Source organism: Streptomyces sp. NPDC059851, assembly GCF_042732005.1.
Taxonomy (GTDB): Bacteria; Actinomycetota; Actinomycetes; order Streptomycetales; family Streptomycetaceae; genus Streptomyces.
Genome location: NZ_JBHWJJ010000052.1, coordinates 1 through 45,774, shown reverse-complemented (window position 1 = coordinate 45,774; position 45,774 = coordinate 1). Strand labels below are relative to the sequence as shown.

Here is a 45,774-nt window from a genome sequence, read left to right as displayed (position 1 = left end):
CCGGTACGACAAACTCGCCGTCCGCTACGAAGCGACCGTGCTGGTCGCAGCCATCAACGAATGGCTATGACCAGCACTTTCACAACAGGCCCTAGCGGGAGGTCGGGCTCTCAGGGGCCCGGGCGCACTGGGCCCCTGAGAGCCGGTCAGGCCTTTGTGCGGGAGGTGTTGTAGAGCTTCGCAGCCAGCTTGGACAGGTCCTCATGCGTGCCGTGGGTGCCGCCGCTCACGATCGCAGGCTGGTCGATGTGGCTGACCGCGACCAGGGTGGAGTAGTCGCTCCAGACACAGAACGGGACCGTGAGGGAGTTGGGCTCGCCGGGCTTGGTGGGTTTCGACGTACTCATCTTCACGTCGACGCACTTCATGACGGCGCCCTTGAAGCCGTCAGGGGTGAACTCCTTGGGGGAGCCCACCTTCTCGTACTTCAGGCCGAGCTTGTCGAGCTCCGGATTGGGCGCGCCGATCTGGTCGAAGTAGAGGTTGAGGGTCTTCTCCGGGTCGGCGATCTGGCCCCAGTAGCCGTTGGCACTCAGCTGCTTGCCCTTGCCGGCGACGCCGTTCACGTACTGCAGGCTGGCGGCGTGCGCGTCCTTGATGCCCAGGGCCTCGGTCCTGGTCTTCGCCTCGCCCGTCACGGGGGCGTCACCCTTGGAGTTGGTGACCGCCTTCTCGTTCTTCGCGTAAGCGTCGACCGAGGCCGGGAAGGCCAGCTTCTGGCCCTTGGTGGCCTCGTCGATGGTGCCGCCCCCGCCGCCGAGGAGGTACCAGCCGCCGCCCGCGATGACCGCGACGGCGACGACGGCGGCGATGATCACGCCGGCCTTCGACTTCTTCGGCGGCTGGGTGCCGTACGGCTGCGGCGGCATGCCCGGCTGCTGGTAGCCGTAGGGCGGCTGCTGCTGCGGGAAGCCCATCGGGGCCGTCGGCGGCTGCGCCGGGTAGCCCGGGCCGGGCTGCGGCGGCGGCGGGGGCTGCGGCGGCATGTTCATCGGAGCGGTCGGCGGCTGCTGCGGGTAGCCGTAGCCGGGCTGGGGGGCGGGCTGACCGTACGGGCCGGGCGCCGGCGGCGGGGGCGGGGGCGGCGGGGCGCCGTAAGGTCCCGGCTGCTGCGGCGGCGGGCCTCCGTACGGTCCCGGCTGGTTGTAGCTCATACCCACGTCCCCCTTCAGGATGTTTATGCAGTCCACACATCCTGGCTCACCAGCGGCGGGTGCTGGGCCCCGGCCCCCAGGATTACCGGTTTCAGTACCGGACCGTTACGCCTCTAAACTGTGCCCGTGACCGAGAACACGCAGACACCCAGCACCCCGAACTCCGAACTGCCGACCCAGTACGCGCCGGCCGAGGTAGAGGGGAAGCTCTACGAGCGCTGGGTAGAGCGTGGGTACTTCACCGCCGACGCCGCGAGCGAGAAGCCCGCGTACACCATCGTCATCCCGCCGCCGAACGTCACCGGCTCCCTCCACCTGGGCCACGCCTTCCAGCACACGCTGATGGACGCCCTGACCCGCCGCAAGCGCATGCAGGGCCACGAAGCCCTGTGGCTGCCCGGCATGGACCACGCCGGCATCGCCACCCAGAACAAGGTCGAGCAGCAGCTCGCCGAAGAGGGCAAGTCCCGCCACGACCTGGGCCGCGAGGAGTTCGTCGAGCGCGTCTGGCAGTGGAAGGAGGAGTACGGCGGCAAGATCCTCGGCCAGATGCGTCGCCTCGGCGACGGCGTCGACTGGTCGCGCGAGCGGTTCACCATGGACGAAGGCCTGTCCAAGGCCGTCCAGACCATCTTCAAGAAGCTGTACGACGACGAGCTGATCTACCGTGCCGAGCGCATCATCAACTGGTGCCCGCGCTGCCTGACCGCCATCTCCGACATCGAGGTGGAGTACCAGGAGGACGCCGGCGAGCTCGTCTCGATCAAGTACGGCGAGGGCGAGGACAGCCTCGTCGTCGCCACCACCCGCGCGGAGACGATGCTCGGTGACACCGCCGTCGCCGTCCACCCGGACGACGAGCGGTACCAGCACCTGATCGGCAAGCAGATCAAGCTGCCGCTGACCGACCGGACCATCCCCGTCGTCGCGGACACGCACGTGGACCCGGAGTTCGGCACCGGCGCCGTGAAGGTGACCCCGGCGCACGACCCGAACGACTTCGCCATCGGCCAGCGCCACGACCTGCCCTCCCTGACGATCATGGACGAGCACGGTGTGATCACCGTCCACGGCCCCTTCCTCGGCCTGGACCGCTTCGAGGCCCGTTCCGCGGTCGTCGGCGCCCTGCGCTCCCAGGGCCGGATCGTCGCCGAGAAGCGCCCGTACATGCACTCCGTCGGCCACTGCTCGCGCTGCAAGACCACCGTCGAGCCGCGCCTGTCCATGCAGTGGTGGGTCAAGGTCGGCCCGCTGGCCAAGGCGGCCGGTGACGCCGTCCGTGACGGCCGCGTCGCCATCCACCCGGCCGACATGTCGAAGCGCTACTTCGACTGGGTCGACAACATGAACGACTGGTGCATCTCGCGCCAGCTGTGGTGGGGCCACCGGATCCCGATCTGGTACGGCCCGAACGGCGAGATCGTCTGCGTCGGCCCCGACGAGCAGCCGCCGGCGGGCGAGGGCTGGCACCAGGACACCGACGTCCTCGACACCTGGTTCTCCTCCGGCCTGTGGCCGTTCTCCACCCTCGGCTGGCCGGAGAAGACCCCGGACCTGGCGAAGTTCTACTCCACCGACGTCCTCCTCACCGGCCACGACATCATCTTCTTCTGGGTCGCCCGGATGATGATGTTCGGCCTGTACGCGATGGACGGCGAGGTCCCGTTCAAGACCATCGCCCTGACCGGCCTGGTCCGCGACGAGCGCGGCAAGAAGATGTCGAAGTCCTTCGGCAACGTCGTCGACCCGCTGGACTGGATGGACAAGTACGGCTCCGACGCCGTCCGCTTCACCCTGGCCAAGGGCGCCAACCCGGGCACCGACGTCCCGATCGGCGAGGACTGGGTCCAGGCGTCCCGGAACTTCGCGAACAAGATCTGGAACGCCACGCGCTTCGCGCTGATGAACGGCGCCACGGTCGAGGGCGAACTGCCGCCGGCCGAGCAGCTGTCCGCCACCGACCGCTGGATCCTGTCCCGTCTGAACAAGACGGTCGCGCAGGTCGACGCGTACTACGAGGACTTCCAGTTCGCGAAGCTCAGCGAGGCCCTCTACCACTTCGCGTGGGACGAGGTCTTCGACTGGTACGTCGAGCTGTCCAAGACCACGTTCTTCGCGGGCGGCGAGGGCGCCAAGGCCTCCGGCCGGGTCCTCGGCGAGGTCCTGGACGTGCTGATGCGCCTGCTGCACCCCGTCGTTCCGTTCGTCACCGAGACGCTGTGGACCACCCTCACCGGCCGCGAGTCCATCGTGGTCGCCGAGTGGCCGACCGCTGTGTCCGTTCCTGGGGCTGACGCCCCGGGCGGCTTCCGCGACGAGGCCGCCGAGGCCGAGATCGAGAACCTCCAGGCCGTCGTCACCGAGGTCCGCCGCTTCCGCGCCGACCAGGGCCTCCAGCCGGGTCAGAAGGTCCCGGCCCGGCTCGACCTGGCCGGTACGCAGCTGGCCGCGCACGAGGCGGCCATCCGCCAGCTGCTGCGCCTCCAGCCGGAGGGCGAGGGCTTCAACGCCACCGCCACCCTGCCGGTGGCCGGCGCCACCGTCGCGCTCGACCTGTCGGGCACCATCGACGTGGCCGCCGAGCGCAAGCGCCTCTCCAAGGACCTCGCGGCCGCGGAGAAGGAGAAGGCCCAGGCCGAGGCGAAGCTCGGGAACGAGGCCTTCCTGGCCAAGGCCCCCGACAACGTCGTGGACAAGATCAAGGGCCGCCTGGCCAAGGCCGAGGCCGACATCGCGCGGATCCAGGCCCAGCTGGAGGCCCTGCCCGCCGCCTGATGGCCCCCGGGCCGCCCACGGCCGCACGCGCGTACGAAGACCCCCGCACCGAGGGCCGGTGCGGGGGTCTTCGCCGTACGGACGGGCTGCCGGCCCTCGCGGAGCAGAGCGGGCGGGCGGGCCCACCCGTACGGCGGACGGCGGCCCCGCAGGTCCACGACCCGTTGCCGCCGTCCGCGACGCCGCGGCGACCCCGACACCCCGGTGGCGCCGTCCGGGGTCCCGCGTCCCGGCCGGAGCCGAGGGCCGCGCAGCCCTCCGGGCCCCCGTCCGTAGACTGGCCCTGTGAGTGAGCAGCAGCCCGAGAGCCACGGCCCCGACGACCGCGACGACACCCTCGACATGTTCGAGCAGATCGTGGCGGAGGAGGCCGACCGCGACCCCGACCTGGCGGTGATCGAGGCGGGCAGCCGGACCCTGCGCGCCCAGGCCGGACCGCCCCAGGGCGACCCCGTGCCCGCGGAGCCCCTCGACCCCGAGGTGGCGCAGGCGCTGCGGGAGGTGGAGCAGGAGCTGTCCACCCGCTGGGGCGAGACCAAGCTGGAGCCCTCCGTCAGCCGGATCGCCGCGCTGATGGACGTCCTGGGTGAGCCGCAGCGCGCGTACCCCTCCATCCACGTCACCGGCACCAACGGCAAGACGAGCACGGCCCGCATGATCGAGGCCCTGCTGAACGCCTTCGACCTGCGCACCGGCAGATACACCAGCCCGCACGTGCAGTCGATCACCGAGCGCATCAGCCTGGACGGGGCGCCGATCACCGCGGAGCGGTTCGTCGACACGTACCGGGACGTCAAGCCCTACGTGGAGATGGTCGACGCCTCCCAGGAGTACCGGCTGTCCTTCTTCGAGGTCCTCACCGGCATGGCGTACGCGGCCTTCGCGGACGCGCCCGTGGACGTGGCCGTCGTCGAGGTCGGCATGGGCGGCAGCTGGGACGCGACCAACGTGATCGACGCCGCGGTCGCCGTGGTCACCCCGATCAGCCTGGACCACACCGACCGGCTCGGCTCCACTCCCGCCGAGATCGCCCAGGAGAAGGGCGGCGTCATCAAGCAGGACGCCACCGTGATCCTGGCGCAGCAGCCGGTGGACGCGGCGCAGGTGCTGCTGAAGAAGGCCGTCGAGGTGGACGCGACGGTGGCCCGGGAAGGCATGGAGTTCGGTGTCGTCTCGCGCGAGGTGGCGGTCGGCGGGCAGATGCTGACGCTGCGCGGCGTGGGCGGCGAGTACGAGGGGATCTTCCTCCCGCTGTACGGCGCCCACATGGCGCACAACGCTGCCGTGGCGCTGGCCGCGGTGGAGGCCTTCTTCGGGGTCGGTGCGCAGCACGCCCGGGAGCTGGACGTGGACACCGTGCGCCGGGCCTTCGCCTCGGTGACCTCGCCGGGCCGGATGGAGGTCGTCCGCCGCAGCCCCACGGTGATCCTGGACGCGGCGCACAACCCGGCGGGCGCGCAGGTGACGGCGGACGCGGTGACCGAGGCGTTCGGCTTCAGCCGGCTGGTCGGCGTCGTCGGCGTGAGCGACGACAAGGACGTGCGGGGGGTCCTGGAGGCCTTCGAGCCGATCTTCGCGGAGGTCGTGGTCACGCAGAACACCAGCCACCGGGCGATGTCGGCGGACGATCTCGCGGCCATCGCGGTCGAGGTGTTCGGCGCGGAGCGGGTGCAGGTCGAGCCGCGGCTGGACGACGCCCTGGAGGCGGCGATCACCCTGGCGGAGGAAGAGGCCGAGTACGGAGGGGCCGGCGTCCTGGTGACCGGCTCCGTGATCACGGTGGGCGAGGCCCGCCTGCTGCTGAAGAGGGGCTGAGGATGCGCACGCTGTGTGCCTCGACGCTGATCGGTGAAGTCTTCGTGATCGGTTTCGCCGGGCTGGTGGCCATGAAGAACCCGGACCTGACCCAGGCCACGGTCTGGACGGTCTGCGGCATCGCCATGCTGTTGTCGGTGCTGCTGTGCGGGATGCTCTCCCGGCCGGGTGCGGTGCAGATCGGCTGGGCCCTGCAGATCGGATTGATCGCGAGCGGGTTCGTCGTGCCGATGATGTTCTTCCTCGGGGCGGTGTTCGCGGGCCTGTGGTGGTGCTCGGTCCACTACGGCCGCAAGATCGACATCGCGAAGGCCCGCTGGGCCGCGCAGAGCGAAGCCCAGGCGTAGCCGCCGGCCGCGGAGCCCCGGGCCCGAGCGGGCCCGGGGCTCCGCGCAGTGCGTCCGCCGGCTGGCTGTAGCCTCGTACCACCGCACCCGTTTGCCGCAAGGAGCAGCAACATGTCCCAGCGCACGCTCGTCATCCTCAAGCCCGACGCGGTCCGTCGCGGTCTGGTCGGCGAGATCATCGGCCGGATCGAGCGGAAGGCCGGCTGGACCATCCCGGCCCTGGAGCTGCGTACGCTGGACCAGGAGACCCTGGAGACCCACTACGGCGAGCACAAGGGCAAGGTCTTCTACGAGCCGCTCATGGGCTTCATGGCCAGCGGCCCGGTCGTCGTCCTCGTGGTCGAGGGCGAGCGCGTGATCGAGGGCGTGCGCCAGCTGGCCGGTCCGACGGACCCGATCGCCGCCGCGCCCGGTTCGATCCGGGGTGACTTCGGCACCATCACCCGCGAGAACCTGATCCACGCCTCGGACTCGGAGGAGTCCGCGGAGCGCGAGCTGAAGCTGTTCTTCCCCTCCCTCTGACGGATCCCCCGACGGGTTTCCCGATAGGCGCGTCCTGACGCAACATCAGCCGAATAGCGCTCACGACCTGGGGCGACCGAAGTAATTTCGGTCGCCCTTCGGTATGGCCGGGCCACTGCGGGAACGCATGTGCAGGACACGACGTCACCACTAAGGGGGCGGGTATCCGTTCCGGCGGGATTGCCGGAGTCCCGTCGCGCGATGTCCGTACCCTCGGCACTACGATGGGGCCTCCACCCACACACCCACCTCGCCGACCTGACAGCAGCCGCTATCAACTGGAAGGCCAGACGCTCCTCATGGGGAACAAGGGGAACAACATGTCGTTCATCGGCCGTGACATGGCGATCGACCTCGGGACCGCCAACACGCTGGTGTACGTGAGGGGCCGGGGGATCGTCCTGAACGAGCCGTCCGTGGTCGCCATCAACACGAACACCGGTGGCATTCTGGCGGTCGGCTCCGAGGCGAAGAAGATGATCGGGCGCACGCCCGGCAACATCGTCGCCGTCAGGCCCCTCAAGGACGGCGTCATCGCCGACTTCGAGATCACCGAGCGTATGCTCCGGTACTTCATCCTCAAGATCCACAAGCGCCGTTACCTGGCCCGCCCGCGCGTCGTGGTCTGCGTCCCCTCCGGTATCACCGGGGTGGAGCGCCGCGCCGTCATCGAGGCGTCCACGCAGGCCGGCGCCCGTCAGGTGCACATCATCGAGGAGCCCATGGCGGCGGCCATCGGCTCGGGCCTGCCCGTGCACGAGGCCACCGGCAACATGGTCGTGGACATCGGCGGCGGCACGACCGAGGTCGCGGTCATCTCCCTGGGTGGAATCGTCACGGCGCAGTCCATCCGGGTGGCCGGCGACGAGCTCGACAACGCGATCATCCAGCACATCAAGAAGGAGTACAGCCTCCTCCTCGGTGAGCGGACCGCCGAGCAGATCAAGATCACCATCGGGTCGGCGTACGACCTCGACCAGGACGAGCACACCGAGATCCGCGGCCGTGACCTGGTCTCCGGTCTGCCCAAGACCGTGGTCATCTCGGCCGCCGAGGTCCGCAAGGCCATCGAGGAGCCGGTCAACGCCATCGTGGACGCGGTGAAGACCACCCTCGACAAGTGCCCGCCGGAGCTCTCCGGCGACATCATGGACCGCGGCATCGTCCTGACCGGCGGGGGCGCCCTGCTGCGCGGCCTCGACGAGCGGCTGCGCCGGGAGACCGGCATGCCGATCCACATCGCCGAAGACCCGCTGGACTCCGTCGCCCTGGGCTCCGGCAAGTGCGTCGAGGAGTTCGAGGCGCTCCAGCAGGTCCTGGACGCCCAGCCCCGGCGCTGACCGGCACCCCCGGCCGCCCGGGGGACAAGCGGAACACAAGGATCCGCCGTACGGGTGCTGCCGCGCCCGTGCGGCGGATCGTTGATATACAGGCAACAGTCCGGTGCAAGCCCCGGCTCCACCGGCGCGGTTCAGCCGCACGGGTATCTACAAAGGAAGGCACGGCCGCCGCACGTGAGGGACACACGAGAAAGCCGGCTGCTCCTGGTGCTCCTGATCGCCATCGCGTTCGCACTGATCACGGTGGACATCAGGGCAGGAGAGGAGTCCCCGGTCGACGGCGCCCGCCAGGCCGCCGCGGCGGTCTTCGGACCGGTCGAGAAGGGCGTCGCAACGGCCGTCGATCCGGTCGCCAACGCCATAGGAGCGGTACGCGACTCCGGCGAGCGGCACAGCCGCATCGCCGTGTTGGAGCGCGAGAACGCCGCACTGAAGGCCAAGCTCGGCAGCGAGGAGCAGAACCGCAGCCGGATCCGCGAGCTCGACGAGATGCTCAAGCGGGCCGGCGCCGGACAGTACGGCATCAAGGGCGCCGAGGTCATCGCCATAGGAGCGGCCCAGGGCTTCTCCTGGACCGTCACCATCGACGCCGGCAGCAAGGACGGCATCGAACGCGACATGACCGTCATCAACGGCGACGGTCTCGTCGGCCGCGTCGCCACCGTCGGCCCCGACACAGCCACCGTCGTGCTCGCCAACGACCCCGACTTCACCGTCGGTACCCGCCTGGAGAAGACCGGCGAACTCGGCTTCGCCACCGGGCAGGGCGACCGCGCCCTCTCCGTCCAGATGCTCAACGGCAAGGCCAAGATCAGTCCCGGCGACCGGCTCGTCACCTTCGGCTCGCGCGGCAACAAGCCCTTCGTTCCCGGGGTCCCCCTCGGCGAGGTGGTCAAGGTCGACCCCGCGCGCGGCGACCTGACCCGCACCGTCTGGGTCCGCCCCTTCGTCGGCTTCTCCCGCCTGGACATCGTCGGCGTCGTCGTCATGCCCCCGCGGGAGGACCCCCGCGACGCCGTCCTGCCGCCCAAGCCCCAGGCCGTGCCCACGCCGACGGTCACCGTCACGGTGACCCCGTCCCCGTCCGCGTCCGCCGGCGCGTCCGCCGGTCCGGCCGACGAGTAGGAGCAGACGCCATGCGCTTCAACCGGATCCTGCTCGCCTCCACGCTCATCCTGGTCGCCCTCGTCGTCCAGGTCAGCGTCCTCGGCCGGCTGCAACTGCCCGGCGCCGTACCCGACCTGGTGCTGCTGACCGTCGTCGCCCTCGCCCTCGTCTACGGGCACGTCGGCGGCGCCCTCACCGGTTTCGCCGCGGGCCTCCTCGCCGACCTGGCCCCGCCCGCCGACCACGCCGCCGGGCGGTACGCGCTCGTCCTGTGCGTCATCGGGTACGCCGCCGGCCTCGTCCGCCCCGACTCCGGGCGGTTCCGCTCCGCCTGGGGCCCGATGCTCACCGTCGTCGCCGCCGCGATCGGCTCCACCCTGCTGTACGCCGGTGTGGGCGCCCTCGTCGGCGACACCGCCGCCCGCCACGTGGGCCTGACGGGGCTGCTGTTCACCGCCACCGTCTACGACCTGCTCCTCGCGCCGTTCACCGTGCCGTTCGTCATGGCCCTCGCCCGGCGCGCCGAGAACGACCCGATGGCCGTCGAAGCGGGCGGCGGCCAGGCCGCGGCCACCGACGTCTCCTCCGGCTGGCTCGCCGGCGGCACCGGCCTGCGCATCGGCAGCCAGCGCGGCGGCCTGCGGCTGATGACGGCCCGCAACCGGGCCAACCGGGCCGGACGGATAAGGGGGGTGAAGGGCGTCAAGAGCGTGAAGAGCGTCAAGAAGCTGTGAAAGGGCAGCGCCCGTGACCAACACCCCCGAGACCGGCCGGATCCCCCGGGTCCAGATCCGGCTCGTCATCCTCCAGGTCCTCATCTTCTCCATGCTCTGCACGCTCGGCGGACGCCTGTGGTACCTCCAGATCCGCAACGGCGGTGAGTACTACGACGAGGCGAAGAGCAACCACGTCCAGCGGGTCGTCCAGCCCGCCGTGCGCGGCCCCATCCTCGACGCCCGCGGCGTTGCCCTCGCCGACAACGAGACCCGGCTGGTGGTCTCCGCCAGCCGTACGGCGCTGATGAAGATGAAGGACAAGGGCAAGGGCGTCCTGACCCGACTCTCCGCCGTCCTGGACATGTCCCCGCGGGAGGTGATGGAGAAGGTCCGCATCTGCGACTCCGAGACCCCCAAGCCCTGCTGGAACGGCTCCCCCTACCAGCCCATCCCCGTCACCTCCGAGGCCACCACCCAGCAGGCCCTGCAGATCCGCGAGCGCCCCGAGGAGTTCCCCGGCATCACCGCCGAGCCGACCGCCGTACGCCGCTACCCGGCGCCCGGCGGGGCCCGCACCGCCCAGGCGCTCGGCTACCTCTCGCCGGTCACCGACGAGGAGATCCAGAAGGCGAAGGACACCGACTCGCCCCACCTGCGCTCCGATCAGGTCGGCCGCTCCGGGATCGAGCGCACGTACGACAAGCAGCTGCGCGGCAAGGCGACCGTCACCTCCTACGAGGTCGACAACCTCGGCCGGGTCATGGGCCAGACCAAGTCCGACCCCGGCATCCCCGGCTCCACCCTCATCACCAGCATCGACGCCCGCGTCCAGGCCGTCGCCGAGTACGAGCTCCAGCAGGCGATGAAGACCGTCCGCCAGCAGACCGACAAGATCACCGGACGCAAGTACGAGGCCGACTCCGGCGCCGTGGTCGTCATGGAGGCCAGGACCGGCCGCGTCGTCGCGATGGCCTCCCAACCCGACTACGACCCCAACGCCTGGGTCGGCGGCATCTCCGGCTCGGACTACGCAGCGCTCACCAGCAAGAACTCCAACTACCCGCTGCTCAACCGGGCGATCCAGGGCCAGGCCCCGGCGGGCTCCATCTTCAAGGTGGTCTCGGCGAGCGCCGCCGTACGGGCCGGCTACCCCTTCAACAGCCGCTACAACTGCAGCAGCTCCTACAGCCTCGGCGGCCGGAGCTTCGCGAACTTCGAATCCAAGGGCCACGGCCCGATCACCCTCGGCGAAGCCCTCAAGTTCTCCTGCAACACCGTCTTCTACGCCCTCGGCCACAAGGAGTGGCAGCGCGACGGCGGCCTCAAGCCCAAGAAGGACGCCCACGACTGGTTCTACCGGACCGCCCGCGAGTTCGGACTCGGCTCCGAAACCGGCGTCGACCTGCCGAACGAGGTCACCGGCCGGATCCCCGACCGCCAGTGGAAGAAGAACTTCTGGAAGGCCAACAAGGACGCCTGGTGCAAGCAGGGCAAGAAGGGCGGCACCTACGTCGAGCAGATCGCCTACGAGAGCTGCCTCGAAGGCAACCAGCTGAAGGCCTTCGACAGCATCAACTTCGCCATCGGCCAGGGCGACGTCCTCGTCACCCCCATCCAGATGGCCACCGCCTACGCCGCCATCAGCAACGGCGGCACGCTCTTCAACCCCACCATCGGCAAGGCCGTCGTCAGCCCCGACGGCAAGCGGGTCGACGTCATCAAGCCCACCCCCCACGGCAGGCTGCCCGTCGACGCCAAGACCATCCACGACCTCGACAAGGGCCTGCGCATGGTCGTCGAGCCCGGCGGCACCGCCGCCTGGCGGTTCGGCGGCTGGCCGCAGGACAAGATCCCGATGCGGGCCAAGACCGGCACCGCCCAGGTCTACGGCAAGCAGACCACCTCGTGGCTGGCGACGTACACCGACGACTTCGTCATCGTGATGACGATCTCCCAGGCCGGGACCGGATCCGGTGCCTCCGGTCCCGCCGTGCGCAACATCTACAACGCCATGTACGGATACGACATGGCCGGCGAATTCGACGCCGCCAGGGCCCTGCTGCCCCGGCCGGAGTCCAAGCTGCCCACCATCCAGCCCGACGGCTCCATCGCAGCACCCGAGATCAAGCCGTACGTGCCCCCGTCCCCGGAGGAACTGGCGCCGCCCGCGCTCGCCGGTCCCCCCGCCCAGCCCCCGTCGTGGCACGACTGAGCCGAAGAGCGACCATGCAGACCGCCAACAAGTTCTCCGTATCCCGCTACGCACCCGAGCGCGGCGCGATGGCCAAACTGACCTCGCGCGACTCCGTGCTGCGCCGCCTCGACTGGCCGATACTCCTGTCCGCGCTCGCCCTGTCCCTCCTGGGGAGCCTGCTGGTGTGGTCCGCGACCCGGAACCGCACCCAGCTGAACCAGGGAGACCCGTACTACTTCCTGGTACGGCACGCCCTGAACACCGGCATCGGCCTGGTGCTGATGATCGGCACGATCTGGCTCGGCCACCGGACCCTGCGCGGCGCCGTGCCGATCCTCTACGGGATCTCGCTGGTGCTGATCATCGCCGTGCTCACCCCGCTCGGCGCCACCATCAACGGCGCCCACGCGTGGATCGTGCTCGGCGGCGGCTTCTCCCTCCAGCCCTCCGAGTTCGTGAAGATCACGATCATCCTGGTCATGGCGATGCTGCTGGCCGCGCAGGTGGACGCGGGCGACCTCGCCCACCCGGGCCACCGCACGGTGGTGAAGGCGCTGTGCCTGGCCGCCGCCCCGATGGGCATCATCATGCTGATGCCCGACCTGGGATCGGTCATGGTCATGGTCGTCATCGTGCTCGGCGTCCTCCTGGCCTCCGGCGCCTCCAACCGGTGGGTGCTCGGCCTCCTCGGCTCGGGCGTCGCCGGCGCCGTGCTGGTCTGGCAGCTCGGCATCCTCGACGAGTACCAGATCAACCGCTTCGCGGCCTTCGCCAACCCCGACCTCGACCCGGCCGGCGTCGGCTACAACACCAACCAGGCGCGCATCGCGATCGGCTCCGGCGGCCTGACCGGCGCCGGACTGTTCAAGGGCTCGCAGACCACCGGGCAGTTCGTGCCCGAGCAGCAGACCGACTTCGTGTTCACGGTGGCGGGGGAGGAGCTCGGCTTCGTCGGCGGCGGGCTGCTGCTCGTCCTGCTCGGCGTGATCCTGTGGCGGGCCTGCGTGATCGCCCGGGAGACCACCGAGCTGTACGGGACGATCGTCTGCGCCGGGATCATCGCCTGGTTCGCCTTCCAGTCCTTCGAGAACATCGGGATGAACCTCGGGATCATGCCGGTGGCCGGTCTGCCGCTGCCCTTCGTGTCCTACGGCGGCTCGTCCATGTTCGCGGTGTGGGTGGCCATCGGGCTGCTGCAGTCCATCAAGGTGCAGCGGCCGTTGTCGGCCTAGCGGGGGTCGTCTTCGGCCGTTTCACGGCCGATCGGCCGTCCGGAGGCCGTTCACCCTCCCGTCGTGATCCGTTCAGGATTAAGTTCGATGCATGGCGGATACGAAGCGGGAGATCGAGCGCAAGTTCGAGTTCGAGACGAGCAAGGCGGCCCGGCGCGGGGTTCCCGACCTGACCGGCACCGCCGGGATCGCCGAGGTCGCCGACCGGGGCACCGTCGACCTCGACGCCGTCTACTACGACACCCCCGACCAGCGACTCGCCGCCGACGGGCTCACCCTCAGGCGCCGGACCGGCGGCGCCGACGCCGGCTGGCACCTCAAACTGCCCGTCTCCCCCGGCGTCCGCGACGAGATCGCCGCCCCGCTCAGCGACAGCCTTCCGCGCTCGCTGGCCGCCCTCGTCCGCTCCCGCGTCCGCGGCGGCGGCCTGCGCCCGCAGGTCCGGCTGCTCTCCTCGCGGCAGGTCAGCCACCTCCTCGACGCCGACGGCACGCTGCTCGCCGAGCTCTCCACCGACAGCGTCCGCGCCGAGGCCGAGCCCGCCGGGACCGAGGCCGCCGTGACCGAGGCCGCCGGGGCGGGCGGGGCCGCCGTGACCGAGGCGGCCGCCGGGGCCGTCGCCACCTGGACCGAGGTCGAGGTGGAACTCGCCGACGGCGTCGACCCCGCCCTCCTCGACGCCGTCGAAAAGAAGTTCCGCAAAGCGGGGATCCGCGTCAGCGACGCCCCCTCCAAGCTCGCCCGGGCCCTCGCCGAGACCGGCACCGGACCCGCCCCCCGCCCCGGGCCCGGCCCCGCCGAGGGCACCGCGGGCGCGTACGTCCTCGCGTACCTGCGCGAACAGCGCGACGCCCTCGTGGCCCAGGACCCCGCCGTACGCCGCAACCTGCCCGACTCCGTCCACCAGATGCGGGTCGCCTCACGCCGGATGCGCAGCGCCTTCAAGACCTACCGCAAGATCCTCGACCGCGAAGCCACCGACCCCATCGGCGAGGAGCTGCGCCGCCTCGGCCGGGAACTCGGCGTCGACCGCGACCAGGAAGTCCTGCACGAGCGGTTCCAGGCCGGCCTCGAAGACCTCCCGAACACCCTGCGCCACGGCCCCGTCCGCGGTCGCCTGCGCACCTGGAACAACGGCCGCCGCGCCGCCTCCCGCCGCCGCGCCGTCGCCTTCCTCGACTCCCCGCGCCACCTGGCCCTGCTCGACGCCATCGACGCCCTGATCGCCGACCCGCCGCTACTGCCGGCCGCCGCCAAGCCCGCCGGAAAGGCCCTGCCCAAGGCGGTGCTCCGCGACTACGAGCGGCTCGCCGGCCGGATCGAGCACGCCCTCTCCCTGGAACCCGGCCAGGAACGCGACCACGCCCTCCACGACGCCCGCAAGGCCGCCAAGCGCGCCCGGTACGCGGCCGAGGCCGCAGCCCCCGCGCTCGGCAAGCCCGCCGACCGCCACGCCAAGGCCATGAAGTCCGTCCAGACCCTGCTCGGCGACCACCAGGACAGCGTCGTCGCCCGCGAGGCACTGCGCGGCCTCGCCGAGCAGGCCACCGCCGCAGGGGAGTCCGCCTTCAGCTGGGGCGTCCTCTACGCCCGTGAGGAGGCCCTCGCCGCTTCACACGAACGAGAGCTTCCGGAAATCTGGGACAAGGCCTCCGACCCCGCCCTGCGCAAGGCCCTCGCCCCCTAGGCCAAGATCACGACGTCCGGCACCGGCGACGCCTCGGGTTACGCTTGAGAGTCGCCCCCTGCCCGCTTCACGAAAGTCGCGTGATGTCCGAGTCGGTCTTCCCACAGCTCGAAGCTCTGCTCCCGCATGTGCAGAAGCCCATCCAGTACGTCGGCGGTGAGCTGAACTCCACCGTCAAGCCGTGGGACTCCTGTGACGTCCGGTGGGCGCTCATGTACCCCGACGCGTACGAGGTCGGGCTGCCCAACCAGGGCGTCATGATCCTCTACGAGGTACTGAACGAGCGCGAGGGCGTCCTGGCCGAGCGCACCTACAGCGTGTGGCCCGACCTCGAAGAGCTCATGCGCGAGCACCAGGTGCCGCAGTTCACCGTCGACAGCCACCGCCCGGTCGGTGCCTTCGACGTGTTCGGCCTGTCCTTCTCCACGGAGCTGGGCTACACCAACATGCTCACGGCGCTGGACCTCGCCGGCATCCCGCTGGAGGCCCGCAACCGCACCGTCGACCACCCGATCGTCCTCGCCGGCGGCCACGCCGCCTTCAACCCCGAGCCGATCGCGGAGTTCATCGACTGCGCCGTCATCGGCGACGGAGAGCAGGCCGTCCTCGACATCACCGGGATCATCCGCACATGGAAGGCCGAGGGCCGCCCCGGCGGTCGCGAGGAGCTGCTGCTGCGCCTCGCCAAGACCGGCGGCGTCTACGTGCCGGGCTTCTACGACGTGGAGTACCTGCCCGACGGCCGCATCGGGCGTGTCGTGCCGAACCGGTCGGGGGTGCCGTGGCGGGTCTCCAAGCACACCGTCATGGACCTCGACGAGTGGCCGTACCCCAAGCAGCCGCTCGTCCCGCTCGCCGAGACCGTCCACGAGCGCATGTCCGTCGAGATCTTCCGCGGCTGCACCCGCGGCTGTCGTTTCTGCCAGGCCGGCATGATCACGCGCCCCGTGCGGGAGCGAAGCATCACCGGCATCGGCGAGATGGTCGACCGCGGCCTGAAGGCCACCGGCTTCGAAGAGGTCGGCCTGCTCTCCCTCTCCTCCGCGGACCACACCGAGATCGCCGACATCGCCAAGGGCCTCGCGGACCGCTACGCGGACGACAAGGTGGGCCTGTCCCTCCCGTCGACCCGCGTCGACGCGTTCAACGTGGACCTGGCCAACGAGCTCACCCGCAACGGGCGCCGCTCCGGCCTGACCTTCGCCCCCGAGGGCGGCTCCGAGCGCATGCGCAAGGTCATCAACAAGATGGTCTCGGAAGAGGACCTGATCCGCACCGTCGCCACCGCCTACGGCAACGGCTGGCGCCAGGTGAAGCTGTACTTCATGTGCGGCCTGCCGACCGAGACCGACGAGGACGTCCTCCAGATCGGCGACATGGCCGTCAACGTCATCGCCAAGGGCCGGGAGGTCTCCGGCCAGAACGACATCCGCTGCACGGTCTCCATCGGCGGCTTCGTCCCCAAGCCGCACACCCCGTTCCAGTGGGCGCCGCAGCTGTCCGCCGAGGAGACCGACGCCCGTCTGGCCAAGCTCCGCGACAAGATCCGCGGCGACAAGAAGTACGGCCGCTCCATCGGCTTCCGCTACCACGACGGCAAGCCGGGCATCGTCGAGGGCCTCCTCTCCCGCGGCGACCGCCGCGTCGGCGACGTGATCCGCGCGGTGTACGAGGACGGCGGCCGCTTCGACGGCTGGCGCGAGCACTTCAGCTACGACCGCTGGATGCAGTGCGCCGACAAGGCCCTCGCCGCGCACGGCGTGGACGTCGACTGGTACACGACGCGCGAGCGCACGTACGAGGAGGTCCTGCCCTGGGACCACCTGGACTCCGGCCTGGACAAGGACTGGCTCTGGGAGGACTGGCAGGACGCCCTCGACGAGACCGAGGTCGAGGACTGCCGCTGGACCCCGTGCTTCGATTGCGGCGTCTGCCCCCAGATGGACACGCAGATCCAGATCGGGCCCACGGGCAAGAAGCTGCTGCCGCTGACGGTCGTCAAGTAGCCCGGGCGAACCGGACCCGAAAGCCCCCCGCCGTGCAACGGCAGGGGGCTTTTGCGTGTCCTTACCTGCATGGAACTCGACAAACGGCCTTCCGGGCAGAGCGAAGGCTGCCTCGTGGGGGTGCTGCGCATCCCCGCCAAGGTGGTCGCGGTGCTGATCGTGCTGCCCTTGCGAGTGGTCTGGGACCTGCTCGCCGCCTTCGGGCGGGCCGCGCACCGGCACGTCCTCGGACCGCTGTGGACCCACGCACTCGAACCGCTGCTCCGCGGGCTCGGGTGGGTGCTGACCGTTCTGCTCAAGCTGGTCTTCGTCTGGCCCTGGGTGGGGTTGTGGCGGTACGTCCTCGCGCCCGTCGGGCGGGCGCTGTACGCGTACCTGCTCTCCCCGGTCGGGCGGGTGACCTACCGGTACTTGCTCCGGCCGATCGGGCTGGGGATCGCCTGGGCATGTGACCTGACCTGGCGCCACGTGCTCGTCCCGCTGGGGCGGGGGGTCTACCGGTACCTGCTGCGGCCGCTCGGGACCGCCGTCGCCTGGCTGGCCCGCGGGGTGTACGCGTACGTGCTCGCGCCGGTCGGGAGGCTGTTCCTCTGGGCCTGGCACGTGGCCGGGCGGATCGTGAAGGCGCTGTGGCGGGGGATCGCCCTCGTGGGGCGGGTGCTGATCGTGTGGCCGTGCGCGCAGGTCCACCGGTACGTGCTCACCCCTCTCGGGCACGTCCTGCGGGACGCCTGGCGCACGGTCCGGGCGACCGTACGGCAGGTCCGCGCCGAGGTGCGGCGGGCCCTCCTCGGGTGACCGCCCCCGGAACCGGCGAGGTCACGGGCGCGTACTCTGGGTAGTACGACAGCCTGGGCTGCCAGCCCGCCCTGAGCGCTCCCTGCACACACCGCAGGGGTGAGCCGGGGGGCACGGCACGCCCGCAGGCTCACCGGACCTCAGGGTGGCGCGCGAGCCGCGCCGCCCCGCACAAGGAGAAGAACCACTGGGCAAGCGACAGCCCGAAGGCCCGCCCCCCGCACCGGTGGCACAGCGCATCCGACTGCGCTACACCAAGCGCGGCCGCCTCCGGTTCACCAGCCACCGGGACTTCCAGCGCGCGTTCGAGCGCGCCCTGCGCCGTGCCGAGGTGCCCATGGCCTACTCGGCCGGCTTCACGCCGCACCCCCGCGTCTCGTACGCGAACGCCGCGCCGACCGGCACCGGCAGCGAGGCCGAGTACCTGGAGATCGCGCTCACCGAGCACCGCGACCCGGCGAAGCTCCGTGAGCTGCTCGACGAGTCGATGCCGGTCGGCCTCGACATCGTCGACGCCGTGGAGGCCCGCACCTCCGGGCTCGCGGACCGTCTCACCGCCTCCGTGTGGGAGCTCCGGCTGGACGGGGTGGACACCGCCGAGGCCGCCGGCGCGGTCGAGGCCTACCTCGCCGCCGACACGGTCGAGGTGCAGCGCCGCACCAAGAACGGCATGCGCACCTTCGACACCCGGGGGGCCGTTGCATCCCTGGAGGTTCTTCCGGTCCAGGCTGATAGGCCACTGGACAATGCCTGTGCGATACTGCGGCTGGTTGTTCGGCATCTGACACCTGCCGTACGACCCGACGACGTCCTGTCCGGTCTCCGAGCTGTGGCCGACCTGGCGCCGCCGGTCCCCGCAGCGGTGACCAGGCTGGCGCAGGGGCTCTTCGACGAGGAGTCCGGCACGGTGACCGACCCGCTCGCGCCCGACCGCGAGGCTGACACGGCCGCTACACCCAAGGCCGCCGTGACCGCCGACGCGAAGGCGCCGGAAGGTCCCGCCGCGTAGGGAACGCCGTCGCCGCGCCGCCCTGGCACTCGGGAGCCACCTGGGTCGGGCAGCGCACCCACCTGAAGACTTCCGCCAGGCCGTACGGACAAGGCGTACGGAACCGGCGGCCACGGACTACAGCTCCCGTGTGGCGAACGCGCCCCGGAGGCCGGCTCCGCGCTGATCGTGCGGAGCCGTGCCGGACCGGATGTCAGCCGCGGCGCCCGGGAGCGTGACGGGAGAACCGCCCGCATGCTCGACAACGAAAACAAGAACCCCGCCGACGGCGTCGACAACGGCAGCCCGAGCGACAACCTGCCCCCGCGCAGGCGCCGCCGTGCCGCGTCGCGGCCGGCCGGTCCGCCCGGTGCGCCCGCCGCCGAGGCCACCCACGAGGCTGCCGCCGAGGCCGCCGCTCCGGCCGCCGCCCCCGCTGCGGAAACCGCCGCCCCGGCGCGGCCGCGCCGCCGCGTGACGCGCGCCGCCGCCAAGCCCGCCGCCGAGGTTCCGGCCGAGGCCGCCACCCCGGTGGAGGCTCCCGCCGCGCCCGCCGCGCCGGTTGCCGAGGAGGCTGCTGCGCCTGCGCCGCGTACGCGTCGTCGTGCCACCCGTGCCGTTTCGGCTCCGGGTGCCGAGGCCGCCACCCCGGTGGAGGCTCCGGCCGCGCCCGCCGCGCCGGTCGTGGAGGAGGCTGCTGCGCCTGCGCCGCGTACGCGTCGTCGTGCCACTCGTGTTGCTTCGGCTCCGGGTGCCGAGGCTCCGGCGGTCGTCGAGGCCGCCCCGGTCGAGGCTCCGGCCGTTGAGGCCGCGCCGGTTGCCGAGGAGGCCGCTGCGCCTGCGCCGCGTACGCGTCGTCGGGCCACCCGTGCCGTTTCGGCTCCGGCTGCCGAAGCCCCGACGGTTGTCGAGGCCCCGGCCGTCGAGACCGCGGTCGAGGAGGAGGCCCCCAAGGCCACCACCGCCCGCTTCACCGTCGGCGACGCCGTCGACGCCCCGAAGCGCGGCCGCCGCCGCGTCACCCGCGCCGCCGCTCCGGCCGCTGCCGCCGCCCCCGCCGAGCCGGAGGCCGAGGAGGCCGCCGCCCCGACCCGTGCGCGCCGTGTCATGCGTCCCGCCGTGCCCGTCTTCCAGGCCCCGGTCTTCGCCGAGCCGATGTTCCAGACTCCGGAGACCGCCGCCCTCGCGGCCGCGGCCGCCCGCGCCGAGGCCCTGGCCGAGGAGGAAGCCGAGGAGGAGGACGAGCTCGCCGCCGAAGTCGAGGTCGAGGCCGTCCAGCCCCCCGCCGAGCGGCCGGCCGGCCGTCGCCGTCGTCGCCGCCGCGGTGAGGCCGCCGAGTTCGACGAGACCGCGCCGCAGGCGCCGTCCGCGGAGCCCGCCGAGGAGGAGCCCGCGGCCGAGGCCGCCGACGTGGAGGACGAGGAAGAGGCCGACGAGTCCGGCGAGCGCCCCTCGCGCCGCCGTCGCCGTGGTGGTCGTCGTCGCCGCCGCGGTGAGGCCGCCGACCTCGACGAGACCGCCGAGGAAGAGGCCGAGACCGCCGAGGCGGAGGAGGAAGAGGAAGACGAGGAGGCGGAGGCCGAGGAGGCAGGTGCGTTCGGTGCCGGCTCCAGCCGTCGCCGTCGTCGCCGTCGCCGCCGCTCCGGTGACGCCGTCATGGAGGCCGAGACCGCCGACGAGGACGGTGTGCGCACCGTCGTCAAGGTCCGTGAGCCCCGCCCGGCCCGCGAGAAGGCCGAGTCCTCCGACGAGGTCCAGTCCATCAAGGGCTCGACCCGCCTGGAGGCGAAGAAGCAGCGCCGCCGCGAGGGTCGCGAGCAGGGCCGCCGCCGCGTGCCGATCATCACCGAGGCCGAGTTCCTGGCCCGTCGTGAGGCCGTCGAGCGCGTGATGGTCGTCCGCCAGTCCGGCGAGCGCACCCAGATCGGCGTCCTCGAGGACAACGTGCTCGTCGAGCACTACGTCAACAAGGAAGAGGCCACCTCGTACGTCGGCAACGTCTACCTGGGCAAGGTCCAGAACGTGCTGCCGTCGATGGAGGCCGCCTTCATCGACATCGGCAAGGGCCGCAACGCGGTCCTGTACGCCGGCGAGGTCAACTTCGAGGCGCTCGGCCTGGCCAACGGGCCGCGCCGCATCGAGTCCGCCCTGAAGTCCGGCCAGTCCGTGCTCGTCCAGGTCACCAAGGACCCGATCGGCCACAAGGGCGCCCGCCTGACCTCGCAGGTCTCGCTGCCCGGCCGCTACCTGGTCTACGTGCCCGAGGGCTCGATGACCGGCATCAGCCGCAAGCTGCCCGACACCGAGCGTGCGCGCCTGAAGAGCATCCTCAAGAAGATCGTCCCCGAGGACGCGGGCGTCATCGTGCGCACCGCCGCCGAGGGCGCGAGCGAGGAGGAGCTGCGTCGCGACGTCGAGCGTCTGCAGGCGCAGTGGGAAGACATCCAGAAGAAGTCCAAGCAGATCACGACCTCGTCGCCGAGCCTGCTGTACGGCGAGCCGGACATGACCGTCCGTGTCGTGCGCGACATCTTCAACGAGGACTTCTCGAAGGTCATCGTCAGCGGTGACAGCGCCTGGGAGACCATCCACGGCTACGTCTCGCACGTGGCCCCGGACCTGGCCGACCGGCTGCAGCGCTGGACCTCCGAGGTCGACGTCTTCGCGACGTACCGGATCGACGAGCAGCTCGCCAAGGCGCTCGACCGCAAGGTGTGGCTGCCCTCCGGCGGCTCCCTCGTGATCGACAAGACCGAGGCGATGATCGTCATCGACGTCAACACGGGCAAGTTCACCGGCCAGGGCGGCAACCTGGAGGAGACCGTCACCAGGAACAACCTGGAGGCGGCCGAGGAGATCGTGCGCCAGCTGCGGTTGCGCGACCTGGGCGGCATCGTCGTCGTCGACTTCATCGACATGGTCCTGGAGTCGAACCGGGACCTGGTGCTGCGGCGGATGCTGGAGTGCCTGGGGCGGGACCGTACGAAGCACCAGGTCGCCGAGGTGACCTCGCTGGGCCTGGTCCAGATGACCCGCAAGCGGGTCGGCCAGGGCCTGCTGGAGTCCTTCTCCGAGACCTGCGTCCACTGCAACGGGCGCGGTGTGATCGTGCACATGGACACGGCCACCACGGCCGGCAACGGCGGCAAGCGGGCCAAGCGCCGCGGCGGCCGCGGCCACGAGCACGAGATCGAGGCCGTCGAGGCGGCCGTGACCGAGGCCCCGGAGGCGGGTGTCGAGGTGGAGACCGAGGCCGAGGTGGCCGCCGAGGTGGCCGCGCCGGTCGCGCTGCCCGAACCGGCGTTCGCCCCGGACGAGGAGCTCTACAGCAGCGCCGCCGAGGCGGAGGCCGCAGCGGCCGGTATCAGCGGCCGCCGCAACCGCCGCCGTGCCACCCGCAAGGCGACCGCTGCGGCGGGTGCCCCGCGTGCCGCGGCCGCGCCCGCGGTGGAGGCCGTCCCGGTCGAGGCTCCGGCCCCGGTGCCGGTGGTCGAGGTGGAGGCCGAGCCGGTCACCGAGGCCGCAGACACGGTGCTGGAGCCGGCCGCCGAGGCCGTCGCCGAGGCCGTGGCCGCGGCGGAGACGGTCGAGGCCGCACCCGTCCCGGCGGTCGAGGAGGCCGCGCCGAAGGGTCGTACGCGCCGCCGCGCCACCCGCAAGGCGACCGCTCCGGCCGTGGAGCCGGAGCCGGCCGTCGTGGCCGAGCCGGAGCCGCAGCCCGAGCCGGCCGCCGAGGCCGCGCCGGCCGAGGTCGTCGAGGCTGAGGTCGTGGAGGGCGAGGCCCCGGCTGCCGAGGCTGCGGTTGCCGAGGCTCCGGTTGCGGAGGTCCCGGCGGCGGAGGCCGCACCGGCCCGTCCGCGGCGCCGCGCCACCCGCAAGGCCACCGCTCCGGCCGGGTCCCCGGCGGGCGCGGAGGCGGCGGTCCTGGTGGTCGAGGCGGCCCCGGCCGAGGCCGAGCCGGCAGCGGTACCCGAGGCCGAGGCGGAGGCCCCGACCGAGGAGGCCGCCCCGGCCAAGAAGACGGTCCGCAAGACGGCGGCCAAGAAGGCCCCGGCGAAGAAGGCCGCCGCGAAGAAGACGACGACGGCCAAGAAGACCGCCGCCAAGAAGACGACGGCGAAGAAGACGACGGCCAAGAAGGCGACCAAGAAGGCCGCGGCGGCGGAGCCCGCCACGGACGCCGACGCCTGATCCACGTCACCGGGACTGCCCCGGCCCCTGCACGGGGCCGGGGCAGTCCCGTACCCGCACGCGGCGAGCGGGAATGCCGGTGGGCCGGCGGGCGGCCGGCCGGGCGGGGTCTCGGCGTGCCGGACGCGGACGCCGTTCGCGCGGGAGACCGCGTCCTGGACGCCGCTGCCTCCACGCCGCTGCCTTCTGAGGAGCCGCGCAACGTGGTGGCGGCCGTGGACGGGGCGTTCGTCACCGCCGCCGCCCCGGACCCGCGGCCAGGCTGCCCGAGACGTGGGGCCGGGGGCGTGCACGAGCCGGTTTGACCTCCTAAACCCGGCCCCGTAACCTTGACCGTCGGCGTGTCTACGTGCACGCCAGCCACTGAGCACCTCACCCCCTGGGCCGCGAGCGGCGTGGGGGAGGCCGTCCCGCGTTCGGCGGGGAGCGGCTGGCTTCAGGGGTTCCCATTGCGAGCGAGAGAGAGATCCGCGTGTACGCCATCGTGCGCAGCGGTGGCCGCCAGCACAAGGTTGCTGTCGGCGACATCGTTGAGGTTGACAAGATTTCCACTGCCAAGGCTGGCGACACGGTCGAGCTCTCGACCCTGCTCGTGGTCGACGGCGACGCCGTGACCAGCGACCCGTGGGTCCTGGCGGGCATCAAGGTCCAGGCCGAGGTCGTGGACCACACCAAGGGCGCCAAGATCGACATCCTGCGCTACAAGAACAAGACCGGCTACCGCCGTCGCCAGGGTCACCGTCAGCAGTACACGGCGATCAAGGTCACGTCCATCCCGTCGGCCGCGAAGTAAAGAGGGACTGAGCAATGGCACACAAGAAGGGCGCATCGTCCACCCGGAACGGTCGCGATTCCAATGCCCAGCGGCTCGGCGTGAAGCGCTTCGGCGGTCAGGTCGTTTCCGCTGGTGAGATCCTCGTCCGCCAGCGCGGCACGCACTTCCACCCGGGCGCCGGTGTCGGCCGTGGTGGCGACGACACGCTGTTCGCGCTGCAGGCCGGTGCCGTGCAGTTCGGCACGCACCGTGGCCGCAAGGTCGTGAACATCGTTCCGGCCGCCTGATCCAGCTTTTCTGCTGATCGAGCGTTCGTAAGTCCCGAGGGCGGATCTCAGCTCTTCCCGGCGCCACGCCGGGAAGAGAGGTCCGCCCTCGGCGCGTTCGTACGTACACACGTTTAATGGGACAGCAAGGTCTGTCCGGGACATCCCGTCTGTAACTGGAGGAACACCCATGACCACCTTCGTGGACCGCGTCGAGCTGCACGTCGCCGCGGGTAACGGGGGCCACGGCTGCGCCTCCGTGCACCGGGAGAAGTTCAAGCCGCTCGGCGGTCCCGACGGCGGCAACGGCGGCCGAGGCGGTGACGTGATCCTGGTCGTCGACCAGTCGGTCACCACCCTGCTGGACTACCACCACAGCCCGCACCGCAAGGCCACCAACGGCAAGCCCGGCGAGGGCGGCAACCGCTCCGGCAAGGACGGCCAGGACCTGGTCCTGCCGGTCCCGGACGGCACCGTCGTCCTCGACAAGCAGGGCAACGTCCTCGCCGACCTCGTGGGCCAGGGCACCACGTACGTCGCCGCCGAGGGCGGCCGCGGTGGCCTCGGCAACGCGGCGCTCGCCTCCGCCCGCCGCAAGGCGCCCGGCTTCGCGCTCCTCGGCGTCCCCGGCGCGACCGGCGACATCGTGCTGGAGCTGAAGACCGTTGCCGACGTGGCGCTCGTCGGTTTCCCCAGCGCCGGCAAGTCCTCGCTGATCTCGGTGCTCTCCGCCGCCAAGCCGAAGATCGCGGACTACCCCTTCACCACGCTCGTCCCGAACCTGGGCGTCGTCACCGCCGGCTCGACCGTGTACACGATCGCCGACGTCCCCGGCCTCATCCCGGGCGCCAGCCAGGGCAAGGGGCTGGGCCTGGAGTTCTTGCGGCACGTGGAGCGCTGCTCGGTCCTCGTGCACGTCCTGGACACCGCCACCCTGGAGTCCGACCGCGACCCCGTCTCCGACCTCGACGTCATCGAGGAGGAGCTCAAGCAGTACGGCGGCGGCCTGGAGACCCGGCCGCGGCTCGTCGTCCTCAACAAGGTCGACATCCCGGACGGCCAGGACCTGGCCGACATGATCCGGCCCGACCTGGAGGCCCGCGGCTACAAGGTCTTCGAGGTCTCCGCGGTCGCCCGCACCGGCCTGAAGGAGCTCTCCTACTTCCTCGCGGAGGTCGTCGCCAAGGCGCGCGCCCGCAAGCCGAAGCAGGAGGCGACCCGCATCATCATCCGCCCGAAGGCGGTCGACGAGACCGGCTTCACCGTCACCTTCGACGAGGCCGAGGGCGTGTACCGGGTGCGCGGCGAGAAGCCGGAACGCTGGGTCCGCCAGACGGACTTCAACAACGACGAGGCCGTCGGCTACCTGGCCGACCGCCTCAACCGCCTGGGCGTCGAGGACGAGCTGCTGAAGGTCGGCGCCCGCGCCGGTGACGGCGTCGCCATCGGCTCCGAGGAGGACGCGGTCGTCTTCGACTGGGAGCCGTCGATGATGGCCGGCGCCGAGATGCTGGGCCGCCGTGGCGAGGACCACCGCATGGAGGCCCCGCGTCCGGCCGCGCAGCGCCGCAAGGAGAAGGACGCCCGCCGCAAGGACCACGTGCAGCAGGAGTACGACGAATTCCGTCCCTTCTGACCTGCCTTTCCGTCGTTCCGTCGGCGGAGGCGCCGGTATTGAGGTGATGTTTACCCTGGTCGCCTAGGATCCACGGGTGAGCAGCACCCTTCCTCCCAGCGTCTCCGTCGTCGTGATCGCGTACAACGACGCCGAGCTCGTGGGCGAGGCCGTCACCTCGGCACTCGCCCAGGGCCCGGTCGTCGCCGAGGTCATCGCCGTCAACGACGCCTCGTCCGACGGCACCGACCGGGTGCTCGACGAGCTGGCCGCCGTCCACCCCCGCCTCAAGGTCGTGCACCGCACGGAGAACAGCGGGGGGTGCGGCACCCCCCGCAACGACGGCATCGCGGTGGCGTCCTCCCCGTACGTCCTGTTCCTCGACAGCGACGACGTGCTGCCCGCCGGGGCGGCCGAGGCCCTCCTGCGGGCCGCCGAGGAGCACCGGGCGCCCGTCACCGTCGGCGCCTGCGTGCGCCGCGAGTTGCCGCAGCACCAGGACACGCCGTGGGTGCCCGGGCTCTACACCCCGGGCGACGTCATCGACCGGCCGGCCGGCCGGCCCGAGCTGGTACGCGACACCCTGTGCGTCAACAAGCTGTACGAGCGGTCGTTCCTGGAGAAGCACGCGATCCGGTTCCCCGACGGCCGGTTCATCTACGAGGACTTCGTCTTCACCGCGCGCGTCCTGGCCGCCGCGCCCCGCATCGCGGTCATCGGCGACCTCGTCTACGTCTGGCACGTCCGCCGCAGCGCCGCCCAGGTGTCGATCTCCCTGGACCGCAAGGACGTCTCCAACTGGCGCTCCCGGGTCGAGGCCCACCGCACGGCGCACCGGATCCTCGCCGACTCCTCCCCGGAGCTGGGCCGCGCCTGCCAGGTGAAGTTCCTGGAGTACGACCTGCGCATGTACCTGCGCGAACTCGGCACCGACCCCGAGTACCAGGCCGCCTGGTGGACCCTCACCCGCGACTACCTGGAGACCTTCGAGGACGCTGCCGTCGAGGCCGCCGGCGCCCATGCGCGCTGGATCGTCCGCCTGCTGCGGGCCACCCCCGCTCCGCCGGCCGACGTCGACCGGCTCACCCGGTTCGCCGCGGAGCCGCCGCGACTGCTGCCCCCGTACGCGACCGGCCCCGACGGCGGACCCGTGTGGAGCGAGGAGCTGCCCGTCCCCCTCGACGGGCTGGACGCGCTCCCGGTCGCCGACCTGCCCGTCACCGTCGACGCCGGACCCGCCGGCTCCGGCGGCCTGCGGCTGCGGGTGCACGATTTGTACGGGCGCCTCGCGCAGGCCGGGCCGCGCACCGCCCGGCTGAGCTTCCTGCCCCGTGCGGGCGGCGAGCCGGTGCTCGACCGGCCGGTGGAGCTGCGGCCCACCGCGGACGGCGACGGCTGGACCTGCGAGGTGCCGTTCCACCTGACGGCCGTGGCCGCCGCCGGGCGCCGCCAGGGCCGGCGCGGCATGCAGGCCTGGAGCGTGCAGGTGGGCGTGGACTGTGCCGACGGGAGCTCCCTGCTCACCTCCCCGCGCCCCCTCGACGGTCTGCTCCGCCGCAGGGCGCTGCTCAGCAGCAGGTACGGTGTTCTGCTGGCGCAGCCGTTCCGCACGGCCGGGGGGTCCCTGGCACTGCGGCTCGCGCCGGGCGCTGCGGGCGCGATGAGCCTCGTACGCAGCCGTCTTCACCGGGCCCGGGCAGGCCGCGCGGCGGGATGAAGACGGCAGGCGGCCTCCGGACCGCCGCCCAGACCAACGGAAACGGACTCGGGAGAAACGCATGACCTTTCTGATCACCGGTGGCGCCGGCTACATCGGCTCGCACGTCGTCCGCGCGATGCAGCTCGCGGGGGAGCGGGTCGTCGTCCTCGACGACCTGTCCACGGGCAACGAGGACCGTGTCCCGGAGGGCGTCCCGCTGGTGATCGGCTCGGTCCTGGACCGGCTGGTCCTCGACGAGACCATCCGCGAGCACAAGATCACGGGCGTGGTGCACCTGGCGGGCAAGAAGCAGGTCGGCGAGTCCGTCGAGAAGCCGCTGTACTACTACCACGAGAACGTGGAGGGCCTGCAGGTCCTGCTCGGTGCGGTGGCCGACGCCGGCGTCCGGAACTTCCTCTTCTCCTCCTCCGCCTCCGTGTACGGCATGCCCGACGTGGACCTGGTCACCGAGGAGACCCCGTGCGCGCCGCTGAGCCCGTACGGCGAGACCAAGCTGGCGGGCGAATGGCTGGTCCGCGCGGCCGGCCGGGCGCACGGCATTTCGACGGCCTGCCTGCGCTACTTCAACGTGGCGGGCGCGGCAACCCCCGAGCTCGCGGACACGGGCGTCTTCAACCTGGTCCCGATGGTCTTCCAGCGGTTCGACGCCGGCGAGGGCGCCCGGATCTTCGGCGACGACTACCCGACCCCGGACGGCACCTGCATCCGCGACTACATCCACGTCGAGGACCTGGCCGAGGCCCACGTGGCCGCGGCCCGCAAGCTCGCCGAGTGGGCGGCCGCGGAGGACTACCGCGACCTCACGGTCAACATCGGCCGCGGTGAGGGCGTCTCCGTCCGGGAGATGGCCCGGCTGCTGAACGAGGGCACCGGACACGACCACGAGCCGGTGGTCGTGCCGCGCCGTCCCGGCGACCCGGCGAAGGTCGTGGCCTCGGCCGACAGGATCCGCGCGGAGCTGGGCTGGAAGGCCAAGCACGACGTCCGCGAGATGATCACCTCGGCGTGGGCGGGCTGGGAGGCCAACCGCAAGGGCGCCCTGCACCACTCGGAGCGCTAGTCGCCGCAGGATCTTCCGCCGTACGCCCCAAGCCCCCCGCCCCCCTACGCTATGGGGGCGGGCGGAATCGTCCGTACCGTCCGGCGTCCGGCCGGGGCCGTCAGCGTTCCAGGAACGCGAACAGCTCCTCCCACCGGTCGGTGATCTCGGCGCCGGAGAACCGCTGCACGGACCGGAACGCCCGGTCGCCGAGCCGGTCGCGCAGCTCCCGGTCCGCCATGAGCACGCGCAGGTGCCCGGCCAGCTCCATGGTGTTGCCCAGCCGGGCCAGCAGTCCGTCTTCGCCGTGCGAGACGATCTCGCGGACGCCCGGCGCGCAGTCGAACGCGGCGACCGGCACGCCCGCCGCCATCGCCTCCAGCAGGGTGATCGGGAAGCCTTCGGCCCGGGAGGCCTGCGCGAAGACCGATGCCCCGCGCAGCGCGCCCAGCACGTCGTCCGTGCTGCCCATCCACTCCACCGAGTCGTCGATCCCGAGCGCGGTGCAGTGGGCCCGCAGCGTGGGCTCCTCCACGCCCGCCCCGTAGATCCTCAGGACCCAGTCGGGGTGCTGCGGGGCGGCCTCCGCCCAGGCGTCGAGCAGCAGGTCCACGCCCTTCTCGAACGCGAGGCGGCCGACGCTCGCCACGACCTTCCCCTCGCGCGGGGCGGGGGAGTCCGGCATGAACGGCAGCGGGTTCGGCATGCTGGAGACGTTCTCCATGCCGGAGCGGATCCACAGGTCCGCGTCCTCCGGGGTCAGCACCAGCAGCCGGTCGACCTCGCGGTAGTGGCGGCGGACCCGGTCCCCGCGGGTGGACTTCTGGCTGGCCTCGTAGGACTCGTGGCTCATGCCGATGACGGTGAGCCCCTTGGTGTCGGCGAGCGCGACCCACTCCATCGCCCAGACCTGGGTGACGATGACGACGCCGCCGGGGCGGGCCGTGCGCAGCAGGGCGCTGAGCTCCTCCGCCTTGGCCCGCATCAGGGCCCGCCGAGCGGCCTGGCGGCGCCGCTCGGGGGCGTTGAGGCGCCCCTTGATGCCGCGCAGGCGGCGAGCCTTGGGCGGGTGGGTGTCGTACAGGGTGGTCATCGCGTACGGCAGGTCCTGCGGCAGCTTCTGCCGGATCTCCTCGGCGACCGGTGCGATGCCGACGAGGTGCACGCGGTGGCCGCGGTCGGTGAAGAGCCGGGCCATCTGGTGCGACCAGGTGGTCACGCCGCCGAGCTCGTCGACGCTGTTGGAGACGATGAAGACGTCACGGCCGCCGGCCTTTTCGGTGGCCGCTGCGGTCCCGGCTGCCTCGGCGGTCTGCTGGCTCACTTGCCGCTCCTGGTGAAGAACTTCTCGACGATCTGGCGGGCCGCGTCCCCGCGGTCGTACTCGCCGAACTCGGTGAGGAAGCGCTGGCGCGCCTCCGCGTACTTGGCGTCCGCCTCGTCGAAGGCGGCGATGGCCTGGAAGAGTTCGTCGGCCGTGGCCACGACCGGGCCCGGGGCCTTCTCCTTCAGGTCGAAGTACGTGCCGCGGATGTCGCCCGCGTAGCTGTCGTAGTCGTACGCGAAGAACAGCATCGGCCGGTCCAGGACCGCGTAGTCGAACATCACGGACGAGTAGTCGGTGATCAGCCCGTCGGCGAGCGCCAGCAGCGGGGTGATGTCGTGGTGCCCGGACACGTCGATGACCCGGCCCGCGACGGACGGCGGCAAGGAGACGCTGTTGAGGTAGTGGGTGCGCACCAGCAGCGTGAAGCGGTCGCCGAGCCGGTCGGCGAACTCCTCCACGTCGAAGGGGAACTCGAAGCCCTCCACGGCGCCGTCCGCGTTCGCCCGGAACGTGGGGGCGTACAGCAGGACCTTCCGCCCGGGGTCGATGCCCAGTTCCGCTGCGAGCGGTCCACGGACCCGCTCCCCGCTCTGGGTCTCGGCGCGGTGCGCCTCGACGAGGGCGTCGTTGCGCGGGTAGCCGGTGCGCAGCAGCACCTCGTCGCGCAGCCGAAAGCCCTTGGCCAGGGTGCGCACGTCGTGCTCGGAGCGGACCAGGAAGTGGTCGAAGCGGTTGACGGCGGCTTGGAAGCGGTCCTGTGCGGCGCGTCCCTGGGCCTTCGTGCGGGGCTCGTGGAAGCCCATCCGCTTGAGGGCGGAGCCGTGCCAGGTCTGGATGTACGTCGTGCCCGGGCGCTTGGTGAGCGCCAGCGGGAAGCCCTGGTTGTCGATCCAGAACTCGGCCTGGGCCAGGGCCCGCAGGTAGGGCCAGCTCCAGCGCTTGACCAGGGTGGCCTCCTTGGGGAAGCCGGTGGGCTTGGCACCCGCGTACGACCAGACCGCCTCGAAGGCGACGCCCTGGCGGACCATCTCCTCGTAGATCGCCTTCGGGCTGTCGCTGTACTGCTTGCCCATGTGGCTCTCGAAGACGACCGTGCCCTTCTTGATCGGCAGCTTCGAGAAGACCTCGTGGTAGACCTTCACCTTCTGCTCGCCCGAGCCGAGGTTCCGGCGGGCGCGCAGGGCCCGGCGCAGGGTCTTCTTGACCACGCCGGCGGTTCTGCCGTGCATGGCGCCGCTGATCAGGGCCTGGGTGCGGACGGCGGCGGGGCCCTGCGCGGTCAGGACGTAGGAGAGGTTGCCCTTCTTGGTCACCTCGGGCTCGAAGCGGTCGGAGACCAGCCGGGTCAGCCGCGGGCGCACGCGCAGCCGCGCCGCCGACTCCAGGTCGACGCCGCCGACCGAGACGCGGGTGGTGAGGCGGGTGCCGCCGGCGGTCAGCTTCAGCCGGACGTCCCAAACGGCGTCGATGATGCCGAGGGGGCGCACGGTGCTGCCGATGTCGGCGGTGGCCCGCCACTCGATCGTGTCACCGGCGTGCCGAACGGATTCCACCGGGAAGCTGAAGGAGCGTACGCCGACCTGGCGGCGGGCCCGGAACTCCAGGCTGGCCTTGAGTTCCGCTTCCGGTGCGATCCGGCCCAGCGGGTTCACGACGGAGCCGGCCAGGGTGACGCTGCCGCGGCCGTCGTCCTCGTACGAGGTGAGGCGGTTGCCGAGGACGAGGGAGGAGAGCGGGGTGGTGTGGAAGCCCTGCTCCGTGACGTCCAGTATCCGGCGGGCCTCGGCGTCGGCGGGGTCGTCGATGTGCGCGGCGCACCAGTAGACGCGCCCGTCGCGCTCGGCGAGCGGCGAGGTCAGGCGGCCCTTGTTGGTCATGGCGTCGGCGGCCGGGAGCAGGTTGTCCCAGTCCTCCTTGCCCAGGAGGTAGGCGCAGATCGCCTGGAGGTGCGTGACGTTGTCGTAGGCGGCCGGGTCGATGCCGGCCAGGTAGCCGTTGGCCAGACGGGCGAACTCCTGGCGGTACGTGTCGCCGAGCAGCGGCAGGTCGCGCAGGTGGAGCACCAGGTCGTGCTTGAGGAACTTGGCGTCCTTGGCCGTCTTGATCTCGGTGAAGCCCTTGGCGGCCAACAGTTCGTCGACGCGGCGGTGGATCTCCATCCGGTGGACGAAGTTCGCGATCTCGTGGCGGCGGTTGCTGATCGACTTGGTCGCGGCCTTCTCGACCACGTTCCAGTAGTAGACGTGGTTGGGGATCAGCGTGATGCGGCGGGCGGCGACGTACGCCTGCGCGGAGAAGAGGAGGTCCTCGTAGTGGATGCCGACCGGGAACTCCAGGCCCTGCTCCAGCAGGAACGCGCGGCGGTAGCACTTGTTCGTGGAGAGGGTGTCGTACACCAGGAGGTCGGGGTCCTCGGTGATCGACTCCAGGGTGCGGGTGCGCGAGTAGATCCACGGGTACCACTCGGTGGTCTTGCCCCAGCGGTTGTCGAGGTGTACGCGCACGCACATGCCGGAGACCAGGTCGGAGCCGGTCCGCTCGGCGGCGTCCAGCATGTTCCGGCAGGCGTTTCGTTCCAGCACGTCGTCGCTGTCCAGGAACATCACGTACGTGCCGGTCGCCTGCTGGATGCCGTGGTTGCGGGGGGCTCCGCAGCCGCCGCTGTTCTCGGGCAGCCGCAAGGCACGCACCCGTCCGGGGTGCGCCGCTTCGAGCTCCTGGGCGACCGCGAACGACCGGTCCTGGCTGCAGTCGTCCACGATCACGACTTCGACCCCGTGCAGGGTCTGGTCCAGAACCGACCGGACGGCTGTCGGCAGGCGCTCTGCGTCGTTGTAGACGATGACGACCACGGAGACGTCAGGCACGTGCACCTCGATCCCTTCGTTCCATTCCGCTTAACCCGTCAAAGCTACCGTGTGCGGCGCTCGGATCCGGCCTGCCAGCCCCGGCGTGCATACTTCTGAGGAAGAGGTGAGTGGCGGGTCCGGTCGCCGACAATCACCCGTTCGGACTCCGCAGGAAGTGTTCATGACGAAGCTGTCCGTAGTTGTCCCCTGCTACAACGAAGAAGCCGTGATCGACAGCTTCGATGCGGAGATCCGCAGGGTCCTGGACGCCCTGCCCGTCGCGTACGAGGTCTGTTACGTCGACGACGGCAGCCGCGACGGCACCCTCGAAAAGCTACGCAAGATCGCCGCCGAGCACGGGGACCACACCCGGTACGTCTCCTTCAGCCGCAACTTCGGCAAGGAGGCCGGCATGCTCGCCGGCCTGCGCGAGGCCACCGGCGACGCCGTCGTGATCATGGATGCCGACCTCCAGCACCCGCCGGAGCTGATCGCGACCATGCTCGACTACTACCGGCAGGGCCACGACCAGATCATCGCCCGCCGCACCCGCGAGGGCGACAAGAAGGTCCGCTCCGCGCTCAGCCGCCTGTACTACCGCGGGGTCAACCGGTGGGTCGACGTCGAGCTCACCGACGGCGTGGGCGACTTCCGGCTGCTGTCGCGGCCGGCGGTGGACGCGCTGCTGTCGCTGCCGGAGTACAACCGGTTCTCCAAGGGCCTCTTCTCCTGGATCGGCTTCGACACCGTCCACTTCGACTACCGCAACGCCCAGCGCGAGGCCGGCGAGACCAAATGGAAGTTCGGCTCGCTGCTGAACTACGCCATGGACGGGCTGATCTCCTTCAACAACCGCCCGCTGCGCGTCGGAATCTGGGCGGGTGTCTCGCTGGTCGCGCTGACCGCCCTGTACGCGGTGTGGATCGCGGTCATGGCCATGACCAAGGGGGTCGACGTCCCCGGCTACGTCACCCTCGTGGCGATCATCGTCGGCATCGGCGGTGTCCAAATGATCATGCTGGGGTTGATCGGCGAATACATCGGGCGCATCTACTACGAGACCAAGCGCCGCCCGCACTTCCTCGTCAAGGAGGCGCACGGCGCCGACCCGCAGGCCCGGCCCGCCGCGGTCCGCGCGGAGCCCGCCGGGCCCGCGGCGCCGGGCGAGCGCGAGCGAGGCGGCCTGTCGGGGTCCCGGGCCACCGTCCCGGCCGAGAACGAGGCCCGCTGAAGCCATGAAGGAGCAGCTCGGCCAGATCTTCCGCTTCGGCCTCGTCGGGGCCGTCAACACCGGCACCTTCTTCGGCATCTACCTGCTCCTGCACCCGTGGATGCCGTACTTCCTCGCCTACACCCTCGCCTTCCTGTTGGCGATGGTCGGCTCGTTCTTCATGAACACCTACTTCACCTACCGGACCCGGCCGACCTGGAAGAAGTTCCTCCTCTTCCCGCTGACGAACGTCACCAACTACGTCATCCAGTCCGTCGGCCTGTACGCCCTCGTCACCTGGGCCGGCATGGACACCCGGATCGCGCCGCTCGTCGCCGCCGTCGTCGCCATCCCCTTCACCTTCCTGCTCTCCCGCAAGATCCTCGTCCCGGGCGGCCGGAACCGGACCGGGGAAGCCCCCGCGCCCGAGCGGACGTCCGAGAAGCCGAGCTCCTCCGGGTCGTCCAGGGTCTGAAACCGGTGCGCGGCCATCCACGCCCACCCCGTAGATTGAGGTGGCAGACGTACAAGGCGTGCCAGCACGGCAAGGGGCAAGGGGACAGACGTGTCAGCGGCTAGGCAAGGTGTCGTGGACGCCCGCAGGATCGTGGTCAAGGTCGGCTCCTCGTCCCTGACCACCGCGGCCGGCGGGCTCGACGCGGACCGGGTGGACGCCCTGGTCGACGTACTGGCCAAGGCGCGCAGCGGCGGCGAGAAGGAGATCGTCCTCGTCTCCAGCGGCGCCATCGCCGCCGGCCTCTCCCCGCTCGGCCTGCGCCGACGCCCCACCGACCTGGCCCGCCAGCAGGCCGCCGCCAGCGTCGGACAGGGCCTGCTCGTCGCCCGCTACACCGCCTCCTTCGCCCGGTACGCGGTCCGCGTCGGCCAGGTCCTGCTGACCACCGACGACACCAGCCGGCGCGCCCACTACCGCAACGCCTACCGGACCCTCGACCAGCTGCTGGCCATGGGGGCCCTGCCCGTCGTCAACGAGAACGACACCGTTGCCACGGACGAGATCCGCTTCGGCGACAACGACCGTCTCGCGGCCCTCGTCGCCCACCTCGTCCGGGCGGACCTGCTCGTCCTCCTCTCCGACGTGGACGGCCTGTACGACGGCGACCCCTCGCTCCCCGGCACCACCCGCATCGACGAGGTGCGCGGCCCGGCCGACATCGCGCACGTCTCGATCGGCAGCGCGGGCAAGGCCGGTGTCGGTACCGGCGGCATGGTCACCAAGGTCGAGGCGGCGCGGATCGCCGCCGCGGCCGGCATCCCGGTCGTCCTCACCTCGGCGAGCCAGGCCGCCGACGCCCTCGCCGGGCGCACCACCGGCACCTTCTTCCACGCCACCGGCCGCCGCTCCGCGGACCGGCTGCTGTGGCTCCAGCACGCGTCGACCCCGCAGGGGCACCTCGTCCTCGACGCGGGCGCCGTGGCCGCGGTCACCGAGCGCGGCAGCTCCCTGCTGCCCGCCGGGATCGCCGCCGTCGAGGGCGAGTTCGTCGCCGGGGACCCGGTCGAACTGCGGGCGCCCGACGGCCGCCCCGTGGCCCGGGGCCTGGTCAACTTCGACGCGAAGGAACTCCCGCAGCTCCTCGGCCGCTCCACGCGCGAGCTGGCCCGCGAGCTCGGACCCGAGTACGAACGCGAGGTCGTCCACCGGGACGATCTGGTCCTGCTCCAGGGCTGAGGTTCGGCAAAACCGCCGCGCGGCGGGCCCGGGACTGGTCAACTGTGAGGGGCGGACACGCCGGCGGCAAGAAGCGGTGCAGACAGGAGGCGGCTGGTGAGACGAGCGCTGACCAGCATCAACGGCGGCGGGGACGAACGCGACGAACCCTCCCGCCTCTGGCACGTCACCCTGAGCGTCTCCGGCAAGCCGGCGCCGCTGTCGGAGGTGCGGCGCGGGCTGGAGCAGCTGGCCCACGACCATCCCTTCCTACTGACCAGCAGATACGCCGATGACCACGCCGAGATCCGGTACTGGGAGGAGGCGCGCGACCTCCACGACGCGGCTGCCGTTGCGCTCCGCCTGTGGGGTGAGCACCGCTCCTCGGCGCAGCTCCCGCCGTGGGAGATCGTCGGGCTGGAGGTCATCGACCGCGCGACGTACCACCTCCGCGTCGCAGAAGGCTACGGACCACCACCGGCCCACCCGGTAGGCGTCCACCCGTACTGACCCGGCGCCCCGGCCCCGGCCGCCCGCCCCCGACCAGCCAGGCGCGGCCCCGGCCGCGGTTCCCGGCCCTGGCCCCCGTCCCGGTCCCCGGCCTCGGTTTCCGGTCCCGGCCTCGGTTTCCGGTCCCGGCCTCGGTTCCCGGGGCCGGCTCGGTTTCCGGGCCTGGTTTTGGTCCCGGGCGCGGTCCCCGGCCTCGGTTTCTGGGCCCGGCTCGGTTTCCGGGCCCGGTTTTGGTCCCGGGCGCGGCTTCGGTTCCTGGGCCTGGCTTCGGTTTCCGGGTCTGGTCTCGGTTTTTCAGCCGTGCCTTGGGTCGGGCAAGCGTCGGCCCCGGTAGGGCGAGGGGCCGGCGCCCGCGCGCCCGGACTCGGTGCGGGGTGCGGTCGGGCCGGGCGCGGTGCTTCGGCTGCGGGGCCGGAGCACGGGTCCGCTGCGCGGTGCATCTCCCCGCCCCGCCCTTTCGCCGTTTCCCGGGCTCCGCCCGGACCCCGGAGCAGTCGGCCGGCGCGGGCCCGCACACGGCCGCCACACGGCCGGCCGGCCTGGTAGGCCGCCACCTGCGCCTCCGCAACCGCCAGGGGCCGCTCGGGCGCACGGCCGAAGCCGACGCCGGGGCGCGCCGGACGGCCCGGCGCCGCGCGGCTGACGGCGTGAGCCGACTCCTTCGCGGTCGGGGCGCAGCGCACAAGGCCGGAGCCGGGCCCGGTGCGCCCGGGCTCCGCTCCCGGGTGTGCCTCGGTGGCGGACTCCCGCGCTGCGCGCCCCGGGAGCAGAACCCCGTGTTCCTGGACCGCGTCGAGCCCGGGCCTCGGCCCTGTCGGAGCCCGGCCTCGCGACGCCCGGCCCCTACCTTCCTTCCGAGGCGGGCCCACCGGGCTCAGGGGCGGAGCCCAGTGCCGCGGGTCCGGGCGGAGCCCGGGAAACGGTGAAAGGGCGGGGCGGGGAGAAGCTCCGCGCAGCGGCCCGGGCCCGGTCCTGGCCGCCGGCAGTCGACCATGGCTTCGGGCCCCCGGCCCCGGCCCCGGTCGGGCCCCGGCCCCGGTCGGGCCCCGGCCCCGGCCTCGACCTCGGCCCGGTCGGGCCCCCGGCCCCGGCCTCGACCTCGGCCCGGTCGGGCCCCCGGCCCCGGCCTCGACCTCGGCCCGGTCGGGCCCCCGGCCCCGGCCTCGACCCCGCCCCGGTCGGGCCCCCGGCCCCGGCCTCGACCCCGGCCCGGTCGGGCCCCCGGCCCCGGCCTCGACCCCGCCCTGGTCGGGGCCGGTCCGGCCTTTCGCCGGCGCGTGGCGGCCCCGCCGTCCGGGGCAGCCCGAGGCCCGGGGCGGCCGGGTCGCCCGGGGCCAGGTGTGCGGTGCCGGCCGCGCGGCCGGGACCCGGCCCGCCGACGGCGGGGGCGGCGGCCGCAAGGTGGCTCCGGGCGACGGGCGAGCCCTCCCCGCCGGGGCGACCGGCCAGGACCCCGGCGGGCGTCAGCCGAACCGTCTCGGGGGGTGGAAAGGGGCGGGGGAGCGGGAGGGGCGGGGATTACCCTGGCGGCATGACCTCGCTCGATGCCACGACCTCCCCCGTCCTCGCCACCGCGCACCGCGCCCGCACCGCCGCCGCGGACCTCGCCCCCCTCCCGCGGTCCGCCAAGGACACCGCGCTCCTGGCCATCGCCGACGCGCTGGAGGCCCGTACGGACGAGATCGTCGCCGCCAACGCCGTAGACACCGACAAGGCCCGCGCCGCCGGCACCAGCGAGACGGTCATCGACCGCCTCACCCTCACCCCGGAGCGGGTCCGCGCCATCGCCTCCGACGTGCGCGACGTCGCCGCCCTCCCCGACCCCGTCGGCGAGGTCGTCCGAGGCTCGACCCTCCCCAACGGCATCGACCTGCGCCAGGTCCGCGTCCCGCTCGGCGTCGTCGGCATCATCTACGAGGCCCGTCCCAACGTCACCGTCGACGCTGCCGCCCTCTGCCTGAAGTCCGGCAACGCGGTCCTGCTGCGCGGCAGCTCCTCGGCGTACGCCTCCAACACCGCCCTCGTCGGGATCCTCCGCGACGCCGTGGAGAGCACCGGCTTGCCCGCCGACGCGATCCAGCTCGTCCCCGGCGAGTCCCGCGACTCCGTCCGCGAGCTGATGCGCGCCCGCGGCCTCGTCGACGTCCTGATCCCGCGCGGCGGCGCCTCCCTCATCAAGACCGTGGTCGAGGAGTCCACCGTCCCGGTCATCGAGACCGGTACCGGCAACTGCCACGTCTACGTCGACGCGCAGGCCGACCTCGCCGTGGCCGTGGACATCCTGGTCAACTCCAAGGCCCAGCGGCCCTCCGTCTGCAACGCCGCCGAGACGCTCCTCGTCCACCGCGACATCGCGGACGCCTTCCTGCCGCTCGCCCTCGACGCGCTCGCCGAGGCCGGCGTCACCGTCCACGGCGACGACCGCGTCCTCGAAGCCGCCCGCGACTCCAAGGTGACCGCGCTGCGTGCCACCGACGAGGACTGGGAGGCCGAGTACCTCTCCTACGACATCGCCGCCGCCGTCGTGGACTCCCTCGACGCCGCCGTCGCCCACATCCGCCGCTGGACCTCCGGCCACACCGAGGCGATCGTCACCACCTCGCAGGCCGCCGCCCGCCGGTTCACCCAGCTGGTCGACTCGACCACCGTCGCCGTGAATGCATCGACCCGGTTCACGGACGGTGGCCAGTTCGGATTCGGCGCCGAAATCGGGATCTCCACCCAGAAGCTGCACGCCCGCGGCCCGATGGGCCTCCCCGAGCTCACCTCCACCAAGTACATCGTCACCGGCGACGGTCACGTCCGGTAGCCGCCTGCTGAACTCCGTGTGGCCGGATTTCGGCGGACAGCCTGCCCAAAGCAGCCCCCCAGGTCTACGCTGGTCCCGTGCCGGACGACGTGGGGGGCAAGTACCCGGACAACGGGGAGCCCGACGACGACCGCGGAGGCGCGGATTTCGACTTCGCCTCCGTGGTGTTCGACGAGGACTTCGTCCGGAGGGCCGAAATCCATGAACCCAGCGCGCTGGAACGCCAGCGCGCCGCCGACCACCGGGCCCGCGCCGAGGCCGAGGCCACCCGCGCCCTGCCCGGCGGCTGGACCTCCGACGAGGACCCCGACGGCTACGGCTACGGCCGCCCCGCCGGCCCGGACGACCCCGCCTGGGAGTACGGCTACGGCCCAGGCCACCCCGACGCACCGTACGGGGCCTACGGCGGCAGCCTCCGCCCCTACCGCGGCCGCTCGCCGTGGCTGCGGCCGGTCGCCTGGGTACTCGCCGTCGTGATGGGCCTCGGCATGGTCGCCCTCGCCTTCAGCGCCGTCTACCGCAGCGCCTCGGGCGAGTCCGAGCCCGCTCCCGCACCCGCAAGCACCCCGCTGAAGGAAGTCAGCGGCGTCGGGGCGTTTATGGACCCCGCCGGCCGCCAACCCTGAAGGTACGACCCCACTCCCGAAGTTCACCGGAGCCGGGGGCTTCTCTGAAGCGGGAACAGCGGGAGAAGCAATGGCCGTGCCAGCAGATCCACCCGACGGCACCCCCGACGGCATCGGCGGGGGCGACGAGGAGTTCCGGCGGGAGTTCCGGCGGGACGACTACGAGTACGAGTACCGGTCCGTGGTGTTCGACGACGACTTCGTCCGGGCGGCCCGCCTCCAAGAGTTCTCCGCCCAGGAGCGGATGGGCGAGCACGCCCGCGCCGTACGCAGCCGCTCCCTGTGGTCCGGCGGCGGCTCCGCCCGTCCCGGGAACGGCGCCCCGAGCCGGAGCGCCCGGCAGGGGCTGCTGCTCGTGCTGCTCATCGCCCTCGCCTTCGCCTCAGCCGTCTATCTGGGCCTGCGCGATCCCGCCGCCCCCGTGCCCGACACCAGGACCGAGTCGCTGACCAGCACGGTCGTCCCGCTGGCCCCCACCGTTGCGGTGCCCGGCGGACGGCCCGTGGACCTGTTCGCGAAGAGCCCGGCGGCCGACTACCGCGTCGGGGCAGCCGGGATCACCATGCCCGCCGTGCGCCGCACCCGGCACTTCACCGACGGGCAGGTCGTCACGGCCCTGTCCATCGCCAAGGACTACCTGGTGCAGTCCTCCCTCGACCCGGACGTGCTGGCCGGCACCGCCACCCGGCCGGTACGCGTACTCGTCGACCCCGACCAGCTGGACCAGTTCGACCGCAGCATGACCTCGCCCTCCGGCGACGGGCGGCACGCGGCCACCGGCTGGCTGGTCCGCTTCGACCCCGCCACGGCCGTCGTCGCCGACTCCCGCGTCCGGGTGAGCGGAAGCCTCGCCTTCGAAGAGCTCTCCCCGGAGGTGCTGGAGGTGACCACCGACCACACCTTCGTGTACGCCGTACGGCCCGCCACCGGCGAACCGGCCGCCGCCGACGGGGCCTCGCTCTTCACCGTCCGCCGCGAACTGCGGCTGCGCTTCGACCGCGAGGACCTCGCGACCCGGCGGACGGAACTGGTCTCGGCCTACGTCATGGCCGGACCCCAGTCCTGCTCCACCGAGCCCGCCGAGGGCTTCCGCCCGCTGCCGGCCGGAGCCGGGCCGACCACGGTCGGCCCCGCCGCCAGCGACCCGTACGCCAGCGGCCATCCGCGGCGCAGCACCGGCCTCTGCGGCGTCCTGGCCCCGGCGGCGACGGCGACGGCCCCCGTCAGTCCCGGGGGGTAGTGCCCCCGTCCTGCCCCCCGGCGCCGGAGCCGTTCGCCCCGGTGAACCTGTCGCGCAGCCGCCCGCCCAGGTCGGCCGTCCCGCCGGCGATGTCGCCCACCAGCTTGAACAGGGGATCCTTGCTGGTGCGCACCGAGTCCGCGTAGTGCGCGGCCGACTGCCGGAAGGAGTCCGTGACCGAGGCGTCCTTGTCCTCCTCCCGCCGCGGGTAGTGGCCGTCCATGATCCGCTGGAAGTCCCGGCTCTCCGACCACTTCTTCAGCTCGGCCGCCCGGACGGTGGTGAAGGGGTGCGTCCGCGGCAGCATGTTGAGGATCTTCAACACGGAGTCCCGCAGGTCGCCGCTCTCTTCGTACTCCTCGGCCTGGGCCAGGAAGGAGTCCACGTTCATCTCGTGCAGGTGGTTACCGCCCGCGATCTTCATCAGCCCGCGCATCGAGGCGTGCACGTCCTGGCCGACCAACAGGCCCGCCCGGTCCGCCGACAGCTCCGACTTGCGGAACCACTCCCGCAGCGCGGTCACGATCGCCGTGATCGCCACGTTGCCCAGCGGGATCCACGCCACCTTCAGTGCCAGGTTCGTCAGGAACAGCAGCACCGTGCGGTACACGGCGTGGCCCGACAGCGCGTGGCCCACCTCGTGGCCCACGACCGCCCGCATCTCCTCCTCGTCCAGCAGCTCCACCAGGGCCGTGGTCACCACGATGATCGGCTCGTCCAGCCCGATGCACATCGCATTCGGCTTCGGGTCCTGCTGCACGTACATCTGCGGGACCTTCTCCAGGTCCAGGATGTAGCACGCGTCGCGCAGCATCTCGTACAGGTGCGGGAACTGCGTCTCGCCCACCCGCACCGACTCCGACAGGAACAGCAGCCGCAGGCTGCGCTCCGGCAGCAGGCCGCTCAGGGCCTTGAACACCGTGTCGAACCCGCTCAGCTTGCGCAGCGCCACCAGTGCGGACCGGTCCGCCGGGTGTTCGTACGCCCGCGAGGAGATTCCGGGGAACCTCCTGCGGTCCCGCGCCGGTACCTTCTCGAAAACCGTCCCGCTCATGACGCCTCCCCCTTGATCGGCCAGCTCTTCACTTGCGTCTATCCTCTCCAACGCCTGAGTCGGCGCGAGCGTGCCCCAGGCCCCCGCATACGATGTGAGCGAAGTCTCCGCCCGCTCCCCGACTCGATAGGTATCTGCCTGATGAGCCTCACGTCCACCGCCCACTCCCTGGTTCTCCTCGCCTCGGAGGGGGCCGAGCAGCACGGCGGCAACCACGAAAGCCTGAACCCGTACGTCACCGGCGGCGGCGCGCTCCTCATCCTGCTGCTGATGCTCTGGGTGACGACGCGCCTGAACCGCGACCGCTGAGCCGCGCCCGCGCCCGCGCTCGCGCACGCGCTCGAATGCGAGCCCGCACCGCTCCGCCGGGCCAGTAGGCTCTGCGCTCATGGGAGAGCAGGAAATGCCTACCGGTCCGGTCAAGCGCCGGCTCGGCGTGATGGGCGGGACGTTCGACCCGATCCATCACGGACACCTGGTGGCCGCCAGCGAGGTGGCCGCCCTTTTCCACCTCGACGAGGTGGTGTTCGTACCGACCGGCCAGCCGTGGCAGAAGTCGCAGCGGGCCGTGTCCCCCGCCGAGGACCGCTATCTGATGACGGTCATCGCAACGGCTTCGAACCCGCAGTTCTCGGTGAGTCGCATCGACATCGACCGCGGCGGGCCGACGTACACGATCGACACCCTGCGGGACCTCAGCGCGCTCAACCCGGACGCGGACCTGTTCTTCATCACCGGTGCCGACGCCCTCGCGCAGATCCTGACCTGGCGGAACGCCGACGAACTCTTCTCCCTCGCCCACTTCATCGGGGTCACCCGGCCGGGCCACGTGCTCACCGACGACGGACTGCCGGAGGGCGGGGTCTCCCTCGTCGAGGTGCCCGCGCTGGCGATCTCGTCCACGGACTGCCGTACCCGGGTGGCCCAGGGGGACCCGGTCTGGTATCTGGTGCCCGACGGTGTGGTGCGCTACATCGACAAGCGTGAGCTGTATCGGGGAGCCTGAGCTTCCGGAACAGATAGGGGCCCGCGGTGAACGATCGACAGCAGCCGTACGACCCGTACGCCTCCCAGGAGCAACAGCTCATCGGCTACGACGGGTACGGGCGGCCCGTGTACGGCCGGGCGCCCGAACCGCCCGCCGCACCGCAGGCCCCGCAGTACGACGCGTACGGCCGGCCCTACGACTACGGCTACGACTACGGCGGCGCGTCCCACGGCGGGCAGCAGCAGTACTACGAGCAGCAGCCGCAGGCCGCCCCCCAGGACGGCGGCTACGGCGGGTACGGCGGCTATGAGCCCGGCCAGGCCCCGCAGGCTCAGGCACCGCAGGCTCAGGCGCAGCCGACCCTCCAGGCCCAGCAGTGGATCCCCCAGCAGGTCCATCGGGAGCCCGCCGCCCCCGCGGCCGCCCCGCAACAGCCCCGGACCCCGCAGATCCCCGAGCCGCGCCGGGCCGACAGCGCCGACAGCGCGGACAGCGGCCCCGACTACCGCACCGAGCAGTTCGCCTTCATCGACCAGCCGGACGAGGAGTCCGAGGACGTCATCGACTGGCTCAAGTTCACCGAGAGCCGCACCGAGCGCCGCGAGGAGGCCCGTCGCCGCGGCCGCAACCGGGTGGTCGCCCTGATCGTCGTCCTCGCCCTGTTCGTCCTCGGTGGCGCCGGCTACCTCTGGTACGCGGGCAAGCTGCCCTTCCTCGACGGCCCCGGCCGCAAGGAGGGCGGCGCGGCCGTCGCCGGGCCGCAGGAGCGCGACATGATCGTCGTGCACGTCCACAACACCAAGAAGGGCGGCACCTCCACCGCCCTGCTCGTCGACAACGTGACGACGCAGAAGGGCGCCACGGTCCTGCTGCCCAACGCCCTCGGCGTCCCCAGGGACGACGGCACGGGCATCCCGCTCGGCAAGACCGTCGAGGAGGGCGGTCTCGGCGTGCGCGAGTCCCTCGACTCGGTGCTCGGCACCCGCATCGGCGGCACCTGGCGCCTGGACACCCCGTTCCTGGAGAACCTGGTCGAGCTGGTCGGCGGCATCGAGGTCGACACCGACACTGCTGTCCCGGCCGACGACGCCGTGAAGGCCCCCGCCGTCGCCCAGGGCACGAAGCAGCACCTCAGCGGTGCCATGGCCGTCGCGTACGCCACCCACCGCGCGCAGAACGAGCCGGAGGCCGAGCAACTGGAGCGGCTCGGCAAGGTGCTGTACGGCACCCTCCGCAAGATCCCCGGCGATCCGAAGTCGGCGACGCTCACGGTCGAGAGCATGGGCCAGATCCTCGACCCCTCCCTGAACGCCCAGACCCTCGGCGCCATGCTGTCCAAGCTGGGCGAACACGCCAAGGAGGGCCCCTCCGCGTACCGCACCGACGTGCTCGGCGTGAAGCCGGACGGCACCCTCACCGACGACGCCAACAAGAACGTGGTCAAGGAGGTGCTCGGCGGCAGCTTCACGGCCGCCCAGGCGGGCACCGCCCCGCGCGTCGGCCTGCGGGACGCCACCGGCGACGAGAAGGCTCAGACGGCGGCCAAGGCCGCGCTGATCAACGGCGGCTACACGTTCGTCGAGGGCGGCAAGGCCGCCGCGACCCGCTCGGCCACGCAGATCACGTACCAGGACGACGCGCAGCGCGAGAAGGCCGTCGAGGTGGCCAAGACGCTGGGACTGCCCGAGACGGTGGTCAAGAAGGGCGAGAACACGGTGAACGCCGACGTCGTGGTGACCCTGGGCAAGGACTACGAGCCGTCCTGACCGGGCCCGGGGGCACGCCCTCGGGCCGTGCCCCCGCGGGGCCGCCGCCCGTGGCCGATATTCCGCGCGGGTCGCGTCGGCGGTACATGAGACCCTTGTAGGGATCTGCCCGCCAACCCGAAAGCATGGCCAGTGACCGCCACGGACCGCTCCATCGAGCTCATCACCACCGCCGCCCAGGCGGCGGCCGACCGGCTCGCGCACGACATCATCGCGTACGACGTCAGCGACGTGCTGTCGATCACCGACGCCTTCCTGCTCGCCTCGGCGCCCAACGACCGCCAGGTCAAGTCGATCGTCGACGAGATCGAGGAGCGGCTGCTCAAGGAGCTCGGCGCCAAGCCGGTGCGCCGTGAGGGCGACCGCGACGCCCGCTGGATCCTGCTCGACTACGTCGACATCGTCGTCCACGTCCAGCACAGTGAGGAGCGGGTCTTCTACGCGCTGGAGCGCCTGTGGAAGGACTGCCCCGAGATCGAGCTGCCCGAGGACGCCAAGCTCACCAAGGGCAAGGCCGAGGAGTACGCGAAGCTGCGCGAGGCGCAGGGCGACGACCTGGACGGTGATCTGTTCTGAGCACGAGCCCCGTGGCCGCCCGTCCCGGCCGGAAGATCGTCCTGTGGCGCCACGGCCAGACCTCCTGGAATCTGGAGCGCCGCTTCCAGGGTTCCACGGACATCCCGCTGACCGAGACCGGTGTGGCGCAGGCGCGCCGCGCCGCCCGGCTGCTCGCCTTCCTGAAGCCGGACGCCATCGTGGCCTCCGACCTCCAGCGGGCTGCCGCCACGGCCGCCGAGCTGGCGGCCGTCACGGGGCTGAGCGTGGCGCGGCACTCCGCGCTGCGCGAGACGTACGCCGGCGAGTGGCAGGGCCTCACGCACGACGAGATCCTGGAGAAGCACGGCGAGCAGTACGCCGCGTGGAAGCGCGGCGAGCCCGTCCGCCGCGGCGGCGGCGAGCTGGAGACCGAGGTCGCCGACCGGGCCGCCCCGGTGGTGCTGGAGCACGCCGGACGGCTGCCGCAGAACGGCACGCTCGTCGTGGTCAGCCACGGCGGCACGATCCGTACGACGATCGGCCGGCTGCTCGGTCTGGCCGCGCACGACTGGGAGAGCCTGGGCGGGCTCTCCAACTGCTGCTGGTCCGTCCTGGGCGAGGGCGCCCGCGGCTGGCGCCTGCTGGAGCACAACGCCGGCACCCTGCCGGAACCGGTGCTCGGCGACGACGACTGAGCCGCTGCCGGACCCGTCCGGAGGCCGCCAGGGCCCGGATTTCACTTTCGGGCCGGTCACAGGCTAGAGTTCTTCTTGTTCGCAGCGCGGAACACCGGAAACGGGGGAGCGAGGCGGAGAGCGGGGCTATAGCTCAGTTGGTAGAGCGCTTGCATGGCATGCAAGAGGTCAGGAGTTCAATTCTCCTTAGCTCCACAATCAGGA

At 71.9% G+C, this 45,774-nt stretch carries 35 protein-coding genes and 1 tRNA gene; 32 read left to right on the top strand and 4 right to left on the bottom strand.

The window, feature by feature from the left end; translation table 11 throughout:
• Nucleotides 1-146 precede the first annotated feature (146 nt).
• On the bottom strand, nt 147-1,154 hold the full coding sequence (locus tag ACFV7Q_RS19610; protein ID WP_385429952.1) for a hypothetical protein: 1,008 nt from the start codon (nt 1,152-1,154) through the stop codon (nt 147-149).
• Between the two features lie 126 nt (nt 1,155-1,280).
• Here ACFV7Q_RS19610 and ACFV7Q_RS19605 point away from each other — a divergent pair, with 126 nt between their 5' ends.
• From ACFV7Q_RS19605 to galE, 19 genes are all read left to right on the top strand, one after another.
• Nucleotides 1,281-3,929 (top strand): valine--tRNA ligase, encoded by a 2,649-nt coding sequence (locus ACFV7Q_RS19605; RefSeq protein ID WP_385429950.1) that lies wholly within the window; start codon nt 1,281-1,283, stop codon nt 3,927-3,929.
• Nucleotides 3,930-4,271: 342 nt separating this feature from the next.
• Entirely contained in the window at nt 4,272-5,744 is a 1,473-nt protein-coding gene (locus ACFV7Q_RS19600) for a bifunctional folylpolyglutamate synthase/dihydrofolate synthase (protein WP_385429955.1), read from the top strand.
• Nucleotides 5,745-5,746: 2 nt separating this feature from the next.
• Entirely contained in the window at nt 5,747-6,091 is a 345-nt protein-coding gene (locus ACFV7Q_RS19595; protein WP_385429948.1) for a DUF4233 domain-containing protein, read from the top strand.
• Between the two features lie 111 nt (nt 6,092-6,202).
• Nucleotides 6,203-6,613, top strand: coding sequence for a nucleoside-diphosphate kinase (gene ndk / locus ACFV7Q_RS19590; protein ID WP_385429947.1), 411 nt, complete (start codon nt 6,203-6,205; stop codon nt 6,611-6,613).
• Between the two features lie 320 nt (nt 6,614-6,933).
• A complete protein-coding gene (locus ACFV7Q_RS19585; protein WP_360622546.1) occupies nt 6,934-7,953 on the top strand; it encodes a rod shape-determining protein in 1,020 nt (339 codons plus the stop codon).
• Between the two features lie 174 nt (nt 7,954-8,127).
• Entirely contained in the window at nt 8,128-9,078 is a 951-nt protein-coding gene (gene mreC, locus ACFV7Q_RS19580; protein ID WP_385429946.1) for a rod shape-determining protein MreC, read from the top strand.
• 11 nt (nt 9,079-9,089) lie between these two features.
• The gene (gene mreD, locus ACFV7Q_RS19575) at nt 9,090-9,794 is read left to right on the top strand and encodes a rod shape-determining protein MreD (protein WP_385429944.1); all 705 of its coding nucleotides are present in this window, start codon (nt 9,090-9,092) and stop codon (nt 9,792-9,794) included.
• A gap of 13 nt (nt 9,795-9,807) precedes the next feature.
• Nucleotides 9,808-11,988 carry a penicillin-binding protein 2 gene (mrdA, locus tag ACFV7Q_RS19570; RefSeq protein ID WP_385429942.1) on the top strand — a complete coding sequence of 727 codons (2,181 nt, stop codon included), beginning with the start codon at nt 9,808-9,810 and terminating at the stop codon, nt 11,986-11,988.
• Nucleotides 11,989-12,002: 14 nt separating this feature from the next.
• Nucleotides 12,003-13,202, top strand: a complete 1,200-nt coding sequence (gene rodA / locus ACFV7Q_RS19565) for a rod shape-determining protein RodA (protein WP_385429941.1) — start codon at nt 12,003-12,005, stop codon at nt 13,200-13,202.
• 91 nt (nt 13,203-13,293) lie between these two features.
• Nucleotides 13,294-14,889 carry a CHAD domain-containing protein gene (locus tag ACFV7Q_RS19560; RefSeq protein WP_385429939.1) on the top strand — a complete coding sequence of 532 codons (1,596 nt, stop codon included), beginning with the start codon at nt 13,294-13,296 and terminating at the stop codon, nt 14,887-14,889.
• 80 nt (nt 14,890-14,969) lie between these two features.
• A complete protein-coding gene (locus ACFV7Q_RS19555) occupies nt 14,970-16,895 on the top strand; it encodes a TIGR03960 family B12-binding radical SAM protein (RefSeq protein WP_385429937.1) in 1,926 nt (641 codons plus the stop codon).
• Nucleotides 16,896-16,964: 69 nt separating this feature from the next.
• Nucleotides 16,965-17,693: a hypothetical protein gene (locus tag ACFV7Q_RS19550; RefSeq protein ID WP_385429935.1), complete on the top strand. Its 729-nt coding sequence runs from the start codon at nt 16,965-16,967 to the stop codon at nt 17,691-17,693.
• Between the two features lie 226 nt (nt 17,694-17,919).
• Nucleotides 17,920-18,702: a TIGR03936 family radical SAM-associated protein gene (locus tag ACFV7Q_RS19545; protein ID WP_385429934.1), complete on the top strand. Its 783-nt coding sequence runs from the start codon at nt 17,920-17,922 to the stop codon at nt 18,700-18,702.
• Between the two features lie 234 nt (nt 18,703-18,936).
• A complete protein-coding gene (locus ACFV7Q_RS19540; protein WP_385429932.1) occupies nt 18,937-22,872 on the top strand; it encodes a ribonuclease E/G in 3,936 nt (1,311 codons plus the stop codon).
• A 472-nt stretch (nt 22,873-23,344) separates the two neighbouring features.
• On the top strand, nt 23,345-23,665 hold the full coding sequence (rplU, locus tag ACFV7Q_RS19535; RefSeq protein WP_114057537.1) for a 50S ribosomal protein L21: 321 nt from the start codon (nt 23,345-23,347) through the stop codon (nt 23,663-23,665).
• A 14-nt stretch (nt 23,666-23,679) separates the two neighbouring features.
• Nucleotides 23,680-23,934: a 50S ribosomal protein L27 gene (gene rpmA / locus ACFV7Q_RS19530; protein WP_008738950.1), complete on the top strand. Its 255-nt coding sequence runs from the start codon at nt 23,680-23,682 to the stop codon at nt 23,932-23,934.
• Nucleotides 23,935-24,103: 169 nt separating this feature from the next.
• Nucleotides 24,104-25,549: a GTPase ObgE gene (gene obgE, locus ACFV7Q_RS19525; protein ID WP_385429930.1), complete on the top strand. Its 1,446-nt coding sequence runs from the start codon at nt 24,104-24,106 to the stop codon at nt 25,547-25,549.
• A gap of 76 nt (nt 25,550-25,625) precedes the next feature.
• The gene (locus ACFV7Q_RS19520) at nt 25,626-27,245 is read left to right on the top strand and encodes a glycosyltransferase family 2 protein (RefSeq protein WP_385429928.1); all 1,620 of its coding nucleotides are present in this window, start codon (nt 25,626-25,628) and stop codon (nt 27,243-27,245) included.
• Between the two features lie 61 nt (nt 27,246-27,306).
• Entirely contained in the window at nt 27,307-28,308 is a 1,002-nt protein-coding gene (gene galE, locus ACFV7Q_RS19515; protein ID WP_385429926.1) for a UDP-glucose 4-epimerase GalE, read from the top strand.
• A gap of 100 nt (nt 28,309-28,408) precedes the next feature.
• On the opposite strand, the gene ACFV7Q_RS19510 is transcribed toward galE, so the two are convergent.
• Both ACFV7Q_RS19510 and ACFV7Q_RS19505 read right to left on the bottom strand, forming a co-directional pair.
• Nucleotides 28,409-29,611 carry a glycosyltransferase gene (locus ACFV7Q_RS19510; protein WP_385429925.1) on the bottom strand — a complete coding sequence of 401 codons (1,203 nt, stop codon included), beginning with the start codon at nt 29,609-29,611 and terminating at the stop codon, nt 28,409-28,411.
• The gene (locus ACFV7Q_RS19505) at nt 29,608-32,487 is read right to left on the bottom strand and encodes a CDP-glycerol glycerophosphotransferase family protein (RefSeq protein ID WP_385429923.1); all 2,880 of its coding nucleotides are present in this window, start codon (nt 32,485-32,487) and stop codon (nt 29,608-29,610) included. The genes ACFV7Q_RS19510 and ACFV7Q_RS19505 overlap by 4 nt, the downstream gene beginning before the upstream one ends.
• 157 nt (nt 32,488-32,644) lie before the next feature.
• Between ACFV7Q_RS19505 and ACFV7Q_RS19500 the strand changes: the two genes are divergently transcribed.
• From ACFV7Q_RS19500 to ACFV7Q_RS19470, 7 genes are all read left to right on the top strand, one after another.
• Nucleotides 32,645-33,694 (top strand): glycosyltransferase family 2 protein, encoded by a 1,050-nt coding sequence (locus ACFV7Q_RS19500; protein WP_385429922.1) that lies wholly within the window; start codon nt 32,645-32,647, stop codon nt 33,692-33,694.
• 4 nt (nt 33,695-33,698) lie between these two features.
• Complete coding sequence (locus tag ACFV7Q_RS19495; RefSeq protein ID WP_385429920.1) at nt 33,699-34,148, top strand: GtrA family protein; 450 nt, start codon at nt 33,699-33,701, stop codon at nt 34,146-34,148.
• Nucleotides 34,149-34,238: 90 nt separating this feature from the next.
• Complete coding sequence (proB, locus tag ACFV7Q_RS19490; protein WP_385429918.1) at nt 34,239-35,366, top strand: glutamate 5-kinase; 1,128 nt, start codon at nt 34,239-34,241, stop codon at nt 35,364-35,366.
• A gap of 93 nt (nt 35,367-35,459) precedes the next feature.
• Nucleotides 35,460-35,855, top strand: coding sequence for a hypothetical protein (locus ACFV7Q_RS19485; protein WP_385429954.1), 396 nt, complete (start codon nt 35,460-35,462; stop codon nt 35,853-35,855).
• 1,531 nt (nt 35,856-37,386) lie between these two features.
• Complete coding sequence (locus ACFV7Q_RS19480) at nt 37,387-38,664, top strand: glutamate-5-semialdehyde dehydrogenase (protein ID WP_385429916.1); 1,278 nt, start codon at nt 37,387-37,389, stop codon at nt 38,662-38,664.
• Between the two features lie 77 nt (nt 38,665-38,741).
• Nucleotides 38,742-39,290, top strand: coding sequence for a hypothetical protein (locus ACFV7Q_RS19475; protein ID WP_385429914.1), 549 nt, complete (start codon nt 38,742-38,744; stop codon nt 39,288-39,290).
• A gap of 70 nt (nt 39,291-39,360) precedes the next feature.
• Complete coding sequence (locus tag ACFV7Q_RS19470; protein WP_385429913.1) at nt 39,361-40,530, top strand: hypothetical protein; 1,170 nt, start codon at nt 39,361-39,363, stop codon at nt 40,528-40,530.
• Here the strand turns inward: ACFV7Q_RS19470 and ACFV7Q_RS19465 are convergent.
• Nucleotides 40,514-41,584 (bottom strand): M48 family metallopeptidase, encoded by a 1,071-nt coding sequence (locus tag ACFV7Q_RS19465; RefSeq protein WP_385429912.1) that lies wholly within the window; start codon nt 41,582-41,584, stop codon nt 40,514-40,516. The genes ACFV7Q_RS19470 and ACFV7Q_RS19465 overlap by 17 nt on opposite strands.
• A 141-nt stretch (nt 41,585-41,725) precedes the next feature.
• On the opposite strand from ACFV7Q_RS19465, the gene ACFV7Q_RS19460 reads away from it, so the two are divergent.
• From ACFV7Q_RS19460 to ACFV7Q_RS19435, 6 genes are all read left to right on the top strand, one after another.
• Nucleotides 41,726-41,893 carry a hypothetical protein gene (locus tag ACFV7Q_RS19460; protein WP_385429911.1) on the top strand — a complete coding sequence of 56 codons (168 nt, stop codon included), beginning with the start codon at nt 41,726-41,728 and terminating at the stop codon, nt 41,891-41,893.
• Between the two features lie 79 nt (nt 41,894-41,972).
• A complete protein-coding gene (gene nadD / locus ACFV7Q_RS19455) occupies nt 41,973-42,590 on the top strand; it encodes a nicotinate-nucleotide adenylyltransferase (RefSeq protein WP_360622290.1) in 618 nt (205 codons plus the stop codon).
• Nucleotides 42,591-42,616: 26 nt separating this feature from the next.
• Nucleotides 42,617-44,338, top strand: a complete 1,722-nt coding sequence (locus ACFV7Q_RS19450) for an LCP family protein (protein WP_385429909.1) — start codon at nt 42,617-42,619, stop codon at nt 44,336-44,338.
• 132 nt (nt 44,339-44,470) lie between these two features.
• Entirely contained in the window at nt 44,471-44,914 is a 444-nt protein-coding gene (gene rsfS / locus ACFV7Q_RS19445) for a ribosome silencing factor (RefSeq protein ID WP_360622294.1), read from the top strand.
• Nucleotides 44,915-44,925: 11 nt separating this feature from the next.
• On the top strand, nt 44,926-45,570 hold the full coding sequence (locus ACFV7Q_RS19440) for a histidine phosphatase family protein (protein WP_385429907.1): 645 nt from the start codon (nt 44,926-44,928) through the stop codon (nt 45,568-45,570).
• A 122-nt stretch (nt 45,571-45,692) separates the two neighbouring features.
• Nucleotides 45,693-45,765: transfer RNA gene (locus ACFV7Q_RS19435), tRNA-Ala, on the top strand.
• Nucleotides 45,766-45,774 lie beyond the last annotated feature (9 nt).

What these genes read in the sequence shown, in the direction of transcription:
- ACFV7Q_RS19480 (WP_385429916.1), top strand. Translation starts at nt 37,387, where the DNA reads ATGACCTCGCTCGATGCCACGACCTCCCCCGTCCTCGCCACCGCGCAC.
- ACFV7Q_RS19465 (WP_385429912.1), bottom strand. Translation starts at nt 41,584, where the DNA reads ATGAGCGGGACGGTTTTCGAGAAGGTACCGGCGCGGGACCGCAGGAGG.
- ACFV7Q_RS19495 (WP_385429920.1), top strand. Translation starts at nt 33,699, where the DNA reads ATGAAGGAGCAGCTCGGCCAGATCTTCCGCTTCGGCCTCGTCGGGGCC.
- nadD (WP_360622290.1), top strand. Translation starts at nt 41,973, where the DNA reads ATGGGAGAGCAGGAAATGCCTACCGGTCCGGTCAAGCGCCGGCTCGGC.
- ndk (WP_385429947.1), top strand. Translation starts at nt 6,203, where the DNA reads ATGTCCCAGCGCACGCTCGTCATCCTCAAGCCCGACGCGGTCCGTCGC.
- obgE (WP_385429930.1), top strand. Translation starts at nt 24,104, where the DNA reads ATGACCACCTTCGTGGACCGCGTCGAGCTGCACGTCGCCGCGGGTAAC.
- rpmA (WP_008738950.1), top strand. Translation starts at nt 23,680, where the DNA reads ATGGCACACAAGAAGGGCGCATCGTCCACCCGGAACGGTCGCGATTCC.
- ACFV7Q_RS19585 (WP_360622546.1), top strand. Translation starts at nt 6,934, where the DNA reads ATGTCGTTCATCGGCCGTGACATGGCGATCGACCTCGGGACCGCCAAC.
- ACFV7Q_RS19560 (WP_385429939.1), top strand. Translation starts at nt 13,294, where the DNA reads ATGGCGGATACGAAGCGGGAGATCGAGCGCAAGTTCGAGTTCGAGACG.
- ACFV7Q_RS19550 (WP_385429935.1), top strand. Translation starts at nt 16,965, where the DNA reads ATGGAACTCGACAAACGGCCTTCCGGGCAGAGCGAAGGCTGCCTCGTG.
- ACFV7Q_RS19540 (WP_385429932.1), top strand. Translation starts at nt 18,937, where the DNA reads ATGCTCGACAACGAAAACAAGAACCCCGCCGACGGCGTCGACAACGGC.
- ACFV7Q_RS19595 (WP_385429948.1), top strand. Translation starts at nt 5,747, where the DNA reads ATGCGCACGCTGTGTGCCTCGACGCTGATCGGTGAAGTCTTCGTGATC.
- galE (WP_385429926.1), top strand. Translation starts at nt 27,307, where the DNA reads ATGACCTTTCTGATCACCGGTGGCGCCGGCTACATCGGCTCGCACGTC.
- ACFV7Q_RS19610 (WP_385429952.1), bottom strand. Translation starts at nt 1,154, where the DNA reads ATGAGCTACAACCAGCCGGGACCGTACGGAGGCCCGCCGCCGCAGCAG.
- ACFV7Q_RS19500 (WP_385429922.1), top strand. Translation starts at nt 32,645, where the DNA reads ATGACGAAGCTGTCCGTAGTTGTCCCCTGCTACAACGAAGAAGCCGTG.
- mreD (WP_385429944.1), top strand. Translation starts at nt 9,090, where the DNA reads ATGCGCTTCAACCGGATCCTGCTCGCCTCCACGCTCATCCTGGTCGCC.
- ACFV7Q_RS19460 (WP_385429911.1), top strand. Translation starts at nt 41,726, where the DNA reads ATGAGCCTCACGTCCACCGCCCACTCCCTGGTTCTCCTCGCCTCGGAG.
- rodA (WP_385429941.1), top strand. Translation starts at nt 12,003, where the DNA reads ATGCAGACCGCCAACAAGTTCTCCGTATCCCGCTACGCACCCGAGCGC.
- ACFV7Q_RS19470 (WP_385429913.1), top strand. Translation starts at nt 39,361, where the DNA reads ATGGCCGTGCCAGCAGATCCACCCGACGGCACCCCCGACGGCATCGGC.
- ACFV7Q_RS19600 (WP_385429955.1), top strand. Translation starts at nt 4,272, where the DNA reads ATGTTCGAGCAGATCGTGGCGGAGGAGGCCGACCGCGACCCCGACCTG.